This window comes from Vibrio mangrovi, from assembly GCF_024346955.1.
Lineage (GTDB): Bacteria > Pseudomonadota > Gammaproteobacteria > Enterobacterales > Vibrionaceae > Vibrio > Vibrio mangrovi.
In genome coordinates, this window is the sequence record NZ_AP024884.1 from 288,358 (window position 1) to 346,028 (window position 57,671).

The 57,671-nt window shown below is 47.4% G+C and carries 61 protein-coding genes (1 of these 61 running past the window's edge); 51 read left to right on the forward strand and 10 right to left on the reverse strand.

All coding sequences use genetic code 11. The features are described from left to right. Positions 1-170, forward strand: the final stretch of a protein-coding gene (gene galM, locus OCU74_RS17555; RefSeq protein WP_087481068.1) for a galactose-1-epimerase. The gene continues 883 nt to the left of window position 1, outside the view; 170 of the gene's 1,053 nt are visible here — the last part of the coding sequence; the start codon falls outside the window, past its left edge; the stop codon is at positions 168-170. 59 nt (positions 171-229) lie between these two features. On the opposite strand, the gene OCU74_RS17560 is transcribed toward galM, so the two are convergent. The 3 genes from OCU74_RS17560 to OCU74_RS17570 form a co-directional block, all read right to left on the reverse strand. Then, entirely contained in the window at positions 230-826 is a 597-nt protein-coding gene (locus OCU74_RS17560; RefSeq protein ID WP_087481067.1) for a glutathione S-transferase family protein, read from the reverse strand. A 170-nt stretch (positions 827-996) separates the two neighbouring features. Continuing rightward, positions 997-1,422, reverse strand: coding sequence for a VOC family protein (locus tag OCU74_RS17565; protein WP_087481066.1), 426 nt, complete (start codon positions 1,420-1,422; stop codon positions 997-999). Between the two features lie 305 nt (positions 1,423-1,727). Then, on the reverse strand, positions 1,728-2,246 hold the full coding sequence (locus OCU74_RS17570; RefSeq protein ID WP_087481065.1) for a glycoside hydrolase family protein: 519 nt from the start codon (positions 2,244-2,246) through the stop codon (positions 1,728-1,730). Between the two features lie 788 nt (positions 2,247-3,034). On the opposite strand from OCU74_RS17570, the gene OCU74_RS17575 reads away from it, so the two are divergent. From OCU74_RS17575 to OCU74_RS17720, 30 genes are all read left to right on the forward strand, one after another. Next, entirely contained in the window at positions 3,035-3,808 is a 774-nt protein-coding gene (locus OCU74_RS17575; protein ID WP_087481064.1) for a hypothetical protein, read from the forward strand. After that, the gene (locus tag OCU74_RS17580; RefSeq protein WP_087481063.1) at positions 3,798-4,007 is read left to right on the forward strand and encodes a hypothetical protein; all 210 of its coding nucleotides are present in this window, start codon (positions 3,798-3,800) and stop codon (positions 4,005-4,007) included. Before OCU74_RS17575 ends, OCU74_RS17580 begins: the two co-directional genes overlap by 11 nt. Before the next feature lie 152 nt (positions 4,008-4,159). After that, positions 4,160-4,420 (forward strand): prevent-host-death protein, encoded by a 261-nt coding sequence (locus OCU74_RS17585; protein WP_087481062.1) that lies wholly within the window; start codon positions 4,160-4,162, stop codon positions 4,418-4,420. 103 nt (positions 4,421-4,523) lie between these two features. Then, complete coding sequence (locus OCU74_RS17590) at positions 4,524-4,877, forward strand: type II toxin-antitoxin system RelE/ParE family toxin (protein WP_087481061.1); 354 nt, start codon at positions 4,524-4,526, stop codon at positions 4,875-4,877. A gap of 219 nt (positions 4,878-5,096) precedes the next feature. Continuing rightward, positions 5,097-5,567, forward strand: a complete 471-nt coding sequence (locus OCU74_RS17595) for an ABC transporter ATPase (RefSeq protein ID WP_143693200.1) — start codon at positions 5,097-5,099, stop codon at positions 5,565-5,567. Positions 5,568-5,569: 2 nt separating this feature from the next. After that, positions 5,570-6,097, forward strand: a complete 528-nt coding sequence (locus OCU74_RS17600; protein ID WP_087481059.1) for a hypothetical protein — start codon at positions 5,570-5,572, stop codon at positions 6,095-6,097. Further along, positions 6,087-6,398: a chromosome partitioning protein ParA gene (locus OCU74_RS17605; protein WP_234993579.1), complete on the forward strand. Its 312-nt coding sequence runs from the start codon at positions 6,087-6,089 to the stop codon at positions 6,396-6,398. The genes OCU74_RS17600 and OCU74_RS17605 overlap by 11 nt, the downstream gene beginning before the upstream one ends. A gap of 60 nt (positions 6,399-6,458) precedes the next feature. Beyond that, positions 6,459-6,989, forward strand: coding sequence for a hypothetical protein (locus OCU74_RS17610; protein WP_087481058.1), 531 nt, complete (start codon positions 6,459-6,461; stop codon positions 6,987-6,989). Then, the gene (locus OCU74_RS17615; RefSeq protein ID WP_087481057.1) at positions 6,982-7,560 is read left to right on the forward strand and encodes a phage baseplate assembly protein V; all 579 of its coding nucleotides are present in this window, start codon (positions 6,982-6,984) and stop codon (positions 7,558-7,560) included. The genes OCU74_RS17610 and OCU74_RS17615 overlap by 8 nt, the downstream gene beginning before the upstream one ends. Before the next feature lie 2 nt (positions 7,561-7,562). After that, positions 7,563-7,910 (forward strand): GPW/gp25 family protein, encoded by a 348-nt coding sequence (locus OCU74_RS17620; protein WP_087481056.1) that lies wholly within the window; start codon positions 7,563-7,565, stop codon positions 7,908-7,910. After that, a complete protein-coding gene (locus tag OCU74_RS17625; protein ID WP_087481055.1) occupies positions 7,907-8,767 on the forward strand; it encodes a baseplate assembly protein in 861 nt (286 codons plus the stop codon). The genes OCU74_RS17620 and OCU74_RS17625 overlap by 4 nt, the downstream gene beginning before the upstream one ends. A gap of 1 nt (position 8,768) precedes the next feature. Next, the gene (locus OCU74_RS17630; RefSeq protein WP_087481054.1) at positions 8,769-9,515 is read left to right on the forward strand and encodes a phage tail protein I; all 747 of its coding nucleotides are present in this window, start codon (positions 8,769-8,771) and stop codon (positions 9,513-9,515) included. Further along, a complete protein-coding gene (locus OCU74_RS17635) occupies positions 9,512-10,045 on the forward strand; it encodes a phage tail-collar fiber domain-containing protein (protein ID WP_087481053.1) in 534 nt (177 codons plus the stop codon). Before OCU74_RS17630 ends, OCU74_RS17635 begins: the two co-directional genes overlap by 4 nt. Positions 10,046-10,094: 49 nt before the next feature. After that, complete coding sequence (locus OCU74_RS17640; protein ID WP_087481052.1) at positions 10,095-10,820, forward strand: hypothetical protein; 726 nt, start codon at positions 10,095-10,097, stop codon at positions 10,818-10,820. Positions 10,821-10,831: 11 nt separating this feature from the next. Next, complete coding sequence (locus OCU74_RS17645) at positions 10,832-11,146, forward strand: hypothetical protein (protein ID WP_087481051.1); 315 nt, start codon at positions 10,832-10,834, stop codon at positions 11,144-11,146. 140 nt (positions 11,147-11,286) lie between these two features. Then, positions 11,287-12,087: a hypothetical protein gene (locus OCU74_RS17650; RefSeq protein ID WP_087481050.1), complete on the forward strand. Its 801-nt coding sequence runs from the start codon at positions 11,287-11,289 to the stop codon at positions 12,085-12,087. Beyond that, positions 12,084-12,413 (forward strand): tail fiber assembly protein, encoded by a 330-nt coding sequence (locus OCU74_RS17655; RefSeq protein WP_087481049.1) that lies wholly within the window; start codon positions 12,084-12,086, stop codon positions 12,411-12,413. The genes OCU74_RS17650 and OCU74_RS17655 overlap by 4 nt, the downstream gene beginning before the upstream one ends. 123 nt (positions 12,414-12,536) lie before the next feature. Further along, complete coding sequence (locus tag OCU74_RS17660) at positions 12,537-13,403, forward strand: hypothetical protein (protein WP_087481048.1); 867 nt, start codon at positions 12,537-12,539, stop codon at positions 13,401-13,403. Between the two features lie 71 nt (positions 13,404-13,474). Then, positions 13,475-13,789 carry a tail fiber assembly protein gene (locus OCU74_RS17665; protein ID WP_234993578.1) on the forward strand — a complete coding sequence of 105 codons (315 nt, stop codon included), beginning with the start codon at positions 13,475-13,477 and terminating at the stop codon, positions 13,787-13,789. Between the two features lie 66 nt (positions 13,790-13,855). Then, positions 13,856-14,665, forward strand: a complete 810-nt coding sequence (locus OCU74_RS17670; RefSeq protein ID WP_087481047.1) for a hypothetical protein — start codon at positions 13,856-13,858, stop codon at positions 14,663-14,665. A 7-nt stretch (positions 14,666-14,672) separates the two neighbouring features. After that, complete coding sequence (locus tag OCU74_RS17675; protein ID WP_234993577.1) at positions 14,673-15,023, forward strand: tail fiber assembly protein; 351 nt, start codon at positions 14,673-14,675, stop codon at positions 15,021-15,023. A 219-nt stretch (positions 15,024-15,242) separates the two neighbouring features. Then, positions 15,243-16,133 carry a hypothetical protein gene (locus tag OCU74_RS17680; RefSeq protein WP_087481046.1) on the forward strand — a complete coding sequence of 297 codons (891 nt, stop codon included), beginning with the start codon at positions 15,243-15,245 and terminating at the stop codon, positions 16,131-16,133. After that, positions 16,130-16,450, forward strand: coding sequence for a hypothetical protein (locus tag OCU74_RS17685; protein ID WP_087481045.1), 321 nt, complete (start codon positions 16,130-16,132; stop codon positions 16,448-16,450). Before OCU74_RS17680 ends, OCU74_RS17685 begins: the two co-directional genes overlap by 4 nt. Before the next feature lie 134 nt (positions 16,451-16,584). Next, positions 16,585-17,745, forward strand: coding sequence for a phage tail sheath C-terminal domain-containing protein (locus OCU74_RS17690; protein WP_087481044.1), 1,161 nt, complete (start codon positions 16,585-16,587; stop codon positions 17,743-17,745). A 9-nt stretch (positions 17,746-17,754) separates the two neighbouring features. Beyond that, complete coding sequence (locus tag OCU74_RS17695; protein ID WP_087481043.1) at positions 17,755-18,270, forward strand: phage major tail tube protein; 516 nt, start codon at positions 17,755-17,757, stop codon at positions 18,268-18,270. Between the two features lie 8 nt (positions 18,271-18,278). Continuing rightward, entirely contained in the window at positions 18,279-18,635 is a 357-nt protein-coding gene (locus tag OCU74_RS17700; protein ID WP_087481042.1) for a phage tail assembly protein, read from the forward strand. A 72-nt stretch (positions 18,636-18,707) separates the two neighbouring features. Next, positions 18,708-21,323 carry a hypothetical protein gene (locus OCU74_RS17705; protein WP_087481041.1) on the forward strand — a complete coding sequence of 872 codons (2,616 nt, stop codon included), beginning with the start codon at positions 18,708-18,710 and terminating at the stop codon, positions 21,321-21,323. A gap of 138 nt (positions 21,324-21,461) precedes the next feature. Continuing rightward, positions 21,462-21,854 carry a phage tail protein gene (locus OCU74_RS17710; RefSeq protein WP_087481040.1) on the forward strand — a complete coding sequence of 131 codons (393 nt, stop codon included), beginning with the start codon at positions 21,462-21,464 and terminating at the stop codon, positions 21,852-21,854. A gap of 2 nt (positions 21,855-21,856) precedes the next feature. Further along, entirely contained in the window at positions 21,857-22,063 is a 207-nt protein-coding gene (locus tag OCU74_RS17715; RefSeq protein WP_087481039.1) for a tail protein X, read from the forward strand. Continuing rightward, positions 22,054-23,058, forward strand: coding sequence for a phage late control D family protein (locus tag OCU74_RS17720; RefSeq protein ID WP_087481038.1), 1,005 nt, complete (start codon positions 22,054-22,056; stop codon positions 23,056-23,058). Before OCU74_RS17715 ends, OCU74_RS17720 begins: the two co-directional genes overlap by 10 nt. 89 nt (positions 23,059-23,147) lie before the next feature. Here OCU74_RS17720 and OCU74_RS17725 read toward each other — a convergent pair whose 3' ends face one another. Next, entirely contained in the window at positions 23,148-23,456 is a 309-nt protein-coding gene (locus OCU74_RS17725) for a helix-turn-helix domain-containing protein (protein WP_087481037.1), read from the reverse strand. A gap of 734 nt (positions 23,457-24,190) precedes the next feature. Between OCU74_RS17725 and OCU74_RS17730 the strand changes: the two genes are divergently transcribed. The 4 genes from OCU74_RS17730 to OCU74_RS17745 all read left to right on the forward strand — a co-directional run bounded on the left by OCU74_RS17730 (position 24,191) and on the right by OCU74_RS17745 (position 28,690). Next, positions 24,191-24,331 (forward strand): hypothetical protein, encoded by a 141-nt coding sequence (locus tag OCU74_RS17730; protein WP_159457418.1) that lies wholly within the window; start codon positions 24,191-24,193, stop codon positions 24,329-24,331. Between the two features lie 60 nt (positions 24,332-24,391). Beyond that, positions 24,392-27,190, forward strand: a complete 2,799-nt coding sequence (locus OCU74_RS17735; protein ID WP_087481036.1) for a toprim domain-containing protein — start codon at positions 24,392-24,394, stop codon at positions 27,188-27,190. Positions 27,191-27,302: 112 nt separating this feature from the next. Then, positions 27,303-27,497, forward strand: a complete 195-nt coding sequence (locus OCU74_RS17740) for a hypothetical protein (protein WP_087481035.1) — start codon at positions 27,303-27,305, stop codon at positions 27,495-27,497. A gap of 23 nt (positions 27,498-27,520) precedes the next feature. Next, on the forward strand, positions 27,521-28,690 hold the full coding sequence (locus OCU74_RS17745) for a tyrosine-type recombinase/integrase (RefSeq protein WP_087481034.1): 1,170 nt from the start codon (positions 27,521-27,523) through the stop codon (positions 28,688-28,690). Positions 28,691-28,906: 216 nt separating this feature from the next. Here the strand turns inward: OCU74_RS17745 and OCU74_RS17750 are convergent, their stop codons facing one another. Both OCU74_RS17750 and OCU74_RS17755 read right to left on the reverse strand, forming a co-directional pair. Next, a complete protein-coding gene (locus OCU74_RS17750; protein ID WP_087481033.1) occupies positions 28,907-29,905 on the reverse strand; it encodes a substrate-binding domain-containing protein in 999 nt (332 codons plus the stop codon). A gap of 119 nt (positions 29,906-30,024) precedes the next feature. After that, positions 30,025-31,149: an ABC transporter ATP-binding protein gene (locus OCU74_RS17755; protein ID WP_087481032.1), complete on the reverse strand. Its 1,125-nt coding sequence runs from the start codon at positions 31,147-31,149 to the stop codon at positions 30,025-30,027. A gap of 324 nt (positions 31,150-31,473) precedes the next feature. Here OCU74_RS17755 and OCU74_RS17760 point away from each other — a divergent pair, with 324 nt between their 5' ends. The 10 genes from OCU74_RS17760 to OCU74_RS17805 all read left to right on the forward strand — a co-directional run bounded on the left by OCU74_RS17760 (position 31,474) and on the right by OCU74_RS17805 (position 44,043). Beyond that, the gene (locus OCU74_RS17760; RefSeq protein WP_087481031.1) at positions 31,474-32,715 is read left to right on the forward strand and encodes an extracellular solute-binding protein; all 1,242 of its coding nucleotides are present in this window, start codon (positions 31,474-31,476) and stop codon (positions 32,713-32,715) included. Between the two features lie 62 nt (positions 32,716-32,777). After that, complete coding sequence (locus OCU74_RS17765; RefSeq protein ID WP_087481030.1) at positions 32,778-34,088, forward strand: sugar ABC transporter permease; 1,311 nt, start codon at positions 32,778-32,780, stop codon at positions 34,086-34,088. Between the two features lie 6 nt (positions 34,089-34,094). After that, complete coding sequence (locus OCU74_RS17770) at positions 34,095-34,940, forward strand: sugar ABC transporter permease (RefSeq protein ID WP_087481029.1); 846 nt, start codon at positions 34,095-34,097, stop codon at positions 34,938-34,940. A 38-nt stretch (positions 34,941-34,978) separates the two neighbouring features. Beyond that, positions 34,979-36,241: a glycoside hydrolase family 53 protein gene (locus tag OCU74_RS17775; RefSeq protein ID WP_087481028.1), complete on the forward strand. Its 1,263-nt coding sequence runs from the start codon at positions 34,979-34,981 to the stop codon at positions 36,239-36,241. A gap of 38 nt (positions 36,242-36,279) precedes the next feature. Then, on the forward strand, positions 36,280-38,346 hold the full coding sequence (locus OCU74_RS17780) for a beta-galactosidase (protein ID WP_087481027.1): 2,067 nt from the start codon (positions 36,280-36,282) through the stop codon (positions 38,344-38,346). A gap of 227 nt (positions 38,347-38,573) precedes the next feature. Beyond that, positions 38,574-39,809, forward strand: a complete 1,236-nt coding sequence (locus tag OCU74_RS17785) for a maltoporin (RefSeq protein WP_087481026.1) — start codon at positions 38,574-38,576, stop codon at positions 39,807-39,809. 55 nt (positions 39,810-39,864) lie between these two features. Further along, positions 39,865-40,872, forward strand: coding sequence for a glycoside hydrolase family 53 protein (locus OCU74_RS17790; protein WP_087481025.1), 1,008 nt, complete (start codon positions 39,865-39,867; stop codon positions 40,870-40,872). Between the two features lie 273 nt (positions 40,873-41,145). Then, positions 41,146-41,547: a type III secretion system chaperone gene (locus OCU74_RS17795; RefSeq protein ID WP_087481024.1), complete on the forward strand. Its 402-nt coding sequence runs from the start codon at positions 41,146-41,148 to the stop codon at positions 41,545-41,547. Positions 41,548-41,606: 59 nt separating this feature from the next. Further along, the gene (locus tag OCU74_RS17800) at positions 41,607-43,418 is read left to right on the forward strand and encodes a hypothetical protein (RefSeq protein WP_087481023.1); all 1,812 of its coding nucleotides are present in this window, start codon (positions 41,607-41,609) and stop codon (positions 43,416-43,418) included. A 211-nt stretch (positions 43,419-43,629) separates the two neighbouring features. Next, positions 43,630-44,043, forward strand: coding sequence for a GFA family protein (locus tag OCU74_RS17805; protein ID WP_087481022.1), 414 nt, complete (start codon positions 43,630-43,632; stop codon positions 44,041-44,043). 85 nt (positions 44,044-44,128) lie between these two features. On the opposite strand, the gene OCU74_RS17810 is transcribed toward OCU74_RS17805, so the two are convergent. Next, positions 44,129-45,415, reverse strand: a complete 1,287-nt coding sequence (locus OCU74_RS17810) for a YopJ family acetyltransferase (RefSeq protein ID WP_087481021.1) — start codon at positions 45,413-45,415, stop codon at positions 44,129-44,131. Positions 45,416-45,574: 159 nt separating this feature from the next. Further along, positions 45,575-46,201, reverse strand: a complete 627-nt coding sequence (locus OCU74_RS17815; RefSeq protein ID WP_087481020.1) for a helix-turn-helix domain-containing protein — start codon at positions 46,199-46,201, stop codon at positions 45,575-45,577. Positions 46,202-46,497: 296 nt separating this feature from the next. Between OCU74_RS17815 and OCU74_RS17820 the strand changes: the two genes are divergently transcribed. Continuing rightward, positions 46,498-46,932 (forward strand): GNAT family N-acetyltransferase, encoded by a 435-nt coding sequence (locus tag OCU74_RS17820; protein WP_087481187.1) that lies wholly within the window; start codon positions 46,498-46,500, stop codon positions 46,930-46,932. Here OCU74_RS17820 and OCU74_RS17825 read toward each other — a convergent pair. Beyond that, positions 46,929-47,585, reverse strand: coding sequence for a phage repressor protein CI (locus OCU74_RS17825; RefSeq protein ID WP_087481019.1), 657 nt, complete (start codon positions 47,583-47,585; stop codon positions 46,929-46,931). The two genes, OCU74_RS17820 and OCU74_RS17825, sit on opposite strands and share 4 nt — an antisense overlap. Before the next feature lie 357 nt (positions 47,586-47,942). Between OCU74_RS17825 and OCU74_RS17830 the strand changes: the two genes are divergently transcribed. The 4 genes from OCU74_RS17830 to OCU74_RS17845 all read left to right on the forward strand — a co-directional run bounded on the left by OCU74_RS17830 (position 47,943) and on the right by OCU74_RS17845 (position 54,586). Then, complete coding sequence (locus OCU74_RS17830) at positions 47,943-48,701, forward strand: hypothetical protein (RefSeq protein ID WP_087481018.1); 759 nt, start codon at positions 47,943-47,945, stop codon at positions 48,699-48,701. Positions 48,702-48,941: 240 nt separating this feature from the next. Further along, complete coding sequence (locus OCU74_RS17835) at positions 48,942-50,867, forward strand: sensor domain-containing diguanylate cyclase (protein WP_087481017.1); 1,926 nt, start codon at positions 48,942-48,944, stop codon at positions 50,865-50,867. A gap of 304 nt (positions 50,868-51,171) precedes the next feature. Beyond that, positions 51,172-51,417 carry a hypothetical protein gene (locus OCU74_RS17840; protein ID WP_143693198.1) on the forward strand — a complete coding sequence of 82 codons (246 nt, stop codon included), beginning with the start codon at positions 51,172-51,174 and terminating at the stop codon, positions 51,415-51,417. Between the two features lie 199 nt (positions 51,418-51,616). Then, complete coding sequence (locus tag OCU74_RS17845) at positions 51,617-54,586, forward strand: hypothetical protein (protein ID WP_143693196.1); 2,970 nt, start codon at positions 51,617-51,619, stop codon at positions 54,584-54,586. A 42-nt stretch (positions 54,587-54,628) separates the two neighbouring features. On the opposite strand, the gene OCU74_RS17850 is transcribed toward OCU74_RS17845, so the two are convergent. Further along, positions 54,629-56,302 carry a SulP family inorganic anion transporter gene (locus OCU74_RS17850; RefSeq protein WP_087481186.1) on the reverse strand — a complete coding sequence of 558 codons (1,674 nt, stop codon included), beginning with the start codon at positions 56,300-56,302 and terminating at the stop codon, positions 54,629-54,631. Positions 56,303-56,507: 205 nt separating this feature from the next. On the opposite strand from OCU74_RS17850, the gene OCU74_RS17855 reads away from it, so the two are divergent. Next, positions 56,508-57,497 carry a 2-hydroxyacid dehydrogenase gene (locus OCU74_RS17855; RefSeq protein WP_087481014.1) on the forward strand — a complete coding sequence of 330 codons (990 nt, stop codon included), beginning with the start codon at positions 56,508-56,510 and terminating at the stop codon, positions 57,495-57,497. The last annotated feature ends 174 nt before the right edge of the window (positions 57,498-57,671 follow it).

Here is a 57,671-nt window from a genome sequence, read left to right on the forward strand (position 1 = left end):
AAGGTACGCCCGGACGTCACGGAAAAGTATGTTCCGGATATGCCGGTGTTGCTTTGGAAACGCAGTTTCTACCGGATTCCCCCAATCATCCCGAATGGGCACAACCAAGCTGCATTCTCAGGCCGGGTCAGGATTATCATCATACGACTTGCTATCAGTTTGAGTTCTAAAGCCATAAAAAAACGCTCGTTATTCAGAGCGTTTTTTAATTGAAACCATATGCCGGAATTTATTGGAAACGAGTCACGGTAAAGCTTCTGTAATGACTCACAGGTTCAAACCACTGTGCAAGATGAGGGAAGTCGGTACGCCAGTCGATTTCCTGTAAGCGGAAATCGAGGTAGCTCAACGCTACACCGATTGCAATATCACAGAATCTCAATGCATGGTTCTTTGCTGTTTTGTGAGTACTTATTTGTTCTTCAATAGTAGCCAGTGTTCTGGTGATAGCGTCGAGGCGGCGTTTTTCCAAAGGATGTTGGGCGCTATTTTCTGCATATTTTCGGTAGATGACTGTCTGAAAAGCTGCATCAATCAGTGCCTGTCCTAATCCAAGCAAAGCAAGCCCCTCCGGACTGTCCAATAGTGTGGGAGTTGGCTGTTGCCGATCAAGATAAAATAAAATCAGCAGGGTTTCGGTCAGTGATTCACCAGTATCGGTTTCAAGTACCGGTACTTTAGAAACCGGATTTTTTGCCAGAAAATCCGGTGAGGATTGCCAGGGATCAACCCAACATAGTTCCAGTCGGTCTTCAAGCTGCTTTTCTATGGCTGCGATACGCACTACTCTCGCGTAAGGTGAGGTGCCGTTCAGGTACAGTTTCATTTTTGTGCTGCTGATTGTTATTCATTCTGGTGAGTGTAACGAACTTTAGATTCAAATGTCCCGCAGAGATTCTGAGCCCTGCCTGTTGATGTGATTTGAATCTATATTCTCAATAGCTCAGTTCAGACAAAAGCCGCATTTTTGCGGCTTTTTTTATCCTGATGTCAGGATTAAACCGTACTGTTTCTTTCACTGATGATATCGCTGGCATATTCGACAAATTCGACTTCAAATCCTGCCGGATCGATAAAATAGATATTTTTCCGGTGAGGGTGCACTGCACCATCTTTTGCGATTTCAAAACCGGCAGCAGTCAGGCGAGTCACGATAGCATCAAGGTTGTTGGTGACATAGGCAAAGTGTGCCAATCCAACCTGATGGCCGGTCAGGTCCCGGTTTTCTCCTTCACCGTTATCACTGATAGCCAGATACTGATAGTCATCACCGAAGTGCAGCCACTGACGAGGTTTGCCGTACCAGTCAGCAGCTCCCTGATCTCTGATATGCCAGTGTGGGAAAGCAGCCTGATAGAATCTCAGCATTTCGGGAAGATCGGCTTTCCGGACGATCAGATTGACGTGTTCTAAGTGAATCATTGCAAACTCCTTATTCTATTTTTGATAAGCATCCAAATATATTCTGCAATTCTTGATATATATTTGTTCATTTCCATAACTATTACCAATGCATAAAGGAGTATAAAACCTCAAGTTAACTTGATGTAAAGTGTTTTTTATTTTTATATAGAAATACCGTTTCCCGACACACCATGACATCATATCTCTATTTTAATTTTATGATTTATAAGTAATTGCATCTGATTGTTCATATTTCACAGTTCATTCTGGTTCAGTTGTACTCAATGAAGACAATCAACCATGGTTCGGTTTTGGAACTGTAATCACTTTATATTGTATAGATCTGAAACTTTGTACCCGGCATACCAGGTGCCGGTCAGCATTTGTTGGGCGTGCCTTTGTGCACGTGCCGGGGTTTGTTGTGCCCAGCGACTGTTCAGCATTTCGTCATGAGCCTCGTCCCAGCGACGGTTCTCGATTGCTGTCAGTGTTTTTTTAAACTGGTTCAGTGCACTTGTTCCCATTTGATAGGCCATGGATATCAGAACGGCTTGCCTTGCTTCGTTGCAGGATGCCAGAGCTCGTTTGATATCGGGTGTGTGCTCTGCTTCGCTGGTGACCGATGCCAGCAGGGAAGAAAGCCAGATTTCGCCGGCTTGCCGGGGTAAGGTAAATTGGTAGTGATGTAGTGCACTCTCTTTGGGACCGATCCGAAAACCAAATCCGATGGTTGGGTAACCTTCTGAACACAGATAGGGTACTTCACGCCATCCTTCTTCAAAATCAATCAGTTTGACCAGTTTTTCCTGCGCTAGGGTAATCAATACGTTGTCTTGAGCCATGTGCAACCTCCGGTGAATCATATCCGGTTACTCTATGGTTCCTGTGACCTGGGCGGAGGGCTTCTGGGTTATGAACGTTCGTCTTATCTATGGTCTTCAGCCGGGAAAAGCAGAACAGTGTGTCTGTTTGTATTCATGCTAATCAGGGAGCGACTGATATAAAGTGATGGATCGCTGGATTCATTCTACGCTTTCCCCGCTATTTCTGGACGGACGCTCTGATTGCTTCCATATATTGGTGTATTTTTTCCATCGATTAGGTTATTTATTCCATGAGTTATATTTTTTAACTTACTTCTTTATATTTATTTTATTTTTTATTTTCTAAATAAAAAGAAAGATATAGAGGAGATGTACAGAATGAAAATGTATATGTACTTTCCCAGAAGTTAATGAGAGATGCTTATTTTTTATTCCACTGGTTTTCGGGAAGATCATTGATAAGATCATGGATGACTTTTGATTTTTATTTCATTTAACTATATGTTTTTACTGTCTATTATTTCGTTTTGAATGCTTACCCATATTTCCATGGGTATTTTTATCTATGGTGAGCCCAGGGTTGAAACTTAGTCACAATACAAGAAATGAGTTGTGCGTATTTTATTTATTCTGGTGGTTCGTTTATAATTGAAGTCTGTGGATAAATTTGTTGAAAATATTTTCTGCGCTACTGCTTGTCTGAATATATTTAAAGCTACATCAAGATGTCGTGATGTGGGTATATTCATATTCTGAGGTGTCCGAGCCCTTTGTGTCTGCGAAGTTCGTCTTCACGGAGGTTTGCTGTGTATATCTCAGTTCAGAAATATTTGCATGTACTGCATGACCATCAGGTCACGGCTGCCGGGATCGGCAGTCTGTGTAAGGATAAACTTGTTCGGATGGATGACTCGGTGTTGACTCACTGTAGTAAGCTGGAATGTTCACTGAGCCGTTCAGAAATTGCTGCTGCTTTTGCGTGTCTGCAACTGCCGGAGCACTGGCGTGACATTCTGATACATGTGGGGCCGGTGACTTTTCTGAAGTTGTGGCGCCGTTTAGAAAGTATCCGGATGGAAAGACGTTTACGCATTGCCGTTCCCAAATATACGGCACGATATGACGAAATGTCTGCAGATGAGTTTGAGCATTGGCTGGATGCGCAGCGTTTGAATGTGGCGCTGTTTGAAATCTATGTCACGGTCACTGCCGAAGAGTACCGCTATATCTGGCGGCGGCTGTATCAGGCTGCGTATACGCCGGAGCGAAGAATGCTACGGGTTTATGTGCCATTATATCTGACCTTCAATCTGCATCTGCGTAAGGTTTTAGCTTATACACTGATTCATGCAGGAATGCCGTTGCAGAAAATACCGCATCAGCTGGTGTTCTGGACTCGCAGTACGCTTTCCCTGAGTCGTCTGAAGGTGATGGAAAGGGAGTGGCGTAAATTACAGAGCGAGGTTACCAAGGGCAGTGTGAGTGACCCCTTTTTTCTTAATGAAGTCCGATATAATGCCGGTGTCAGTCAGACTGTGGTGACCGGGCCATCTATCAGGAGTGAATCGTATGAAAGTTAATACTGCTTATCAGTATTCAGAGCAGGATGCATCACAGACTGTGAGTGAAGTGATGTGCCTTTGCGGGCATCGGATTTGTGACCGTGAAGGTGTGATCCGTTCCCGCTGTGTAAAAATTGTCGAGGGAATGGCGTTGTGTCGCTGCAAACGCTGGGTGAGGGTTCCGATTAGTAATCAGAGCATCAAAGCCGGGCAGTGAAAACTGCACTGCTGGCATCGGACATTTACATAATAGACTAAATTTAGCCTTAATTTGGTTTGATTGCTTGATGCCAGACTTTATTTAGTCTATTCTCAGCCTGAACCACTATCATTGTGGAACGATTCATAACATCGGGTGAGGATATGGGAATGAATACGGAAACCATCAGCTTTCTGAAAAAAAATGCGGCGGATCTGCCACTGGATGAGCCATTGGTCATTACCCAGAACGGGATGCCGAAATATGTTGTTGAATCATACGCCGAAAAGCAGCGCCGTGATGATGCGATTGCAATGATGAAAATGACTATGCTTGCGAAGCAGGATGTTGTTGAAGGCCGGGTTGCACCGCTGGACAGCCTGAAAACTCGTTTATCAGAAAAAAAACGCTTACTTTCAGACCAAGAATAGCTTTCAGACAAAGAATAACTGCCAAAGACAGATTTAACGACGATCAATCATAAAAATCTCTCATAAGAATAGAATTTCTCATAAGAATAAAGAGTAACAACGTATGGCGCAAAAACAGCATGTCGTGATTCAGACGACCGAATCTTTTGATAAAACGGTCGACAACGCCATCGTGTATCTGAGTCAGTGGTCCGACGAAATCCAGGTAATCGAACGGATTGAAGGTGTTCTGGACCGGTTTGAACAGTGTGTTACCGAACATCCTTACGCATATTCCCGTTGTCCTGAATTGGTTGAGATGGGTGTTAATACCGTCAGAAATGCCAATATTCATGATTTTCGGCTGCTGTATGAAGTCGAACCGCAAGGTGACCGGATTGTCATTCATCTGTTGCTGTTGCTACGCACCCGACAGAGTATCGAAAAGCAGCTGATAGAGTTTTGTCTGTATCAGTAAACAGATTTAAGGTTATTGCCTGCCGACACTTTTCCTGCGCCCGCTCTACGAGGGCGCACCCTCCTGATAATTTTCAATTCTGACAGACTGACGTGAAGTGACGACCGGGGCTGAGTGTTTCAGGTGTTGTTTCACGACGCTTGTCCCGCCTTGCTGTTTGAGTCGTTGACTACCTTTTCCCTAGCTGTGGGTGCTTCTTCTTTATTGAGGTTAGTCGTTATGTCAATCATGGTTCCTTATACCAACCATTCCAGTCACAGTATGACGATCGGTGGATGCACTGTTCCGGCAGGAGAAACCTGTCATGTTGACGCCCGTTTTGTTCCGGCAAAACCACAGGTTAATCGTCAGCTGAAGATCCTCTATATCAATTTTAATCAGACGCCGCGTTATTTCGGGACGAGTGTGGTACAGCCTCTGCAGGCAGAACGTTTGTCCGTGATTCATTTCGATAATCCCAATCTGCATGACGCTGGTCAGGTACAGGACCGGATTTTTTCTCGCCTGCTCGAGCGGAAAATCAGCGATATCAAACCGTATCTTGCTCAGATGCATGAGGGTGAAATTGTCCGGCTGGCTGAACTGGAACAGGCCGGGCAGCAACGTAAATCGTTATTGAAAGAATTCCAGAATGAACTGGTTTTGCGGGGCCAGACTCCGTCGGATTCAAATAAGAGTGAAGCGCCGTAAATATGTGGGATAACGTGAAGTCATTAATTGCCACGGCTGCACCGTTGATCGGCGGATTGCTGGGCGGCCCGGCGGGAAGCGGTGTCGGGGCTTTGATCGCCGATAAACTGGGCGTTGAACCGACTCCGGAAAGTATTGAAGCAGCACTGAAATCGGATCCGGATGCGCTCTTGAAAATCACCCAGATGGAAAGTGATGAGCGGGTCGCACTGAGAAAACTCAAACTCAAAGAGACGGCCCTGCTTCTCGATTATGAACAAGCCAAAATGGCGGATACGCAGGATGCCCGGCGACAACACCGGGATCACTGGATGCCATGGGTGCTGACCCTGATTTTAGCACTGATGGTCAGTGGATTGTTTGCGGCGCTGTTCTTTGGTCAGCCTCCACAAGCCTATGCTCAGGTACTGATCATGATTGCCGGGACAGTTCTGGGCGCGTTCGGAACCGGTGTTGCTTTCTGGTTGGGAAGCAGTCAGGGAAGCGTTGTGAAAAATAAGCAGTTGAGCGGGAGCCTGAATGGGAAATGAGTCCAGTATGCAGGGGATCTCCCAGAGAGAATTTACTGCCTTTCGGGATGAGATGCGTGAGTGTATGCAGCAGCAAACAGAGCTGATGCGGCAGATGGTTGAGCTGCAAATCAAGCATAACAATTTAGAGTCTCAGTTTCGTCGTCATGACAAAGAAATTGAAGCATTGGAAAGCCGGGTTTTACCTTTGGAGCAAAAGCAGGGCGGGACAGATGTGAAGACGCAGTACCACAGTAAAGTTGTCTGGTTGCTGCTCTCTTTTCTGGCTGCGCTGGCCGGATATGCGATTCGGAACGGGTAATACGCAAATGAGCTTTCTGATACCGAACCAGAAATCCATTCCGACAGGTAAGGAGTCACTGTGCGTGATTTGAATGAAATTCTCGATGATGTTGTCCGGCAGTTCCGGCTGCAATATCCACAAAGAGTCGTAACCCGGAACTGGCAGGACAGAAGTGCTTATGCCGATCATGAACTGGCGCCGGGAATTTTAACCTTGGTGTATACCGGTGAGCGGCCGGTCGGAAACGTATATGCGACGGAAATTTATCTGCGGGCTATCGGGCGATTGTACTGTGGTGCTCAGGCCAGCGGTATTGATGTTGAAAGACAGGAACTGGAATTTTTAAAGCAGTGGCGGGATTTCTGTTCCTCAGCCGCTGTTGGCAACATTACGATCCAAAGTGTGGCGACTTCACAGCAAAAGGAAACGCCGGATGGCTGGTTCACCTGTGAATGTATTGCTGGCCAGTATGATCTGGGTAGTGACTTAGACTGGCTTCCCGAAGGTCCGGCAAATATGCCGGATAAGATTTTTGCCAGCCAGAAGCCGGATATTGGTCAGGATCACCGGGATGATTATTTCCCTGTTTCGGAGAATGAAAATGAGTGAGTTTACCCAGGCACAACTGGTACGTCTGATTTCAGACATGATTCAGGTCGGTGTCATTATTGAAGTTCAGGCTAAGCCTTTGCGCTATAAGGTTCGTTTCACACCGGATTTGTACACAGACTGGATTCCTGCCAATGTCGGTCATGCCGGGCAGGTCAAAGACTGGCAGCCATTACAGGAAGGCGAACAAGTGATGGTTTTGAAACAGTTTAATACTCAAAGCGGAGTCATTATCGCTAGTCTGAATCAGACATCTTTTGACCAGCCTAAAGAGGATCTGAACCGGTTTTACCGGGAATTCCCGGACGGCACCTGGCTGGAGTACGACATGGAAAGCCATCTGCTTTCCGGCAAAATTACCGGCAAGGTCAACCTCGAAGTTGATCAGCAATTTCGGGTTCAGGCGCCGAAGATTGTGTTGGTCGGAGATATTGAGCATGACGGCAGTCAGAAAAGTACCGGTGATATTGCCGACGGCGTCCGTTCGATGGCTGCCGACCGGAGTATTTATAATACGCATACTCATACCCATGGTGTTCCGATGACGACATCAACAACGCAGAGGCAGTAGATATGGCCTTTGGTATTAACGAAAAAACAGGGCAACTGATCTCTGGTGTTGCTGAGTTAAAGCAACGTCTGCAACGATGTATGCGGACTCGGCGGGTAACAGTGCCGCTGGCCCGTGATTATGGTTCGAACCTGCCTTACCGGATTGATGCGAAGATTGCACCTGAGCTGGAGATTGATATCTACGCAGATGTAGCAGACATGATTGCTCACCCTCCCAACGGTTTTACCGATGAGATACAACTGGTTTCAGCCTGGTTAGAAAGGGGAGAGAACGAGATGACCTTATCGGTTGAAGTCAAATTGTTATTTGATGGCAGCATTGAAGAAATTTCGGGGTTAAGCCTGTGAGCCAGATTGATTTATCTCAGTTACCGCCGCCGGAAATTGTTCAGCAACTGGACGCGGTATCTGTCAGAACCAGAATGCTAAACCGGTTCGCGGAACTCCAGCATGTTGATCCCCCGAAAGCTGGAGATCCGCTCTATTTCGCGTTTTCGTCTATGGCGGAAGCGATTACCCGGGCTCGTCAGGAGTTCCAGGATATCTCTCTGGAAAATATGGTGGCATTTGCTACCGGCAGTAATCTGCAACAGCTCGGTGCGCTCAGGCCGGTGGAACGGTTTGAGCAGGAAAGTGATGAACAGTACCGGCGCCGAATTCAGATGGCTCCGGAAGGGTTTTCGACTGCCGGAGCAGAAGGTGCTTATATTTTCCATGCTCTGAATGCTGATGAAGATGTCCTGGATGCCAGCGTTGATAGTCCGGAAGAAATGATTGTCAATCAGTATATTCTGAGCCGGGAAGGCGACGGTTCAGCATCAGAGCAGCTATGTCAGACGGTTTATGACTATGTCAGCCAGACAATGAAGCGTCCTCTGAGTGATAAATATTCCGTTTATCCTGCGGAGATTATTTCCTACAGAATTGAAGCCGAGCTGGAGCTGTCTTCCGGCCCCGGAGAAGAACAAATACTGGCTGAAGCCAGAAGACGTCTGGAACAGTTAATCAAAGAAACCCATGTTCTGGGCGGAATGGTCTCTCTGTCTGCTATTACCGGAGCGATTCATATCAAAGAAATCGGTGGGGCAGCCACCTCTCAGCCAGTCATTGATGTTGACCTGATCGAGCCGAAGTCCAGAATACACTGTAATCGCTCTCAGGCTCCGTACTGTCGTGAGATTATTGTGCGTAGAAAGGCGGATTGATATGACATTTCACAGTCAGTTACCACCCTCTGCCGGTGATCTAGAACGGATTCTTGAACAGATCTTCTGGGAAGAACTTCAGCAAATTGAGCGGGATATCCGAAATTTTCTCAACCCCCGGAAGTGTCGTGCTGACTTGTTGCCATACCTGGCCTGGGAACTCAGTGTTGATGACTGGGATGATGACTGGGACGACTCGATTAAACGTGATCTGTGTGAAAAAGCACTGACCGTTCATATGTATAAAGGAACACGTGGTGGTGTTGAAGCTGCGCTGGCAGCGCTTGGTGTGACGACCGAGCTGAACGAATGGTTTGAAACTTCACCACCGCTGAAACCCGGCCGGTTTGCCGTAACTGCCTGGGTGAATAAAAACTTAGCGCCGGGTAAGTCAGAATTCTTATCCGACACCATGTATCAGCGTATTCGCTCGGCGATTGATAACACCAAGAATGTTCGTAGCCACTATGACATGAAAGTCGGGGCAAAACTGGGTCCGAACACGCTGACCGTGGGAAGCGCAATCACTAACCCAACCGCAATGGTCCGCTGCGATTCTTCAGCGGTACAAGAACCTCTGGTTACCGGGACACACATTGGTACGGCGATGGCTGGCAACGGTGTCAGCCTGACGCGTCATACAGCGAACGCCGTTGTAGATTCACAGCTTCAGCCAGCCACAGTATTTGTGGCAGGAGTGACTCAGAGTTGGGCTGTATTAAGAGTAAAAATGGAGGCAGCAGCGTGAGTGAAACCGTTGCATTAGTACCTGTAATCACCAATAAAGGCCTGGCGGCAGTTTTTAACAAAGGCAATGACGGCCTGTCCGCCCGGATTACACATATTGCGTTAGGTGATCACGGACGAGTACCGCAGAAAACTGAACTGGGTTTGGTGAATGAGCGTATGCGTATTGCCGTTGCAGACGGTCAGCGTATCGGAGAACACCAGATTCATGTCACCGCACTTGCAGATGGTGGCAGTGAATTCTGGGTTCGGGAAGTCGGCTTCATTCTGGAAGACGGGACAACACTGGCGATTTGGTCGGATACCAATCCACTGGCCTATCACTCAGCAAACGTACCGTTGTTGCTTGCTTTTGATCTGGCCCTGGATGCACTACCGGCAGAGTCAGTCACCATCGAAAGCACGGGTGCAAACCTGAGTCTGGCTGCATGGGGCGAACAGTATATAACCAATGCCACTGCGTCAATTAACAATATGTCACGTCATCTGAAGTTGATGTTGCGGGTGATGGAACTGGAGAAAAACAAATAGATCAGCGTCGCGTTGATCTGTCAATCAACGATAACACCCAGGGGGAAACATGGGGATCGAACAAGCCGTATCGGAACTGGTTGTAGCCAGTAACACGTTAACACAAATTGTCGAAGACAAAATCGGAGACATTGACCAGAAAGTACTGAGCGCCCAGCGCTCAGTCGAACACTTCATTGCCGATGCCAAACTCGGCTATCCGTATTTCAATCTGTTTAATAATGCAACACTGGGACGTCTGGAGGCCGATGGCACAACACCTTCCGGATTCTATATCTGGACACAAGGGATAAGTGTTCAGTTGGAGGTGATGCAGGAGACGGATTCATCCTGGTGGGAACTGCCGGGGCTGTTTGTCCGGGCTACGATTAAGTGGAGTACTCCAACCGGGAAAAAGTATGGTTCATTATGGGCCAAAGGGCAGGGACATAAGGCCTCAAACTCACCTTATTACATCAAAACCACCCGGGGTTTTGACTATCGTATTGTCAAGAATGATGGTGCTGAACGTTTCCAAATCGGTTGGGAAACCGGGAAACGCCTTCTCGATTTATCTGCAACCGAGTGGACAACCGCTGCACCATTAACCTATCAAAGTACCCAAAGCGAAGCGATTTGCTCATTTTATATTCCCGATGACCAACCGGCGGGGGAATTTGTTGTTGATCTGCGCAATATCTTCGTCAATCTGGGGGATTCGGATCGCTGGACTCTCGGTCTCAATGAGATCACATCATTCCCATATGCTACGTTAGCTGACATCAATAAAGGATAAGGAGCGAGATCATGGAAGCTGTATTTATCGAAAAAAAATCAGGCACACTATTCCACGCCAGTTCAGGAACGGAGCAGGAACTGGACATGTTCCGATCTTCCTTTCTGTCGGATGACTTCCGGCAAACCTATGGAGAGCCTGATGTTGATTTCACCGACACTTATCGGGTGAAAAGAATGAATGCGTTAAGAAAAAGCGCCTATCAGGCGGAATCGGATCCGCTGTATATGGAATGGCAGTACGACCAGACGGAGACAAAAGCGCAGATTTGGCGTGATAAAGTCACAGAGATTAAAACGCGCTATCCGTTGCCTGAATCAAAGTAAATCTGAATAGTTTCGAAGCCGCTGAAGGTGATTTTCTGATAGTCATGAGATTTGCCGGACACAAATCTCTGCCACATGGCTGTCGATACAACAGATCAGACAGAAATCGTCTGATTGTTCACCATCAAGTGAGGCTAAGAATGTCTTTAGAGCAGAAAGTAAGCGAACTTGTGTCATCATCGGATCGTTTAACTCAGGTCACACAGGACAGTGTGGGCCGGTATCAACAGATGATTGACCAGAATATCAGTCAAATTCCCCGAAAAATCGTCGATGCTATGAGCATCTCTTTGTATGTTGATGGCAAAAATGGCCATGATGAAAACGATGGCTCTCAGGCCCATCCGTTGAAGTCACTTTTCGCCGCGATACGATATGATGTGCCGTACCATGCATTTATCCGTATTTACCTGTTATCCGATATCGCTCTGGATCGTGATATCGGTTTTGCCGGCCGCCATATCCAGCTGTTTTTAAATAACCACACATTAAAATTTCCGGCGAGAAGTATCACGGATGCAGCAGGAACGGTTGTCGGTTCGGCTATCTATAAAATTCTGGGAGCCCGTGATACTTCACTGTTTATTCAGCAGGGGACGCTGGAAACCAGTGACTGTATCTCTTCCGGAAAGGGCGATCAGTGGTTCTTCCGCGTTCATCAGACCATGGTTCAGATGGGTGGCATCGATTATGACAACGGTATTTTCCCGGTGTCATTTAACCGCCTAAACATCAAGCTGGGGAAATATGTCACAGGGCTTTGCGCCGGAAGCGCCGGCCGGAACTCGTATCCCGGTGAAGGGGTTGTTGTTGCCTGCCAGTATTTAACGACAGCTGATGTAACCGCGGACGGGGCTGTGCTGTATGGCAAAGGTGTCCATTTCCGCAACAACACGTTATACGATTATTCAGGTCATCAGGTTCAGGTGGTAAGCGCATGAAAATCATTCACGATCATCTCTATCAAGGGATTCATTTCCTGGCTTTTCCTGTTTCCAATACTGATCAGGACGGTCATACCATTAACCCGGATTTATCTGCGGAATTTTTACAGGCGGCTTATCAGGATGAGCGCTGGAGTGAAATTCGTCGCCGGCGCGATCTTCTGATTGCGAGGACTGACTGGACGCAGACGATTGATTCACCAGTGACAGATGAGAAACAAAAGGCATTTTCAGCTTATCGTCAGATATTGCGCGATATTCCGCAAACCTATTCGGATCCCGATGAAGTCGTCTGGCCGGAGCAACCGGAAACTCATCACTGAAACGAGCAATCATTACAGAATAGTCAGACATACAAAGCCGCTGAAGGTAAATGAGACACAGGAAACTGATGCTGGCGAAAGCAACCGTTTACTGTGACAACATGAACCACAGGAGCTGAAAGTATGAGCTTAGAGCAAAAAGTGGCGGCACTGGTTGAGGCGTCGGATACACTGACCTCGACGGTGAATCGCAAAATAACGGAAATTGATCAGAAAGTAGAATCGGCAACCACGGCTATCCCTGAGGCCATTCGGGAAAATATACACCGGGTTGTTTATGTCGATGCCTTGTCGGGAAAAGACAGCAATGATGGCCTGACCGGTGCGACTCCGGTGAAAACTTTAAATCAGGCGATCGAACTGGTTCCGAATGGCGCTTCGGGAGAAATCCTGCTACGCCCGAATCAAACTTTTGAAGTTTATCGTCATGGTGTCTCTGCATCAGAGAAGAACTTAGTCATTGGATCCTGGGGCGCACCTTCGGAAGACAGTCGACCGGTTATCAGAGCAATGCCGACAACATTTAACAGTGATACCGAGGTGAGTAGTATTTTCGAAGCATCTTCCCGGATGAACATCAAATTCAGGCAGGTGGAAATTCAGACGGGTATTGTTTCGGATCATGAACACTATCATGTTTATGGCGGTTCGATTGGCAATCAGATTAATAGTAACTATGGTGGTTTCTTTTCCCGGGGTGAAGGAGATAACGAATTGGCTCATTTTGAGGTGCAGTTTATCCGTTGCACGATACGTCAGCAGGATTTCTGCCTGTTTACTTTCAACTATGGCCACTTGTTGTTATCAATGAGCCTTTGCAAGGTGATTAATGAAGGGCAAAACTCAGCTTTGTGCGATAAAGACGTCCCGAAGGTGATTGACCTGAACAGTACGACTTTTGAGGGTTTTCCGGAAGGCGCCTCCCTGAACAGTATGTTCAAACTGACCACGAATAATCACATCATCAGAGAAAACACTGCGCTTGCATGAGATAAGGCGGCTGAACCAAAAATATTGACTGGATGTCAATGAATGGATCTATCACAACCAAAGAGGCACCTATGGCACAAGTTATGATTGGCGGACGTTTATATGTAAATCCTTCCGCAGAACAGCTTCTCGCAGATGGAATCTCCCTTGAACGGGTTAATGAGATTTCAAAGGGTTTTAAATGGGATGAAGTTCGTCTTCATCGGGATCAACTCATCAGTAATACGGACTGGACACAAATTCCGGACGCACCATTATCCGAATCGCAACAAACAGCATTTGCTGCTTACCGTCAGGCACTGCGGGATATTCCGCAGAATTATACTGACCCGGATACAGTTGTCTGGCCACAAAAACCGGAGGATGAAGTACCGGCCCAGGCATAAATTCACAATTCAGAAGCCGCCGAAGGTGAAATGACGATAACCAAGACAAAACACATAAGGTGGAATATGAGTGTTGAACAGAAAGTCACCGAACTGGTGACGGTCACCAATCATCTGACCCAGGTTGTTGACAATAAAGTTGCAGAAATTGATCAACGGGTAACGGAAGCCAAAGATAGCTTTGAGCAGCAGATGACCGAAGCGAAAGACAGCTTCGAACAGTGGCGGGCATCTGCCAGAGCCATTAACCTTGACGGAGAACCCCGTTATAACACTGTCATTGATTTGACCGGGCTTAGTACCGATTACTATTTTCCGGTCTGGTGGCGTATGCCGACCAATAATAATGGGGTCAGTCGCCTGCAAATTGTCAGACATTACTCGACTGACAGCGAGAAAGATCCATTCAAAAACCATGATCCTCATGTGGCGGCCCTATTTACCGAGTTTGAAGGTAATGCATGTCCATGGGATGGTGATGCAAACTTTTTGACTATTAAACGAATTCATCAGCGATACCGGCCGACGATTCGTCAGATTCAGTTCGGAATGCGTTGTATTGCCCGCCCTATCGATGGCAGTAAGCCACTGTATAACAACTATACCAATGGGCAGAACGTGTATCATTCCATTCATAGTGGTTGCTATCTGCGTGGCGGAATGACCTATAACGTTCTGAAAAACTTTGTCGGCAGTTTGTGGTATAGCCGTGAACTGGGAGAAGTCTCTGCAGGAAGTGCCAGATCGGATACTTTTGAAATCCAGTGGAATGTCAAAGCTTATCAGAAAGATGATGCATTTCTCGGCAGTGACTATGGCAGTTCAAATCTGGCTTATAGCGCTGATTATGACCGTCGTTATGCACCGAAAGCGTGAGGTAAATATGGACACTATCTATCAGATTAACCAACTGGTTTCTAAAACCGGTGAAACTTTATATAACGTTCCGGCGGAGCCTTATATTTTATATGAAATGGGTTTTGGCGAAGATGAAGCCGCCCAGTTATGCCACGATGCGATACATGTCGCTAAATGGGAACAGGTCCGGGTAAAACGCGATACTCTGATTACCCGCAGCGACTGGACCCAGATGCCGGATGTTTCGCTGACCGATGAACAGAAGCAGGCATTTGTTGCCTACCGGCAGACACTGCGTGACATCCCACAGAACTACACCGACCCGGATGATGTCATCTGGCCGGAACTGCCGGTGACTGAATCCTCCCTCGCGTAAGCTGAAATCCCCCGAAGCCGCTGAAGGCGGGATTTTAATCAAGAACCGGATATAAGCCCCTCCATCAGTCATCGGAAGGGTGTTATCAATATCTGTCAAAGCGCGGCAGTCCGTTACTGAGTCGCATGATGGCAGCGAATGAGTGTGATGCGCTTCCCGCAGGAACAGAGATTACGCTCCTGATGCCTTGTAAACACTCTGAAATAGGAATTAAAAAACATGAGCTTAGAGCAAAGAGTCACTGAGCTTGTTCTGGCAGCGAATAATCTTACCGGTGGGGTGGACGATAAGATCTCTGAAATTGACCAGCGGGTCGAGCAAGCAGAACAGAAATTCGATCAACGGGTCGATCAGGCCAAACATGAGTTTGACCAGTTTAAAGCGCACCTTCAGGAAACGGTTCCGTTACCGTTCAATTTGTTTAAGAACTCGATGATGCGTGCCGTTGAACCGGAAGGGCATCCGACAGGTTCTAGCTATACAGGCTGTAAAATTGAAGCGGTTCACTCGTATACCAAAGGTTTTGAAGGCCCGTATACTCCGGTTGCACCGGAAAAGGTCGCAGCAACTCCGGATCTGGCAACAGCGGAGCTACCTTATTGGTATGGCCGTTATTATATGGGGCCGCGTATTCACCGGGGCGGTTTAAGAAACGGCTGGGGTGGCTTGGGGGATGGCAACATTCTCAAAATTACTTCCACAGCAGCCAATGAAGCCAAACTGTTTCGAATGCCGCTTGAGAAGCTCGGTTTATTTGAAAAAGTGGGTGTGAAATTCTGGATCAAAATTGTCTCCGGCAGCCTTGCTGTAGGAACGGATGCCGGGATATATAACGGCTATGGCTCACATACCTATATGCCGAATAAGATTACCAAGTCCCAAACCGATACGGGAACTGATGGATGGTTCTTATATGACCGGGTGATCGGGATTAGCTCCGTCACGAATATGACTGGCAATGTACTTAACTTTGGTTTACCGGAAAATGAAAACTGTGAGATCTATATCGCACTGCCTTATGCCTATATACCAATGGCACCAAAGCACATGCTTGCAGGCGTCGGAGAAACAGTTGCAACCCCTTACTACACCTTCAGGAATCAATCATGAAAGTTATTCAGAAATCAGATCAGGCCCTGATTGGCTTTTTTGAGACAGCTAATGCTGAGCAGGATGTTGTTGCACTGGGTTATGACCTGGATGAATGTGATTTTGTCCTGACCCAAAGCGAACAGGATCGTCAGTATCTGCAGTTTTTAGCCTCAACGGACTGGCAGGTAACCCGTCATCGCGATCAACAAGAGATGGGGACAGAAACTGCCCTGAGTGATGCAGATTATCAGACATTGTTAACGCAGCGCCAGAAAGCGCGCGATGCGATTGTTGACCCGAATGCTTTGGCGAGTTATCGCCAGATATTCAGTTAAATCAATGCTCAGACAGAACAGACAGACCGGTCAGATGTGACCGGACAGAAAACGGCTCCATGTTCAGAGCCGGGAAAGAATCAAATGATATATAAGCCGCTGAAGGTGAGTCCTAACCAAATAGAGGAACCACTATGGCATTTAAACACGGTATCTTCGGCACAACAGACAATAGCGGTACCCGGCCAATGGCAATGGCCGATACTTCATTTGCTGTGGTTGTCGGTACGGCACCTGATGCTGATCCTACGGTTTTCCCTGTCAATACTCCGGTTTTGATTGCGGGAAGTGTGCAAAAATTGGCGAAGCTGGATATGGCTGGCGGGCATCGGGGAACACTACCTGATGCAATGGCGGCGGTTTATGACCAGCAACGTTGTGCAATTTGTGTGATTCGGGTTGAAGAAGGCGAAAGCGAAGAAGCAACAATCACCAATATTATGGGCGGTGTAGATCCTGAAACCGGATTGAAAGCCGGTATTGAAGCGATTCTGGATGTCAGTTCAGTCACCGGAAAACGCCCTCGTCTTCTGGCTGTTCCCGGCTTCTTAGATCAGCAGGCTGTGCTGACTAAGCTGTTGCCGATCGCCAGCCGTCTGCGCTGTAAAGTGTTTGCCGACTGTCCGGGAAGCAAATACGAAGATGCAGTTGCTTATCGCAAACTCTGGGGTGATAAACGCCTGGAACTATTCTGGCCACGTCTGAAAAATGCTGAAGGACGTCTGGTGCCAATGTCTGCATTTATGCTGGGTCTGGAAATCCAGAAAGACCAGAATGAAAACTACGGTTACAGCGCTTCGCTTTCCAACCGTAAAGTCAATGGTCTGCTGGGCACCGAGCTGCCGATCGACTATGCCGACGGCGACACTAACTGTATGGCGCATCTGCTCAATGAAAACCAGATTACCACTGTGATTCTTGACGATGGCTATCGTAGCTGGGGCAACCTGAGCTGTTCAGATGATCCGAAATGGCAGTTCAACTCACACGTTCGCGTCAATGACATGATTCTGGACATGATTACCAGCGGCCTGAAATGGGCGCGGGACCGTAAAATTCTGGCCACCTTCGTTGAAGATGTGGTGGATACGGTTCAGAACGGTCTGGACGGGGAAGTCCGCAAAGGCCATCTCTACGGTGCAACCGTATGGGCTGATCCGGATTTAAACCCAGCGGATTCAATCATCGCCGGAAACTTTTATCTGGACTATGACTTCACACCACCAGGAATCGCTCAGGCCATTCATGTGACGAGTCATTTTGTCAACGATTACGCTGATGTGATTTTCGAGTAAGGAGCAGTTATGGAACGCAGACCACCAAAAGTACTGGCTGATTTTGCCTGGTATCAGGACGGTGTAGGCATGATTGGCCTGACACCAAAGATTAAATTACCTTCGCTGGACCGTGAAGTCGAAGAGTACATCGCAGGCGGCATGGCCGGCACCATGAAAATTGATATGGGCGCCGTCACTGTTGAAGACCTCGAAGTCACTCTGGCTGAGCCGAATATCGAGACTATCAAGCTGTTTGGTTTGACCAACGGGCATGAAAAACAGTTTGTCTTCCGTTCGGCAATGCGCGGCACATCTGGCGTTGATAAGTTTGTGATCAAAGTACAGGGCCGTGTCATCGGGCTTGATCTGGGCGAAATTGAACGGAAAAAGCTGGCTGAGACAACCTGTAAGATCACCTGGACAGCTTACACCATCGAAAACAATGGAGAAGAAATCCTGAAAGTGGATCTGATCTCCGGAATTGAGCGTGTTGGCGGTGCTGACCTTCGGGCAGACATTAATAAAGCATTAGGTATTGCGTAGGAGCCAGAATGTATACACCAATTAAAGTTTCACTGCAGGTTACAACTGAATTAGACGGTAAGCCGCAACATGAGATCGAAATGCGTCCGCCGACCACCAATGATGTCATCCACGCCCAGAAACTCGGGCGTATGGCTGCCAGCAATGGTTCTGTTTCGGAAGAAAGCGAGCACGAAGCGCATCTCTTTGCGGCACTGACCAATACAACCCGCGAGTTTATCGGTCAACTGGCATTTTATGATTATGTCCAGCTGCAAAAAGCGTATGACTGTTTTTTGTTGCCGATCCCTCAGTTTGTCGCCAAGTCTGCCTTGTTATTTCCCGGTTCTGCGGGGGAATCTCTCTGCGAGAACTCCGGGAACTAACGATCGCTGAGTTATATGACTGGCTGGCTGAATGCGAAACATTAAGTCAGCAAGAGCAAAGAGAGGACTAAGATGGCAGATCAAACAGTGTCTGTCGATATTGGTGCTTCAACCCGGGTGGATTTTCTGGTTCCCCGGGTTTTTTACCAATTAGAGCAGCAAATGAAGCGTCTCGGTCGCAGTAACTGGAACGGACGCGAAACAGGTATCCGGCAGAACCGGAATATTGACCTGCCCGGCAGTGCATTAGCCGGCGCTGAAGCTGAAAGATATGCACAAGAACCGGCAGTAACATTCACCGGACTGAGTGAGGAAATCTTTTCCACCCTGCAACAGTCAGACATGCGGCTGGATACTCAGGCGCTTCTTTCTGTCACTGAGCAGCTCCTGGAGCAATCCGTTGAGCAGACCGATACGCTGAAGAATATCCGTAGCGATATCGCCCGCCTTCCCAGATTAACCGAAGGCCGGTCAACTGATGTCCGGAAAGTCAATGCCAGGAACATCACGAACATTCACGTAACTCATCTGTCAGATGAGCGCAGCGTGGGTCACTCCTTTTCCGTGCCGGCGTCAAAACGCGGGCATCAAACTTTACAGCAACGCCGTAAATCAACGGGTACAAAGCAGCCGCAAACACCGCAGGAGTTATCGGAATTACCGCGGAAGTCAGGCAGAACCCGGGTTGGTTCGGGTATCCGTAACCGGCGACGTCAGGCATCTGGCGGAGGATTGTCAGTCGGACGGATACTGAATCGTCTGGGTAAGTTCAATCCGAATCTGGCACAGTTTGATGAACTGGTCAGAGATATTTATCCAGATATTGACGAAGTCCGGATAGGCGGCGCGGCTTCCGCGCCGCAATACCGGCGTCGTGGCCGGCGCATGACGTCACGCCGTATGCCAGGCGCAAACCGTCCCAAACGCTTCGGCAGCCAAACCCGCCGCGGCGGTTTTTCCGTGGGCGGAATTATGCGTCAGCTGGGTCGGGTTAATCCGCATCTGGCCGCAGTTGATGCGTTTGTCCGGGACATTTATCCAGAAATTGATGATGTTCGCATCGGCGGTGAAGTACCGCAGCAACAACGTGCAGCCCAGATGAAACAGTCCGGTTCGCGTCAGAGTCCGAACCGGAAAGGCAGCCGCAAGGGAAAAACCAATCGTAAAACGGCCCGCAAGCCGTCAGTTCGCAAACAAGCAGTTCGCAATCAGCCAGCCGGGAATCAGTCAACCCACAGTAAAACGTCGGGTGACAAGACTGGCCGTCATAAAGCTGTTGCCAGCTCCGCCAGTGATACTTCTTCAGCGAACAAAGCACCTTCAGCACATGAAGCACCTTCAGCAAATAAAGCACCGAATGGCAAAGGCCATTCCGGTCAGAAAAGCGCATCGGTGCGGCACCAGAGTGTAACGCGGCGGAGACGCCCCGGCAGCCGGATGCGGCGTAGTGGTTTTTCTGTCGGTGGTGCGATGCGTCAGCTGGGACGGCTTGATCCGCGTCTGGCGACGATTGATGAGATTGTCCGGGATATCTATCCGGAAATCGATGATGTCCGGATTGGCGGTCAAACGACCACCACACAGCGACGTTCAGGTCAGTCACAATCTTCCGGCCGGACAAATGTTTCAGGCCGGCGTTCGGGAACATCCCGGAACAGTCGCCGGCGTAACTCCATGCGCAGAAGACGGCCCGGCAGCCGGATGCGGCGTGGTGGTTTTTCTGTCGGTGGTGCGATGCGTCAGCTGGGACGGCTTGATCCGCGATTGGCGGCTGTTGATGAGATAGTCCGGGATATCTATCCGGAAATCGATGATGTCCGGATTGGCGGACGCAACACACAACAGCGTCGCTCCGGGCGGTCTCAGTCCACGGCAAGACGTCAGCGTCCGGTACAAAGCCGTCGGCGCAGTCCGCATCAAAACAGAAGCAGAGTCAGACTCGGCCGCAATAGTGGTATCAGCCGGAGAGTCAGTTCTGCGCCACGGGTTCGCAGACAACTCAGTACCCTCAGAAACGTCCGGAAAGCACGAATTCCGGGGCAGCGGATGCTGAGCCGGGTCGGTAAAGCCGGACGCCGCTTCGCTCCGGTCAAACGGCTGACCAAGAAAATACCTTATGTCGGCGCAGCATTAGAAGCGCTGAACATCGGTTCAACCCTGGCTGATCAATCATTGAGCCGGCAGGAAAAAGCATCCGATATCGGTGGTTCGCTGGGAAGTATGGGCGGGGCTGCCGTCGGTGCAACCGTCGGGGCTGCAATTGGCTCCGTGGTTCCGGTTATCGGGACAGCAATCGGCGGTATGGTTGGCTCTTATCTGGGCGGAATCGGTGGTGAATGGCTCGGACGCTGGGCTGGCAAATCGCTATTTTCTGACGACAAGGAGAAAGAAAAAGCTTCAGCCGGTGCCGGAATGCGTGACCGCGAAAACGCAGTGGCCGGGCCGGGAATGTCTTCTCCGGCAGCCGGAAGCAGTCCGCAGGACATGATGGCAATGTCAAACCGGGTCAACCAGGTACAGAGCAGTCAGCAAGGCGGTACTCAGGTCTCGTTTGCTCCGGTTTTCCATATTCAGGGAGACGTAGACGATCAGCAGATCAGCAAGCTGGAAAACATGGTCATGCGTCTGGCCAGACAGGTGGAGAAAATGGGTGGCGGTCCGCGCAGTGTCAGTTTTGCCGATAGCTGAGGGCCGTTCCGGGAACAGTTATTCCGGGAAAGCTATTCAAGGAAAAGCTGTTCCCGGAAGAGATCCCGGCAAGTCTGAGATGAACAATGCTGAAAAAAGTGCAGTTACAAAAACATGTTGAGGTAAAAAGGAGGCGCTATGGCTGATGTCATGATGGCACTGGGAAATTATCGGTTCAGTATCGATACGGCTGCATTGCAGACCATCAGTGAAAGCCACGAATGGCGATGGGCCGATCATCATCTGGCGGGGCGTAAACCCCGCTCGGAATTCATTGGCGGCGGATTGTCGACCCTGCGTTTCAAGGGGGTGATTTACCCCCATTTTCGTGGTGGCCTTGAGCAGACCGAAAAAATGAAGGCCGAAGGCGATAAAGGAAAACCGCTGCGTTTGATTGACGGTCTGGGGAAAGACTGGGGCTTATGGACGGTGCGCCGGCTGAATGTCGATAAGAGCAAACTCTTTACCAAAGGGGTTGCCCGAAAAATTGAATTTACTCTTGAAGTCACGGAATATCCGGATAAGGCATAACGATGACAACCTATGTAACCAAAGATGGCGATCAAATTGATGCGATTACCTATCAGTACTATGACGGACTGCCGGGAGCTTATGAGGCGGTTCTGAAAGTCAACCGGGGCTTGTCTGCTCAGCCACACCCGTTGCAGGCCGGTATTTCGATAGAACTGCCGCTGCTGTCACCGGCCGGAGAAGAAGCGGAGATCAGTCTATGGGATTAGATTGTTTTCAGATTCTGGCCGATGGTCAGGATATTACAGCGAAGATTCGTCCGTTTTTTCTGCGGCTGACCATTACGGATAATGCCGGTATCGACAGCGACCATTTTGAACTGGTGCTGGCCGATGACGGCAAGGTTGCGTTTCCGCAGCGGCAGTCACAGATTGAAATCTATACTGGGGTTGACCGAAATGCGCTGGTTTTCCGGGGTGAGTACACGGTCAATTCCGTGACCCTGACCAGCCCGGAAAAAACCATGACTCTCGCCGGTTACGCCGGGAATATGGGCGGTAAGTTCAAAACTCACCGGGATTTCACCTGGAGTCAGGTGACACTGAAAGCACTGGTTGAAACAGTTGCCCAGCGTAATGGCCTGACACCGGCTGTTTCTGCCAGCTATGCTGCGATTCAGATTCCCCATTATATTCAGGCCGGTCAGAGTGATGCCGATCTGGTGACGGAACTGGCCAAAGAGCATGGCGCAACGATGAAAATTGCCCGGGAACGACTGGTCTTCTTTCCCCGGGGAGATAACCAGAGTGTGTCTGCTGCGCCGCTTTCACCTGTCGCCGTGAAACTGACCAATGAGGTTGAAGCAAGGCTGACCTTGTCGGGAACGGGACGTTTTCAGGCCGTTGAAGCATTCTGGCAGCAGGTCGAACTCGGTTACCGGCAAAGTGTCAGAGTGGGAAAAGACGGCGGGAAAATAAAGAAACTCAGCAAAATATTCCCCGATGCAGAGGCGGCCAAGGCTGCCGCCGAAGCGGTGCTGTATCACGAACAGCGTAAAGACTACAAACTCTCTCTGGATGAGCTCCCGTTTATTGCCGGTATTCAGGCAGAGCGGAATATTCAGCTGAGTGGTTATCATCGTCCTGAATTTAATACGGAGTGGATGTGTGAGAATGTGACGGAAGTCATTAGCGAAAACGGACATATTCTCAGCTGTAGTTTCGTTATCCCCAAAGGTGAAAGCGTACAATATCTGGAAACATGACAGTATGGGTGAGTTCATGTTCCCTGTCCGGTGATATTGGTCATGTACAATGAATATTTATCGGGCAATTTATTTCATTCGTCACCGGTTTATTTCATGACCCGCATCATTTGTAAAATGGCTTGCTGCTGTGTTTCAGTCAGCCGGGAAAAAAGCTTTAACAGCTCTTGTTCTGTTGTCGATGAAATCGGGTGAACCGGACCTTTACCAGCCAGATACCAACTGACATTAATATTTAATATGTCACACAAGCGTTCTATTTCCTGCATGCTTCTGGGCTGGCGCTCCGATGTTTCCCAGGATTTGATCGTATGAGGGGATTTATGCATAGCAACCGCCACTTGCTCCCGGGTCAGGTTCATCGCTGTTCTTGCCTGTTTTATCCGTAACTTTTTCATTTTTACTAAGATTTTTGTCAGTACCTTAGTGTTGAATATAAGATATGTAGACAGGAAAGGAGACAATAGATACAGATCTGCGATATGTAACCAGATGAACTATTTTTATGAGGGAAATTCTTTATGATGCGACACAATAAATAATAAAATCATAGCGAATAATATGAATGTTCACCGAATTTGTTGTCATCGCGGTGTCAGAAAGTTCCTGTAACTGACATAAATAAATCTGTTTTTTGATGCGTTACTGATATTTTTGTTGCCATAGAATGATATTTTTCAAATATTAATAATGTTAAAGAAAAATATTATTTCTTTATATATAAATAACATTGGCAAAAAAATGAATTCATCTGCATTAAATAATGAGAGTTATATTTAATTCAAATGAGTTGGCGATATTGTAAAACGACCTGATTCTGTACAAAAATTAAAAATATTGTAAATAATATTATTTGTGCAAAATATATTTGAAAAAATCATGAATATAAAAATAGTGATTTGCATTAAAAGGAGGGATCACAGCCACTGACATTAGTGACACTGTTTCAGAGAAGAAAACCCTTACCGGCGGCAACCGATAAGGGCCCGGGAGGTCTGAACAACCATCGACCGTAGGGACTAGAGCGAGGCGGCAACCTCAATGCTCACGGCTCCAACACCATTTCATCCTTACGTAAGATTGTAGCGCAGTCCTCTGAGAAACGAAATCTATTCGAACCGCAGGAGGTTACATGACTATCACTTCAACTCAGGCTACTTGCATGATGCAAGACTTTCGTGCCTGTCACCCGATTCCGGATATCCGGGTTTTGCCCCGTTCTCCGGTCGCCGACGGTAATCCGTCGCAGACGCTCAGCGTTACCCACAGTTAGAAACACTAGTTGTCCCGGTTATTCCGGGAGTGCTCTCAACGATGATTGGAGGTTCGCTGTATGGCGTCCGCAGAAAAACTCAAACAGATGATTGAATTACATGATTTGGCTCAACGGCTGGGAATGGAACGGCCTGATCCGGCAGGAAACTACCGGGCGCCAAACCGTCGGGATCACCATCCCAGTGTCAGTATTTTCGATGCCGGGCAATCGGGCTATATGATGTGGAAAGACCATGCCAGCGGTGACGGTGGCAGCTGCATTGATATGGTGATTTATTGTGGCCGGGCTTCTGATGCAAGCGAAGCCATGGCATTTCTGCATGAGCTTTATGGTTTGCCGCGTGATGCATCACTCTCAGTTATGGCAGCACCTAAATCCCAGATTGAATGGCTGGCCGACAAGCAACTGGCGGCAGCAGGCAAAGCCCGGTCTTATCTGATCGAACAACGGATGATTCCGGAGCCGGTTGTCGCTGCATTGCAAAAGCGTGGTGCATTTGGCTTTAGTGACTGGACCAACCCGGAGAAAGCCCCCGGAGATTTAGGTTATGGCGGTCCGGCAATCAGTTTCCCGGCCCGGAGTCTGTTTTCCCGGGAAGTGGTCGGCATCGATTACCGGTTTTTCGAACCGGCACTCAATGGCGATCTGAAAACTAAAGCTCAGGGTGAAAAACGCGGTTATCCCTATATTCCTGACCTGATTGCGCTGAAGCGGGCTCGCGTGGTCATTGTGGTCGAATCGGCTATCAACGCATTTTCGGCCATTGCTGCTTTTGATCCGGAAGGGCTGGGCAATAGTACGACAACAGCGATCGCGACCCGTGGACTGGCTGTCGATGAAATTGACTGGCGTTTTTTACGCGGAAAAAAAGTGATTTGCTGCTTTGATAACGATGCCCCGATAGAAACGGGACCGAGGAAAGGGCATCGTCCCGGTCCGGAAGCGGCGTGGGTTGTCCATGAAAAATGTACCGCATTGAATATTCCCTGTTTTCTGGTCAGTCAGTCCGGTGGGAAATGGGATGAAATTAATGATCTGAATGACTATTTACATAAGCACGGTCCGCAGCTGACCCGGTATGCGTTGCTGCACCATGAACCCTGGCTGGTTTTCGGTCAGGATGGTGAGTTCGAATCCGGGCGCTTCCAGCGCTTACCGTTACCGGAACACGATCAGTATCTGTACTGGCTGTACCGGGTGAAAAGCGATTTCACCAGTTACCTGAAGATCATGACCCATGAAGAGGAAGGTGAGCAGAAAATCCCACAGGATGTATGCAGTTTCCGGATTGCCGGACTGGCGAAAGTGACGATCTCGTCAGCGCACTCGGCCATTACCGGTGAGCCGGACTTACAGCCGACAAAAGTTTATTCGGCAACAATTCAGACGCCCGATTCACCTTATGATCTGACCCGTTTTGTCCTCAAGAGAGAGCAGCTGTACAACATCGATGTCTGGCGCCGGGTCGGTGGCGGCATCTTCAATCCGGGAAAATTTACCCGGATGATTGCCATCCTTGAACGTGCCACGCATATCGGCGCCCGGCATGCGGTCAATTTTGTCGGTCTGGCCTGGCATGACGGGCAGGCGATTCTCAATGAAGGTCCGGATTGTTATTTCACCGACCCGGTTCAGCAGTGTCCGTATCACAATCTGCAATTCCCCGATGGAACACCGGGACAGGGACGAAAAGTGCTCGAGGCCTATCATGCGACGTTCCGGCAGAATGCAGCCCTGATGTTGTTGGTCTGGGGATTGGGCGCGCATCTGAAAACATTTCTGGGTGTGTGGCCACACTACATGCTGCAATCCGGCAAAGGCTCCGGTAAGTCAACGCTGATTAAGTCTCTGGAACGGACGATCGCGTTCACGATGTTCTCCGGGCAGAGTCTGAAGACCGAGTTTCGTCTGCTGACTTCGATTTCTCACACATCTCATCCGGTCGGCTGGGAAGAACTCAGTGCTCAGGGACAGGGAGTGATCGATAAAGCGGTCGCCCAGTTACAGGAGAGTTATCAGTACACAATTACCCGGCGTGGCATCGATATGACCGAGTTCCTGTGTATTGCGCCGGTGCTGCTGGCCGGGGAAGACGTTCCGGTTCAGTCACTGCTCGGTAAGCTGGTCCGTTCTGACCTGACCGGACGGAAAGGTGATTTGATCCCGGACGAATTACCGCGTTTTCCGGTTAAGGACTGGATTCAGTATCTGACTCATTTCTCCCGCTCTCAGATTAAGCGGCTTTATCAGGAATGTGTTCAGTACCTGAACCAACACTGCATGGCGAAACCGGAAGACAATGGTGCAAGCCGGATGCGGGATAACTATGCCTGTCTGTTGCTGGCCTGGAAGCTGTTGTGTGAGTTTACCGGTGTTGCGACCAACTATGGTTATTTCATCAATGACATGGTTGCGGAAATGAATACGCATATCAGTGAAACCAGTGCCGAGCGTGAACCCTGGGTCTGGATTATGGAGCTGGCGCTGGGCGAGATGGATGCCGGGTATTTCCGTTATCCGTATACCTACGAATGGATTAGTGGCGAACTGTGTCTGCTGGTCCGGACCAGCCATATTATGCAGCACATCAGTCAGAGTCCGTCTCTGAAAGTGAAGTTTGACAGTCTGCCGGTGAAATCGGACCGCATTCTGAAAAAGCAGCTGAAAGAAGCGGGCGTGGTCAGAAAAGACGGTTGCGAGAAGACGATTAATGGCAAGCGGGTCGCTAATTTTGTGGCGCTGGGAATCGAAAACCTGCGTGAGTTCGGTCTGTTCCCGACCTTCCCGGAACATGTCAGGGAAGGCGGCTCAGCGGTGGTTTCTCCGCTGTATGAGAAACGTGAATTTTCCAAATAAAGATTCAGTCAAAAAAATAGTTATTTCAATGACAAACAGACGATGAAGCATGGTTTCGTGACCATCTTCATATTCAATCTTCAGATAATTAGAAGTGATTCGAGGTATTTTCATGCTTATGAAGCTAAGTAAATGGCGTGAAGCACGTTTTCCGGAAGGACAGGCTCCTGACGTCCGGACGTGCCGCAGGGAAATCGATTTGGGCACTTTGCCCGGTAAACGGATTGGTCGCACTTATTACGTTGATGTCGAAAAAGAAAAACAGGTGACCGGTGATATTTTGTTAGATGAGTTGCTACAGCACTAATATTAGGGGGCGAAGAAGGAATTATGCCAAGGCCAAGAAGTCAAAAATACAGAGACCTGCCTGAGGGTCTCTATTTCAAAGGTGTCAAAGGATATGTATTCCACCGTGTTGATGATTCGTGGAAATCGCTGGGCAGGGACAAATCCAGAGCCATTGCACTGGCCCGCCGGTATAACGCAACTTACCGGATTGATCCGGAGCTGGTTCATCCGATTCATCCTCATCAGATCTCGGCCAGAAACCGTAAGGCCGTACTGCCGTTCTCCCGGTTTCTGAATCAGGTCGTGAAACGCTACCGGGATGAGGAAACACCCACGGCTGGTACACTGGCTGACTTTAACAATAAGATCAAAAAACTCAGCACAGTGCTGGGTGACTGCCGGGGAATTTCTATCGGACTGGAGGAAGTGAATATGGTTCTGGACCAGTTTGCTGCCGGTAAATCCAATAATGTTTACAACCGTTGGATCTCGTTTATGGAAAAAGTCTTTGCTTACGCAGTGGATGAATCCGTGATGATAGATAACCCGGCCAGCCGGAAAAAACGCAAACCAAAAGAAGATAAGCAGCGCAAGCGGCTTACGCTGGATGAATACCGGGCGATCCGGAATCTGGCGCCGCCCTGGCTGCAGATTGCGATGGACTTATCTCTGGAAACAACCCATGCCGTCAATGAGATCTGCCGGATTCGGTATCAGGATTATGAAGTGCTCGACCAACCCAGAAGAGAAGGCGAGTACATGGTTTATGGATTTCTCAGAATTCACCGCCAGAAAGTCAAAGACAAACAGGCCAGCCGGGTGATGATTCCGGTGACGGATTCCCTGCGCCGGATCATCGAAGCCAGCCGGGCTGATGATGTGTCGTCTCCGTATGTGGTTCACCGGTGCTCTGAACGTTCCGCCAATACCATGAGTGATTACTGCGATCATCCCACGCAGGTCAATAAGAAGTACCTGAGCCGCCAGTTCTCCCGCTACCGAGATAAAGCCGGGGTAAAACAACACCTGCCAGCCTGCCAGCGGCCGACATTCCATGAAATCCGGGGGCTCAGCATCCACATGTACGATCAGGCCGGTTACGACCCACAAGCCAGAGCCGCCCATACCGATGCCAGAAGCACCGCGATCTATAAGGCCGGCCACGTCCAGTGGATTCAGGTTCCCGCCGCCGAGATCGCATTACCCCAATAATGTCTGCTTATTTATATGAGGGAAGTGTTTGCTGGTATGAGACTGGCATATTGGAACAGTTTTGGAACGAAGCGGAAAACAAATGGCATCAGCCGGAGGATAAAACCAGCCAACCCCCGTCCCTGACCTTGGTGAATACCGACACACCATGACGGGATGCTGGCAATTTGAGATTTTCCCCGGAATGCCATTTGCTGTTTGAATCATCCGATTGATTTAACGTTTGATGACGGAGTCCCGCCGGACCATTGTTGGGACAAAAACCCGGATGTCATCTTCTATCGGTTCTTTGTTGGCGAGCTTTAAAGCCAGTTTGACGGCTTTCTCTGTCATCATTTGAATCGGATAACGAATGGTTGTCAGTTTCGGACGCAGATATTTAGCAATAATACCGTCATCGAATCCGATTAATGAGATTTCACCGGGGATTGTGATACCGTTTTCATCCAGTACCGACATTGCTCCGGCAGCCATGTAGTCGTTGTAACAGGCTATCGCAGAGAGTTGCAGATTTTTAGAGAGCAGGTTAACCATGGCTTCTTCTCCGCCTTTTTCTGTCGGAGAACCATATTCAATATGGTTTTCGTCAACATCCAGATGGTTTGCCTGCATTGCGTCCAGATAGCCTTGTTTGCGGTGGACAGTGTCCTCAATATCGTGATTTGAACAGATGTAGCCAATATTGCGGTGACCATTTTTAATCAGAAACTCAGTTGCCTGATAAGATCCCCGGTAATTGTCGAGGGCGATGCAGCGTTCTGCGAGTTCGGGAATGTAACGGTTGATCAGAACCATACTTGGCACCTCCCGGGCAAACTCAATCAATTCTTCATTCGAGAGCGCTTTACTATGCACAACCAGCGACTCGCACCGGCTCGAAATCAGTAATTCGAGGACTTCTCGTTCGAAACTGGCGTTATGGTAGCCGTTGCCGATCAGCAGATATTTACCATGCTGAATGGCGATGGAATCAATAGCTTTCACCATACTGCCGTAAAACGGGTCGGAAACATCCCCGATCAACACACCAATGGTATTGGTTGTCTGACTGACCAGCGCCCGTGCATTGGCATTCGGGCGATAGCCGAGTTTTTGCATCGCTTTCTGAACCGAGGCCCGGGTTTCCGGGTTGGCATTGGCCGTGTTGTTTAAGACTCTCGACACCGTTGCAACCGAAACTCCGGCTTCTTTTGCGACATCTTTTATGGTTGCCATGCTGACCTCTTATTTTGTTGGCACACAGTGAAACAAATAATCTATCGTCGATTTCCAGAGAATTCGTTATCTGAGTTATCGTTGCACCACAATACCTGATCTGGTGGTGCAAAATTATATTACGCCTGCTGTACCTGCCGGATATCGGGCTCTTGTCCGGTAAGGCGGATACTTTCGCCTTGCTGATTGAATAAGTGAATGGTGTTGAAATGAGTAAACAGTGACATTTCCTTGTAGGGTTCAATGAAAAAATCACCGGAACTAAGGAATTTAAAATCATCAACCCCCAGACTCTGGCCAAAGATGTAGGTGCTGCTGCCCAATCGTTCAACGACTTCTGAGTGGAAATTGATTTCCAGATCGCCTGATTCCCGGTTCAGATGCTCCGGTCTTATCCCTAATGTGATCAACTCTCCCGCTTGAACCGGGGTTGTCACGACGGGTAACACGTATTCACGTTCTGGCTGACCCATCGTGATATGTATTGCATCCGGAGACCATTGGGAGACGGTTGCCGGAATAAAGTTCATTTTGGGAGAACCGATAAAACCGGCAACGAACTGGTTCTGTGGATAGTAATAGAGATCCATCGGACTGCCGACCTGTTCGACCTGCCCTGAGCGGAGCACTACGATCTTATCGGCAAGCGTCATTGCTTCAACTTGATCATGGGTGACATAGACCATTGTAGAGCGCAATTCCTGATGCAGTTTGGCAATATGCAGGCGCATTTCAACGCGTAACTCCGCATCCAGATTCGATAAGGGTTCATCAAACAGAAATACGTCCGGGTTTCTGACTATGGCACGCCCGATAGCCACCCGCTGGCGCTGTCCTCCGGAAAGTTGCGAAGGTTTCCGGTCGAGCAGAGCCTCTAACTGAAGTGCTTTGGCAACCTGACGGACTTTCTTTTCGATTTCTGGTTTAGGGGTTTTGCTGACTTTCAGTGAATAGCCCATGTTTTCGGCTACAGTCATGTGCGGGTAGAGAGCATAGGACTGAAACACCATGGCAACCCCACGTTCTGAAGGTTGTACATCATTGACGACTCTGTCTTTGATGGCAATGGTTCCTTCTGATATCTCTTCCAGACCTGCGATCATCCGCAGGAGCGTCGACTTCCCGCAGCCGGATGGACCGACAAATACGACAAACTCACCATTGTCTATGGAAAGGTTTACATCGTGGATTGTTTTTACATCACCAAAACGCTTAACTACGTTAGATAACTCAATAGATGCCATGAGTGGGTTCTCTCTTATAATTCATTTAACTTCATGATTATTATAACGATTATATTAATTTGAGTATTTTGTCTATTAGCTGAAGACGATTATATGCTGTTAGTGTAAACGTATTCCAATTTTTGGTTTTTTTTTGTGTCTACGGTCACGAATGTGGGGAAAAAATGTAGTCAATTCGCTGTGTTTGGGAATATTTTGTTTAGGGTAATCGTTTTCTTGATAAGGAAATTTGGTTACAGCAAATCATTAAACGTGTGCAAAAGGGTGAAGGGAATTTAACCGTCAATGATCAATACACCCTATCGATTCTAACCAGGAGACGTTATGAAAAAACGTACGTTATCAAGCACAGCAAAAGCTGTGGCGCTCGCTGCCGGGTGTGCTCTTACTTCATTTCATGTACTGGCTCAGTCCCAGCTACTGGTCTGGGAAGATATCCAGAAATCAGTCGGTAATGCCGATGCGACCAAAGCATTTGAAAAACAATACGATGTGAAGGTAACGGTTCAGGAACTGCCTTATGGCGGGCAGATTGAGTCATTACGTATGGATGGTCCGGCCGGAACCGGCCCCGATGTGGTTAATCTGCCTCATGATCAAATCGGTAGCGCTGTCGTGCAGGGTTTACTGGCACCTCTTCAAGTCGATCAGGCTGTATTGAATACGTTTACCGATTCTGCCGTTCATGCTTTGACCTACAAAGGTCAGTTATATGGTTTACCGAAAGCCGTAGAAACGGTGGTTATGGTTTATAACAAAGATTTAATGCCCGAATTACCAAAAACAATGGAAGAGTTGTTTACTGCATCGAAGAAATTCCGGGAGGAAGGTAAGTACGGTTTACTGGCTAAATGGGATGAGATCTATTACGCCTACGGCATTATTCATGCGATGGGCGGCGATATTTTCGGTAAAAACAACGATGGTTCCTACAACGCAAATTCTGTTCTGCTGAATACTCCGGGAGCAATTCAGGGCGGAGAATATGTCGAGAAGTTTTTTAAAGAAAAAGTTTTTCCGCGTGGGATTATCGGTGAGTCAGGCCTGAATGCTGTTGACTCTCTCTTCACCGGGCGGAAAGCTGCTGTGGTACAGACTGGCCCGTGGTCGTTCCAGCCTTATAAAGAGGCTGGTATCAATTACGGTGTTGCACCATTACCGATCCTGCCGAATGGAAAACATATGGGATCGTTTATGGGCGTTAAAAGTTACAGTGTCTCGTCATACTCCCACAATAAGGCTCTGGCTCAGAAATATATTGAGTTCATCAATAACTATGAGAACTCGAAACGACGTTTTGAGCTGACCGGTGAAGTCCCGGCGGTGAAAGCTCTGATTGAAGATCCGATTATCAAAAACAATGAAGGTGCCCGGGCTGTGGCAATGCAGGCCGAATATGCGACGCCAATGCCATCAATACCAGAAATGAATGAAGTCTGGGCTCCGGCCAACAGTGCACTTCAGCTGATTGCGACCGGTAAGCTGGATCCGAAAACGGCTTTAAACAATGCCGTTGAAGCGATCAATATGCAGATTGAAGCCAACCACGCCATGATGGGGCTTTAAAGAGTCAATGGTGCCAGCCTGAGGTTCAGGCTGGCAGATGTCGTTGTATTCAGGGAATTTTTATGCCTACGTTATCTTCCGAACTGTCGCAAAGTGAGATGAGTTACCCGACCCAACACAGATATTACGCTCTGTGGTTGTCTGTAATTCCGGGGCTGGGACAACTCTATAATAAGCAAATCGCCAAAGCGGTAATGTTCTTTATTTTCATGCTGAGCTTTTGGGGTGTATTTTCTGATTTTTTGTCCAATGGATATTGGGGATTACTGACTCTTGGAGAATCTTTACCGGAAGATAATTCGGTATTCCTGTTGGCGAAAGGGATTATTTCGGTCATTGTTTCTATTTTTGGTTTCGGTGTTTACGCGCTGGCGTTTTATGATGCTTATACCAATGGAAAACTCAGAGATCAGGGCCGGGAATTACATTCAATCCGGCGCCAGTACCGGACAGTAGTGGAATCCGGATTTCCTTATTTGATGGTTACACCTGCATTTATTCTATTAGTTTTTGTGGTGGTCTTTCCGATTGTCTTCGGCTTTGCAATTGGTTTTACCAATTATAATTTATACAACTCTCCTCCGGCCAAATTAGTTGACTGGGTCGGACTGAAAAACTTTATTAATATTTTCAAAATTAATTTATGGCGTCAGACCTTTTTTGATGTTTTACAGTGGACCGTTGTGTGGACGCTGGTCGCAACAACGCTGCAATGTAGCGTTGGAGTTCTGCTGGCAATTCTGGTTAATCAGAAAGATCTGAAATTTAAACCATTGATTCGGACTATTTTCATTCTGCCCTGGGCAGTTCCCGGTTTCGTAACCATTCTGATTTTTACCGGAATGTTCAATGAAACTTTTGGGGTTATCAATAATGTAATTCTGAATTTCTTCGGTGTTGATCCCAAACCCTGGCTGACGGATCCGCTCTGGACTAAAACGGCTCTGATTCTGATTCAGACCTGGCTGGGTTTTCCGTTTGTATTTGCCATGACAACTGGCGTACTTCAGGCGATTCCGAATGATCTCTATGAGGCTGCAACAATTGATGGGGCAAGTAAGTTCCAGCAGTTACGCACCATTACTATCCCGTTGGTACTGTTCTCTATCGCACCGATACTGATTACCCAATACACCTTCAATTTCAACAATTTCAATATCATATACCTGTTCAATAATGGTGGGCCGGCGGTCATTGGCAGCAATGCGGGTGGTACGGACATTCTGGTGTCCTGGATTTATAAGCTGACAATGTCTTCTTCACAGTATTCGATTGCTGCGGCGATCACACTGCTGCTGTCGATCTTTGTGGTTGGGATTGCACTGTGGCAGTTCCGTATGACCAATTCATTTAAAAGCAATGAGATGCGTTGAGGTGAGATGATGAGTATCAAAAGAAGTAACAACATTCGTCTGACCTGCAGTTATGCGGTGATTATTATGGTCAGTATTATCATCATCTACCCGCTGCTGTGGACGGTCGGAGCTTCATTCTATCCCGGCAACAGCATTATGGGAGACTCGATCTTTCCTGATAATCCGACCTGGGCTCATTACATGACGCTGTTTGAGAACAGTAAGGTTTCCTATCTGACCTGGTACTGGAATAGTCTGAAAATCAGTGTGATGACAATGGTTCTGACCTTGATCAGCGTTTGTTGTACCGGCTATGCCTTCTCCCGTTTTCGTTTTAAAGGGCGGCAGAATGGTCTGGTTCTGTTTTTGTTGCTGCAAATGGTGCCGCAGTTTTCTGCACTGATTGCGATTTTCGTTCTGGCACAAATGATGGGGCTGATTAACAGCCATCTGGCGCTGGTTCTGGTTTATGTCGGAGGCATGATTCCGATGAATACCTATCTGATGAAAGGCTATCTGGATGCGATTCCGCAGGATCTGGATGAGTCGGCCCGGATGGATGGTGCCGGTAATTTCCGCATTTTTATCGAGATTATTCTGCCGATATCCAAACCGATTATTGCGGTGGTTGCGCTGTTTTCTTTCACCGGTCCGCTGGGTGATTTCATTTTGGCAACCACGATTCTGCGAACGCCGGAAAACTATACCTTGCCGATCGGCCTGTACAATCTGGTCGTTGAAAAAATGGGGGCAAGTTATACCACTTATGCTGCCGGAGCCGTATTAATTTCACTGCCGGTTGCCATCTTATATCTCTCATTACAGAAGTACTTTGTTTCCGGGCTGACTGCGGGAAGTACCAAGGGATAAACGTGTACAAAAGGATAAATATGATGAAAAGAATAAGAATGAACTTACGAGTGTTATCAGCCATGCTGGCCGGTTCTGTTTTTCTGGCCGGATATTCGGCATCGGCTGGCGCAATGGCCCATCTTGCTGATCCTGCGAATAATTCTCCGGCCCGGGTCGAAGGTGGCTTTATCAAAGGCATGGATGTGTCGATGATTCCGGATATCGAAGCGCTGGGCGGCAAATACTATCAGAATGGTCAGCAGAAAGATCCGATCGCAATCATGAAGCAACATGGCGTGAACTATATCCGGATGCGGCTATGGGTGGATCCGAAAAGTCTGAACGGCGAAGCATACGGAGGCGGGAACGTCACATTGCATGAAGCCATAGAAATGGGAAAACGGGCACATCACTACGGCATGAAATACTTGCTGGATATTCATTACAGTGATTTCTGGACCGATCCCGGTAAGCAGCTGAAACCGAAGGGCTGGGAGAACCTCGATTTCGAACAGTTGGTCGCTAAAGTCGGTACTTATACCGATGCGGTAATGAAAGCCCACCGACGCGCAGGCGTGATGCCGGATATGGTTCAGGTCGGTAATGAGCTGAACAGCGGTATGCTCTGGCCGGAAGGGAAGAACTGGGGCGGAGACGGACACGAATTTGACCGTCTGGCTGCCTTGCTGAAATCGGGAATTCATGCCGTAAAATCAGCTTATCATCCGGGGGAGAAAGTACAGATCATGCTGCATCTGGCTGAAGCCGGAAACAATGGCCTGTTCCGCTGGTGGTTTGATGAAATTACCAAGCGCCAGGTCGACTTCGATATTATCGGAATGTCTTACTACCCGTTCTGGCATGGACCGATGGCCGATGTCAAAGCCAATATTGCCGATGTGATTGACCGTTATCAGAAGCCGGTGATCATTGCTGAAACCTCTTATGCCTATACCGATAAAAACGGAGACTCACTGGGGAACAGTTTCTCCGGAGAATCTGCGGTTGAAGGCTACCCGGTGTCTGTGACCGGTCAGGCGACTTATCTGAAAGATATTATGTCTCTGGTACATGATGCACCGCAAAATATGGGGATTGGGGTGTTTTACTGGGGAGGAGAATGGATTCCGGTTCAGGGAGCGACCTGGGCAACGGATTCAGGGATGGAATACATCAACGATCACGGGAGCACCGGGAACTCGTGGGACAATCAGGCTTTATTTGATTTTTCAGGCCATGTGCTGCCTTCCATGGATGTCTTTAGAACCCATTTTTTTAAGCACGATAAATCTAAAAGCGATGACTCTGAAAATAAATGAACTCACATCGTTTCAACAGAACAATCAGGAATAGAGTAATGCAAGACTTTTCTCCAATACTTCCGAAAGTCAACCGGTTGCTGCATGGTGCAGATTACAATCCGGAACAGTGGCTGGACCGTCCGGATATTCTGGAACGGGATATTGAGCTGATGAAAGCAACCCACTGTAATGTTATGTCTGTCGGTATTTTTAGCTGGACGTCACTGGAACCCCGTGAAGGAGAGTTCCGGTTTGAATGGCTTGATGCTGTACTCGACCGGTTGGCCGAGCATGATATATCCGTGTTTCTGGCAACACCAAGCGGGGCGCGTCCGGCCTGGTTATCACAGCAATATCCCAGTGTGCTACGGGTCAATAGTGCCCGGGTGAAACAGTTGCACGGAGAACGGCACAATCACTGTTACACCTCTCCCGAATATCGTGAAAAAGTGGCGATCATTAACGCCAGACTGGCTGAGCGTTATTCCGACCATCCGGCCGTGATTGGCTGGCATATTTCTAATGAATATGGCGGTGACTGTCACTGTGAACATTGTCAGAGTGCTTTTCGGCACTGGCTGCAAGAGAAATATCAGGATCTGGATGAGCTGAACAGTCGCTGGTGGAGCAAATTCTGGAGCCATACCTACTCGGACTGGTCGCAGATTGAGTCTCCTTCTCCGGTGGGAGAGAACTCTGTTCATGGCCTGAAGCTGGACTGGAAACGCTTTGTGACGTCTCAGGTGACAGATTTCTGCCTTCATGAGATTCAACCGCTGAAAGCTGAGAATCCGGATCTGCCGGTTATCGCAAACCTGATGGAATATTTCTACGACTACGATTACTGGAAGCTCAGTCAGGTGTTGGACATTGTCTCCTGGGACAGCTATCCGCTCTGGCACAAAGGTGAAGATGATCTGGCGTTGGCGTGTTATACCGCCATGTATCATGACCTGATGCGAAGTCTGAAGAATAAACCGTTTTTGCTGATGGAATCGACGCCCAGCCAGACCAACTGGCAGCCGGTGACGAAGCTGAAAAAGCCGGGAATGCATTTACTGGCCTCGATGCAGGCCGTTGCCCATGGTTCTGATTCGGTACAATATTTTCAGTGGCGGAAAAGCCGGGGATCGGTCGAAAAATTCCATGGCGCAGTCGTGGATCATGTCGGTCATGTCGATACCCGGGTTGGACGTGAAGTGACTCAGGTCGGACATTTGCTGTCGCAAATCCCTGAAGTTGCCGGCAGCCGGACCAGCGCAGAAGTTGCGATTATTTTTGACTGGGAAAGCCGCTGGGCAATGGATGATGCTCAGGGCCCGCGCAATGCCGGATTGTTTTATGAGCAGACGGTGACAGAAAACTACCGGGGATTCTGGGAACAGGGAATTGCCTGTGATGTCATTGAGCAACTTTGTGATTTTTCACCCTACAAAGTGGTTGTTGCTCCGATGCTGTACCTGATTAAACCGGGTGTGGCAGAACGGATTGAGCAGTTTGTTCAGCAGGGGGGAATATTCGTGGCAACCTACTGGAGTGGTATCGTTGATGAGGACGATCTCTGCTTCTTAGGTGGTTTTCCGGGAGGAGAGAACAGTCCGCTCCGCAGAACATTAGGGATCTGGGCCGAAGAAATTGATTCGTTGTACGATGAAGAGCAGGTTGCAGTCATTGCTGCTGAGCAGAATCCATTGCAGCTTGAAGGCGAATATCAGGCTCGTCATTTGTGTGAGTTGGTCCACCTTGAAGGGGCGCAGGCACTGGCTCACTATGGAAGTGATTTTTTCAGCGGTATGCCGGCAGTCACTCGTCATTCATACGGTAAAGGATATGCGTATTATGTGACGTCCAGAAACGATTTGCGCTTCCAGCAGGACTTTTACCGGGGCATCGTCAGATACCATGACGTGAAGCCGGTTATTCCGGTACAACTTCCTCAAGGGGTTTCGGTGACTAAGCGTGTTAACGCGGATCAGGAATTCTTCTTTGTGATGAACTTTAATGCAACACCGGTTACGTTCACACTGGATCACTTTGATTATTTTGATGTTTCTTGTGCTGATTTATTAGCAGATAAACAGTTGCATCTGGATAAATATGAGATAAAAGTTCTGAAGAGATAATTACCCTTACTTTTAGTAACTGATTAGCCGGAATATTAATTCCGGCTTTTGTGGATCGTTCTGTATTATCATTTTATATGATTATTATAAAAATGTGGAAACGTTTACACAAATGTGAGCTAGTCTAAAAATATTATTATTTTTTTACGTTATATTAACTTCGAATTAATCAGGTTATCACTCGATAACCAATGAATATAATAGACGAGAAGCAGAAGGACACATCAATGAAAATGAGTGTAAAGCCTTTGGTGCCTGTTATTTTAGCAGCCCTGACAACAATACCTGCATATGCAGTGGATTTCAATGGATATGTACGTTCAGGCCTTGGTATATCAACCAATGGTGGCGGTCTGGATGGTAAAACTAAAACTGAAAAAAATAAACTTGGTCGTCTTGGTAATGAATATGACACTTATGCTGAGTTAAGCCTGGGCCAGGAATTATATAAAGAAGAAGCAAAGAGTTTTTATTTTCAGAGTACATTTGAAATGTCATCTAATGGCAACTTGGAAAATGAAGGAACTGATAAAGATAATGCAAACTTTGCTATTAAAGAACTTAATATTCAGGCAAAAGGTTTTATTGAATCATTGCCGGATGCTGTAATATGGGCGGGTAAACGTTTTTACCAACGTCATGATCTCCATATTATCGATACTAAATACTGGAATGTATCTGGTTATGGTGCTGGTCTGGAAAATGTGAAATTGGGTTCCGGTGCGCTTTCAACCGCAATTATTCGTGGAGATGCTGATGACACTTCTGACCTGAATATTAACTATCTGGATGTACGTTATGCGGGTCTGAAGCCGTGGGAAGGTGCATGGACTGAGTTTGGTATTGATTATGCGTTACCTAATCCAACCGATACTCAGAAAGAAAATGGTGTTGATTTCGGTAATGCAGTGATGCTTACGGGAGAGTTGAGCCAGAGTTTTTCCTGGGGTTATAACAAGACCGTATTGCAATATGCCAATGAAGGTCTGGCACAGAATATGACCTCACAGGGTGGTGGCTGGTATGACATCTGGAGCGGCGATGTCAGCAATGCAAACGGATACCGGCTCATTAACACCGGCGATTTCCATGTTTCAGAACATCTTGCCCTGAACCACGTTCTGACTTATGGCTACACTGAAAAATATGCAACCAATGTTAAAGATCGCGATCTGCTTTCACTGGCAATCCGTCCGACCTACGCTTGGTCTAAGCATCACAAAACCGTATTCGAACTGGGATATTTCACCAGTACGGTGAAGAATACCGATGGTACTGAGGTTAAATCCGGCGGTGAAAAGCTGACGGTTGCTCAGGTTCTGGCTGCCGGTGAAGATGTCCTTGCCAGACCGGAAATCCGGTTCTACGCCACTTATATCAAAGATACTGAGGGTAAATCTTTCAACGATAATCGTGATGATGATGACATCAGGTTAGGTGTTCAGATTGAAGCCTGGTGGTAAACAGAAATAGGGGCAGGTGAATCGCATCTGCCCTTTTTCATAAGGAGAAAGAAGCATGAAGATGAAGCGAATGATTCGGTCACTGCTTGGCGCCGGAGCTCTGCTGCTCACTACCCATTCCTATGCCTTTATTAAAGGTGCGGATATCAGTTGGCTGACAGAAATGGAAGATAACGGATATAAGTTTATCAACCGTTGGGGCTATCAACAGGATGTATTGTCGATTTTACGCGATGATTACGGGATGAATACCATTCGGTTACGGGTGTGGGTCAATCCGTCTGATGGCTATTACAGCTCTCTGGAAGATGTCATCACGAAAGCGAAGTGGGCCAAAGCTGCCGGAATGTCGATTATGATCGATTTTCATTATAGCGATACCTGGGCTGATCCAGGAAATCAGTGGAAACCAGCAGCCTGGTCTTCTCTGAGTTTTGATGATCTGATGGCTAAAGTATGGAGCTATACCCGGGACTCGATGGTTGCCCTGAAAAATGCCGGTATTACCCCAAAATGGGTTCAGGTCGGTAATGAAACCAATAACGGTATGTTATGGAATGATGGTATGGCTTCCAACAACATGAGAAATTATGCCTGGTTGTTCAACAGTGGCCGCAACGCAGTGAAGGAAGTCTTTCCGAATGCCAAAATCATCGTTCATCTGGCAAACTGCCATGATAATGCTAATTTCCGCTGGATTTTTGATGGTCTGAAGAAATACGGCTCTCAGTGGGACATTATCGGAGCATCTTCTTATCCGAAAAATGTCAGTGGTATGTCGTGGAGTCAGGCCACACAACGGTGTCTGAATAACCTGAATGACATGGTTTCCCGTTATGGTAAAGATGTCATGATCACGGAAGTCGGTGTTCCCTGGGATGATCCGGAAGCGAAAAAGATTGTTGCAGATGTGATCAGTAAGGTTCGTCATGTCAGAGATGGCCGAGGTCTGGGTGTGCTTTACTGGGAACCACAGGCGTATAACTGGAAAGGTTATACTCTGGGTGCGTGGAACCCGAAAACCAGACAACCGACAGATGCGCTGGAAGCATTCCTCGAATAGTCCGGTGACTCTGCCTTCCGTGATGGTTTGCACCAGCAGGACACGGAAGGCTGATTTTATTGCTCTGAATTATCCTCATGCAGGATTGATTATGCCTGCAACTCCACCTCATATTTATTCTTCGCAATTTTCCGAATGAACTGACTTTCCGGACAAGCTGATATTCAGAGGCCGGTATCTGCCTGAAATGAAAAATATTCACGAATAAAACCGGAACCGTCAGCCTGTTTTGGCAACATATCATTAGAACGATAAATTTTAATGGAGTAAGCCATGAACCATGGTGCTGAAGCTTTAATTCATGAACTGGGTGAGAAAATAGGCATCCCACTGTCAGTTAAGCAGGGAGCGACGGTTCTGACCGATAATTCAGGCCGGGAGTTCTGGCTCGAAGCCCCGGAAAACAGTCAGCTCATTATGATGCATACATCTCTGGAGCAATATTCGGTGAGCCGTGCCGGTGAACTCGACAAACTCCGGTGGCTGGCGTTGAATGCCCGCCCTGATTTGATGTGTGGTGCATGGATTGGCGTACATGTTCCGACCGATTCAGTCCGGTTATTTGTTTCTGCTCCGATTGAATTTATCAATGTGTCTACACTGGAAATTATTTTAAGCAACTTATTCGAGCTGAGCCGGAAGATCCCTGACTATCTGACGCTTGTCGAATATTGAAGCTGCCGGAATTCCGATGGGTAGAAACAGTCTTTAATTTTATGATCAGGTAAATCACAATGCAGAGAATTGGCAGCCATTCCATTCATCATCATATGTTCTCCAATTCGACGGGAACCTCTAAACTGAATGAAGTTCGTATGTCTCTGGGACGCTATGCTGAGTCTCATTTTCATGCGTCTCAGTCACTCCTGAATAAGTTTATGAATGGGGGAAGTTCCGGTCACTTCTGGAATACATTTAAACCCGGTGGTGCCGGTGGCGGGCTCGAAGCTGCACATCATCAGACAATGCAAAATCTGGATCATATTATTCATCAAAGTATGAATAATATATCTAAACTGGTTCAACAGTTTTCTGAGAAAGCACAGCATCTGTCTTCGCCTGATCATCAGGTTCTGACACCAAGGCCGCAAATCTCTTCCCCGGCGCTACATGCGGCAAAACCGCAAAATCAGCCACCGGCGGGATATCCGGGAACGGAATCTGGACCGCGGATTTTTACCCCCAGACCGAAGATTTCGTTTGCGAATTCTCAGGAGACGGCAAAACCGCAAAACCAGCCACCGGCGGGATATCCGGGAACGGAATCCGGACCGCGAATTTTTACTCCGAGACCGAAGGTTTCATTTTCGAATCCTCAGGAGACGGCAAAACCGCAAAACCAGCCACCGGCGGGATATCCGGGAACGGAATCCGGCCCGCGGATTTTTACCCCAAGACCGAAGATTTCGTTTACGAATCCTCAGGAGACGGCAAAACCGCAAAACCAGCCACCGGCGGGATATCCGGGAACTGATTCAGAACCACGAATTTTTACTCCGCGTCCTCAGGTTTCATTCACCAGTCCGCACTTTGCTGAGGTGAAACCGCAGCCACAACTTCATGCGACTCCGCCTGAACCTGAAGCATTCCACCAGCCGACGCCACAAATGGGTATGCCGGGGCCAGAGGCGTTCCATCAGCCGCCACCACAAATGGGTATGCCGGGGCCGGAAGCATTCCATCAGCCGCCACCACAAATGGGTATGCCGGGGCCGGAAGCATTCCATCAGCCGCCGCCACAAATGGGTATGCCGGGGCCGGAAGCGTTCCACCAGCCGCCGCCACAAATGGGTATGCCGGGCCCGGAAGCGTTCCACCAGCCGCTACCACAAATGGGTATGCCGGGGCCGGAAGCGTTCCATCAGCCGCCACCACAAATGGGTATGCCAGAGCCAGCTCCGTTCTATCAGAGCATGCCACAGGCGGAAGCTCCGGGACCACAACAGACACCTCAGGTAAATGTACCGGGAACAGCAGACGCATCGGATGAGAGTGCATTACAACTTTATGTACCACAATCAACACCGGAACCTGAGTCGGCTTCTGCACCGAATAATCAGCCGGGGGCAGCACCAACCGGGAATGAGGGAACTCAGCAAGCTTCCGCCACTCCGGATATGGCTGGAGCCAGTGCGACTCCCGAAGCTCACAGCCCGGCCGTTGCCAGTGTTTTAGATGGTCTGAAATCATTTACCGGACAGAAGGAATATGTTCTGGGCGGGCAGTTGCAGATGAGACCTGCTGAGAATAAAGAAAACCTGAAAAGAGAGTTGATCGCTCACTTAGTTGATCAGATGGAAAATTCAGTGAAGAATCATGGCGGAACACCGCAGGATTTACAGAAAGCAATGTTCTTCCAGACCGGTGGCTATGAAGGTTCTCCATTGTTTGGCGCCATCGAGCAGAACGGTAACTTACAACACTTAGCCAGTGAGAATGAAGCGCTGGGGCTGAGCAAAAATGATGTGAAGCAGGTCATCCGGGCCGCGCATTTCTCTTTCAGTTCGAGAATGAATATTCCCAGAAACCCTGAAGCAAACAGCTGATAAAATTCCAGAGTCAGGCAACCATCGGTTGTTTGGCTCTGCTATTGAGTCATGGTCATTGTTCTGTCAGTATGGTTGATATACCTGAGTAACCTTAACATGCTGTTGTAGCGGAAAACACTTGGGTATAGATATCGATCTCTGAAACTCCTTTGCTTTAGCCTATGGTCTTTGCACCGGAGAATATCTGTCAACCGAGGAGCAATTTAAGATGGAATTTCCTATCCATGGTTCATGTCAGTGTGGTCAGGTCACTTATGAACTACTTGCAGCACCACAAAAAGTGATGGCCTGCCATTGTCAGGAGTGCCAGAAATTATCGAGTGCGCCGTTTAGTGTCACGGCGATGATGTCTGCTGAAAATATTCGTTTCTCCGGAAAAATGAAAGAATGGAGCCGGGTTGCGGATAGTGGCAATACAAATATTGCTAAATTCTGTCCTGACTGCGGTACCCGTATTTATCACGTGAATCCGGAAGTTCCGGATTCGATCAAACTAAAGCTGAAACCGACAGGGTTAGCGGATGCCTCACTGTTTGCTCCGTCAATGCATATCTGGATTAGTGAAAAACTGAGCTGGTACACGATTCCGGAAGGTATGCCGACAGCAGAGAAGCAACCATAACCACGATAGCCTATCACTGATCATCCGATAATTTATGAATGAACGACAGCCATTGAACCGGCTGTCGTTTTATCAATGCGGTAACTTAGGGATTATCAGTCTGTGCAGAAGACTCTTTGATTTCAGCCTGCCCGGCAAGATATTCTCCTGCCCGGCGAATTTCCTGTAAGCGAAAACCTTCGATCGATGTACTGTAAGCATGGTTCTGTCGTTGTGTCCGGTAAGCCAGATTTCGATGCTCCAGCGTTTCTGTTGCTGACCCGGTTTTTTCTTTCGTGACAATCATATCTCCATTTCCCATGACCTGAATCTGTCCGTGTGAGTGTGTATGCTTCCAGAACTCATTCGGGATCTCAGGGGATTTCACTCCGGTCAGTTGTTGTTTTATTTGTTTGAGTGGGTTGCGGGAACTCTGTGCCTGATTGTGGATCTTGTCTGTATATTCCTCGTGGCTTTTATAAGCCTTGAGTGCATTATTCAGAGAGAACATCACACAGTCCCAGCTGGAGTTTTGGATCGAATGATCCACAATCTGAATCTTAGCTTTGGGGAATGCTTGTGATAACACATTTTTAATCGGTTCCGTAGCTAAGGTGGATAGTGCTGACTCAAAGCCGAGAATGGATGGCTGATGTCCCGGTTTGAAACGGATATCAAGAGCAATATGATGCTGAGCCATGCCCGGTAAAGGCGGATAGACAACCCTCATTTGCTGAGGCTGCTTCGTTTCCTGCACTGTCTTCTGCTGGGCTTTGATTGCCTCATAACACGAATTCTGGTCTGTGAAAGTATGCAGATTCAAGCCGGGATGACGGTGGTTTTCTGCTTCGGCCAGTAACGGCAAAAGCTTAGCATCTAAGGTGGTAATTGCCGAGTTTGGTTCACGGCCTTTCTGGATCCGGCTGATTGTTTGTTGTGCATATTGATGTAAATCAGGACTTAGCTTTTCCAGAGAAGAAAGATCGATCTGGTCCACTTTATCCTGAAGCCTGAGTGGAACCACTGGTGGTTTATCCGGAATCGGAGCATGACGCAGCAGATTGTGGCGCTCATATTTAGACTGTGATTCGGGAGTTTCCCGCCATGCATTCTGGCGGCGTAATTCTGGTGCCGTTGTTGCGGCAGGGCTTTCCGGGTAAACCGGTGAATCGGGCGGTGAAGGCCATGCTTCAGGAGAAACTGACGGGCTTTCGAATAGCCCACTTCCTGACTGATAAAACGCATGATGTGGGTTCTGTGCATCTGTCTGAGTTTGTAACTGGACGGAGAATGTTTTCCCGCCGGAGTTGAGTTCTCCCCGGGATGACGATGGAGCCGGGGATGGTGGTAAAGAGGTTTCCGGTGATACGGAAATACGGGATATTTCGGGCATAATCAATTTGAAAGTAAGGCTGATTCTTCTATGTGGATTCTGGGTGCAGAGAGTTCCCGAGCGAGAAATACGCACATGCGTTTGTCTGAGTCATCAGTATCAACCGTATGACTACATACTGTGCGTATTCGATCCCATGTTAACTATGACTTGGCCGCTTTACTCGCGGGACATACGCAGTACGATTTGCCCGGAAACTTTCAGTTCGTGTTCTCCCACAACCAGTGGTGCACCTTTGAAGTCAATCGCCAGTTGCTGGTCGGGCAGGCGCTGGATATCGTTGACCGAATAAAGTCCGTCAAAATCGACCAGATATGTTCCGGAGACTGCTTGTTGTGCTTCTTGGTCGACGATGTAGGTTTGGTCACCTTCACGAATGGCAATGACATTGGTGATTGACAGCTCATCTAACAGAAACTGATCCAGTGTCATGGTGCCGTCACGGGCAAGTTTACCGTTCTTCAGCCAGAAGAGATCGATATCAATGAGCTTCTTTGTTTCGCTATCTTTCCCTTGATACTCATGAGTTGCAGCATTCGGGTAAGGCGAACCTTCTCCCAGTAACAGCCATTTTAAAGAAACACCTTTATGCAAATGAGACCGGATTGCCAGATCAAAGGGGCATTTCTTACGCTGGTGCCAGGTGGTAATCGTCGAAGATGACATGTCAGCTGTCTCAGCCAGAGCCCGTACGCTCTTGATATCTAAGACTTCACGGATTCTATCTGTGACTTGTTTTCCCACCTGATAGTCAATAAATGGTAATAAAACTTGTTTTTTATTCATATGCGATCAATAATAAACTCAATTGAGCATGGATACAGAAGGGCAAGCCTGCAATCCATACTGGACGAACAGTGGCGAATCAGAATACCACCAATCTCAGGGGGGACGTAGCTTCGGGTTAAATTAATTTCATATGCAAGTGTGTTCTGCGATCGGCGGCAAAGTTTCTTATCCGGAAATCAAGTAATTACCTTGATAATCTGCCATAAATACCGGCATGATGTATCCATATGACCTTCAGAAGTTGCGTTTTGGGGGAATGAGGATTGTGTTTCATGTTTATTCAGGGAGAGATTATGCAGGGCTATAAAATCAGTTCAGATAAGAATGACCTTGATTTCGATGTCATCTATTCATATCTATCAACAAGTTATTGGGCTGCCGGTATTCCGGAGTCGGTTCTTTGCAAAGCACTTGAACATTCATTTTGTTTTGGTGTGTATCAGGATTCAGGAGAACAGGTTGGTTTTGCCAGAGTGGTGACGGATAAAGCAACTTTTGCTTATCTGGCTGACGTTTTTATTCTTGAAAATCACCGGGGAAAAGGCTTAAGTAAATGGCTGGTGGCGACCATCATCGAAGATCCTGATTTACAGGGATTACGCCGGATGATGCTTGCCACAAGAGATGCTCACGGACTTTACACCCAGTACGGTTTTTCTCCGGTTGAGAATCCGGAAATACTCATGCAAATCTGGCACCCGGATGTATATACACAGCCGGAGTGTTAATCTGCCGTGTGGGCTGTTTTTGGTATTGACTGCCCGCGGGACATAAACAAGACGATCTGCCCTGCCACCTTGACTTCTGACTCATTAATGGTGAGTGCAGAACCATCAAAATTCAGTGCCAGCTGTTTTCCCGGCAGACGCTGAATGGTGTTAATTGATAACAAGCCATCCACATCGATAAGGTAAGTCCCGCTGACGGCCCGGGTTGACTCCTGATCGACCAGATAAGTCACCTCACCATCCCGGATAGCAATGACGTTGGATATCTCTAGTTCATCTAAAAAGAATTGATCCAGAGTCATGGTTCCCCGGTGACTGAGTTGTCCGTTCTTCAAAGCAAATAAATCTATGTGTACCAGACGTTTCTTTTCATCGTTAACCTGATAGTCATGTGCCGCAGCATTCGGATAAGGATCACCTTCATCCAGCAGTAACCATTTCAGAGAAATGCCTTTGTGCAGATGGAGTCTGATTGCAAGCTCGTAAGGACAGACATTTCGTTTATGCCAGGTCGCAAAGGTCGATGTCGGCACATTGAGCTGTTCGGACAATGCCCGCGTGCTTTTGACATTTAGTATGTTACATAGCTTTTCTGTGACCTGCTTCCCAACGAGATAATCAAAAGGGGGCAATGAAACTTGTTTTTTAGTCATATGCGATCAATAATATTCTCAAATGAACATGTTATGTAGAAAGGCAAGCCTGCATTACATGCTGAATAAACAATGACTTAACAGGATACCACGATGGCTTTGCTGCAAATAGCCTTAAATACACTTTTTATGATGTCACTCCATAATCTTCGCATTTGAATCTAACAAATGCTCAATTACCATTGCTCTGCATAGAGGAATGATCCTCCTGCTTTTATTCTGAACCATGCCGAATCGGATGATGACGGGTCTGCTACGTCTATTCCGACCGTTGCTTTGCCCTCGTATGAGGGCTTTTTTCTTCGGTTAGGTTTGCGGGATGAAGCGCTCAACAATGTTCTGTATTGGGAAATGCCAATGATTCATGAACCGGAAACTAAAAAGACAGGTAAACAGAAAAAGGGATCTCACCAGCGATCCCTTTACTGGAAATATTCACCGATATACTGGCCGGCACTCTCTTCTGAAGAAGCCGCACTGAAGATCCCACTGAAATATGTCTCAGATATGATCGAAATTACAGTTCTGTCACCCGGTGAATGGCAGGCGTTTTTCTCAATTTTATATGCCCGGAAATATCAGGAATATCCGGATATTTCCGAGACCTGTTTAGATGATTTCCTGCGGCAGTTTTCTGAGTGGGGAATCGTTGCTTATGCAAAAACTTACAATCGCGAAATATATCTGATTCTACAGGGATACCGAAAGCACCTGATGACTCTACTGACCAGTCGGTATTTTTGTGACAATCAGCCACAGATTCTTACGCTGGGGTTGGGAGCTTTAAGTATTGAAACCGATATGTCTTTGGCAACTCATGTGATTTCATCTATGGAAATCTTGATTGGTGGATCGCGGAGTATGCTGCAATATCTCATTAATGATGAACAGATACTGAGTCAACTGGGGCTTTGGCATGTGCCGCTTCTGGTCCAGTCTGTCACAACTGCCGGTACTTCAATGGCACTGGACGAATCCTTTCCGGTATCAATCTGTGTCGGTTTAGGACTGGTGCTGGTGAGTGTATCTTCTCCGGTCTGGGAAACTGACAGAAAATCGGCCTTTGCACAGAAAATGGCTGAAAAGATGTCAGAATTGGTGGTTAATGAATCATAACTCTTGAACGTGGTGTATGCGGGAATAGGATAATGCTCAGTGCTGTATAAACAGCTCTTTCTCAAGCAGGGTGGCTGATGCCCGGTTTTTTGTCTGGAAACTGAGTGATCCGTCATGGAAAGTGAATAAGATATTGTGTAATTGCCGTGATGAACCATACTTAATTCATAATAAAAACAGTAAGTGCAATGTTTAGGGCTGGGCAATGAACGGGTAAAGGATTCATAACGATTTATTCTCATGCGAAGCTCTAAACTGACACAAGCCGGAAAATTTCTGAAATTTCTCTTACTCTACGTTTTTTTGGTGGGAGTATTCCTGCTATTGCTGTCGATGCTCTACAAAACTGAATTACATAAGGTAGATACGACCCTGATTGGTAGTGCGAGCAGTCAGGTTTCCAGTGCTGAAAAAGTGATAAAAAGCTCACTGAGGTGGCGGGTCAGTGATTTGAGCTTTTTTGAAAGGACACTCATCCGTGCGGATACGGATAAGTCGGGGCATCTGAATACTGACAAAATCACTTTGTTATGGCGATCCTTTATTCAATCCCGGCGGGTTTACACCGAAGTCAAATGGGTTGATTTTTCAGGACAGGAAAAAATAAAAATAAATTATAATCAGGGCAAAGTTTCTGTGGCTCAGCCTGAACGTTTGATGAACATCAGTCAGACTTCTTATTTTAAAGATATTATGAAGTTCCCCCGTAAGAAGATATTTATTTCAGCATTAGATATGGAGATGAAAGAGAGTATTAACTCTATCTATGATGCACCGGTTCTGGTGATTGGTGAAAAAATAGAAAATATCCCGGAAAGCCGTCATCTGAAAGGATTACTGATTATCAGTTATAAAATCGATGATTTACTGAATCGTATATATGATATTAATGATCATCTCTGGCTTTCTAATAATACCGGACAATGGGTTAAAGTGGCTTCTGAAGGCACCTCGGAACGGAAGCATCAGCTGAAATATCAGATTAAAATGTCGAGTGATTATGTTCGTGAATGGGGAAAAATATCTGTAGGAAAATCGGGAAGCTTTATTCAGGAGAATGGAATATGGGTGTTTAATACCTTACTTACTCCGGAACAGAGTGGTAAGTTGGGCGTGACAAGATTTTATGTAGGAGCGTCTGAATCTCAGTCCCCACGCTATCCCTGGAAAATTATTTATTATATCTCAAAAGATGATTTGAACTTTATGAAGAAAGAAATACATCATTATCATATTGCGATGATTAGTTTCTTCAGTTTTCTATTCCTGCTCTTTGGCTATTATATTTTCTCTTTGTATTTTAAATCACAAAAAACGCTGACTAAATTATCGATGGCAAGTCAAATCATAGATAATCATGTTATCTACGCAACTTCAGATTTAGATGATTGTATTGAATCTGTCTCGGAGGCCTTTTGTGCAGTTTCCGGATATACTCAGGAAGAACTGCTTGATAAACCATATACTATTGTTCGTCATCCGGATATGTCGGATTCATTTTATATCGACATGAAAGATAATATCCTGTCAGGGAAATCCTGGAGTGGGGAAATAAAAAACCAGAACAAGAATGGCGAAACATATTGGGTCTTCGCATATATTGATCCAAATTATTCATCGAATGGGCATCTCATCGGATATACCGCTGTTGAGCAGAATATTACGGACCGCAAACATGTTGAAAAACTCTCGGTTACGGATCGGTTAACCGGAATGCATAATCGCCTGAAACTGGATGAAACGCTGGAACGGGAAATGTTCCGGGCAGAACGGTATAGACATCCTTTATCGATTATTTTGTTGGATATCGATAATTTTAAAATGGTGAATGATAACTATGGTCATCGTGTCGGTGATGACATCTTGTGCAAGATTGCTGAGTTACTGCAATGCCATGTCAGAAAAACAGATATTCCGGGACGGTGGGGTGGAGAAGAGTTTCTGATTGTCTGTCCGGAAACCGATTTTCACGGAGTGCAGATTCTGGCAGAAAAACTTCGCCAGTTGTTTATGCACTATGAGTTTGAGGTGATCGGACGCTGTACCTGTAGTTTTGGGGTTGTCACCCGAATGGATACTGAAACGGTCGATCAAATGATGGAACGTGCTGATATTGCGTTGTATCTGGCAAAAGACAAAGGTAAAAACCGGGTTGAATCGATATAACGGCGATGACTCAAATCTCTGCTTTGCCTCACTGCCCGGTGATTCTCGCTGAAACTGTATTTTAAAGTTATTTGGGTATATCTATTTCTTTGTATGTTATTGGTTATGTATTTGTGAACGGTAACGTCAAAATGAACATTGAGAGGGTAAAAAACTCATCCGGGTCGGTTGACCATCACGATTTTAAAATATAAAAATACCTCCACTCGGGAAACGAGAATACCTGATGAGCATGATTTTCTGTATTTGGGGCTGAATGCTCGCGGGTATCAAAACATCTATTATAAATCAAGAAACTGACGATATGATCAGTTGGCAAAAAACGTTGGCAGGTATGGACATGAGGAAAAACTATCTGGAGTATTCAGATCAGGCTATCAGAAATTTCATGGCTGATCTTTTTGAAACATTTGACTCACAGCTTAAGGAAAGCCAGGAACCTCGCGTTGAGCTGGAATTCTTTGGCGGGACAGTTGAGATTCGCTTACTCTCCTTTGAAGGTGTGTATAAACCACAGCTTGTAGGAATCCCTGAACAGGAAACAACCTGATCACTCTTATCATCTGACACATTTACCGATCATCTATTCTGTTTTCGGCCCTCTTTTTAATCCTCTGCTTTATCGCGGGAACTAAAAGACCTGGGCCGATACTTATATTTGTACCCAGTGATTCTCACTGAAACTGCATTTTAAGGTCATTTGGGTATATCACTCATTCAAAATACAGCAGAAATGATCGGTTGCCTCTATGAGAAATTTACCCTCCGGGTCTATGTTTGTTCGTCATCATTCCTTTTCTTCACACACGTCTCCGGTAATTTCAGATGCCGCAGCCTCAGCGAAACAGAGTAAAGACGATCTTGATGTGGTGACCCGCAAAGACATGCTCAACCGGAAACTGACCGAGTTATCGCAGACGGAAAAATCACTCCAGCAACAGTTACACCGCCACTGGCGCTTTGACCGGACAGTGAATCAGGATCTCAGTGATAAAAAAACCTATTCAGAGCAACGTAAGAATGAACTGAAAGCAATCAAAGGTGGTGAAGATATTGCTGCCCAGTATGGTCTTACGCTTGCTGTCACCGATGCGTTTTTGAAAGATCACTTACAGCTATTGAAAGTCGATACTCCGATTCCGGCCGATTATATGCGTGATCAGGTTTCGACGGATTACTATGAGCGATGCCGTGAAATTTATAAGGCAAAAGGCGGTAATACGAGTTTGCCGGTTTTGTTTGTAAACAGTGAAAATGGTGCTGAACAGGTGCTTGGTCATTTCCGGGGAACCAAACATATTTATGGTACACCGGAACAACATCTGAGCAAAAATCTGGAATTTTTGCAGCCGGGACTTTATGCGTTGCCATTGCGATATCAGTCGGCAGTTATCCCGGCGCAGAAACTAATCCACATCTATGGTGCCCAGCCGTCAGCATACGCTTTAATGGCTGGCGCAAACGGACCCAAACAGACCGTCATTCCGGATGTGTCGGTTGATAATCAGAAGTTACTAAATGCATTACGTCCTCTGGAGAATGGGGTTTGTGACCGGCTCCGGGATATTCCCGATAAAGTTGGCCCGGCTAAACTTGCGAAAGCGGCTGCGGATATGGTTGAACAGCTAGCTGATGTCTATGAAGACCGGGATACAATGGCAGAGCACCGGCATAATCCGGTGCTGGCCAACGGGTTAAAAGCAATGAGGGCAATTGCAGACAGCCTGCCAGAACTCAGCCATGATAGTTATAAGTTTTCTTCGGCATATCAGACACTATGCGAAGAACTTCAGGTCTGTCTGAGTGCGACAAAACCTTATGATCTGAGTGATTTTAAGATGGCTGCGGCTCCCTTGCTTGCCGCAGAACATTTGCCATCATCGGTTCCTGAGCCACAAATGCATCTGGTCAGTTCCGGTATGGGTGCACTGGCATTGGGGCTTGATGCCGCTGAAATTATGACCGGCAACCAGAATGTTACCGAGCTCTCCAGTCTGAAACATGGCAAAAGCCCGGTCTACTATGAAGTGAATAAGCTGCGCCAGGAACGTTCCACCGAGTCAGCTCATGATAATACGCTTTATGCCACGCTGAATCACAGCATCCCGAATCACCCGGAAAATCCGGGATGGAATGTCGATGCAGTGATTGAATCTTTACAGGCACACCTTAATCAGACCGGAAAGCGGACGAAGCCGGTTGTACTGATTGTAGACGCCACGCTGGAAAAGCGGGGAGATATGGACAAACTGGTCAGTCGTTTCGCTAATGATATTGCGCAAAATCGTCTGAAAATGGTTGTCTGTAAGAGTTATCAGAAATTTGCCAATCTGGGGAGCGCGAAGGTGATGGCCGGGGGAATTGGGATTATCTCTGCAGATGATCCGGCAACAAGACAAGCCCAGTCTTATCTGAATCATGCTGAAGAATCACTGAACCTGATGGCAAATAACGATGCACAGCTGATGGTTCATCTGCTGGGATGCCGGGAGCATGAATTTCAGTTGCTTGACCGGGCTGTTGAAAATGGCCGTTTTGTTGCTCAGAATCTGTTTCACGGTGAAGATGGTCACCAGCCGTTGGATTTTTACGACGATCATCTTCCTTTCGGGATGTTGTCGATGCAGAGTGAGCCGCATCTCTTCTCGCTGGATATGGCGGATGGTCATAAAGATCTGAAGTTGAATCGCGAAAGTCACGTTGTCACAAATTATCTGAAAAACCGCGACAGTTTTGGCTTTACCACGACAACGCTTTCCGGTGTGCCGGTTGACCGGGAGCGGACCGTACGGATGTCATATGGACAAGAAAGTCAGGCTGAACTAACCGAGCGGTTATATATGCCCAGTCTGCTGATGAAGAAAGGGGAGATGCAATGGGACTGTTCTCAGGCCAGAAAACTGATTCATGAACTGGCGAACGATGCGATCAAAACGGTCAGAATTCCGCCTCATGTTCGTCCGACCCTCAGACAAAAATTATATGTTGCCGGTCAGCTGGAGAAACCGGAGCCCGATAATACCAGCCGGTTAACCTCCGGAACGGATGCCTTGCGCCAGCAACAGTTAAAGAATGGAGCGCGGGGAATGACTCTGAATAAAGTTGCCTCGGTGATGGATCATCTGAGTGAAGTGATTTTAATGGGCACTAAACCGGAACAGTGGATTGCCGGTAAAGATCGTCCGGTGATCGATGAGTTACTCGCTGGTGTGATTTATTCTGGGATGCCGGGTGTCTCTTCTGCCGGGCGTTCAGCGGTATTGGCATTGCAGAAACACATGAGTATGGCAGATATGCTCAGCTCACGTCCGGAGCAGCAACAGCAGGGACTCAATGCTCTGGCTGGTGCGATGATACGCCTTCCCGGCTGGCCGCAAATGGCAAATACCTTGGTTGATATTCCGGACAATGTCTTCGAATCAGCGCGGATATCGGAGCAGAGCCGGGTGATTCAGGCAATGTTTGCTCCACTGGATAGCCAGACTCGTCTGCATGTCATTCAACAGTGTGTTGAACAAGATCAACTGAGTAAAGCCGAAGCATTGCTGAAGTTTGTTGAGGAAGGTGATGATTCGCTGGCTCCGGACAGTTTCTATTCAGCAACCCATGATGTTGATGATGGCCTGCAGAATTTGCCCAGACCGATGAACGAACGGGAACAGAATCTGCAACTGAATCGGCTGCGATTACAGGAACAGGCGTTGATGAGCCGGAAATGATCCGGGAGACTTCAGGAAAGTTTCTCCTGAAGTCCCGGTAAGTTACGCTTCTGTCGGTGGATTCGGCGGGGTTTCAATTTCTCTTAGTGCCGTCTGTAGTGCTTCCTGGAATTCCGGGAAATAATGGTCTTTGCCAATCTGTTGCATGATACCGGCTTTCTGGAGTTTATAAGTGACACGGGCATTCGCCCCGGAAATCATCACCTGAATGTTACGGTGTCTGAAATCCTGAATCATTTCTTCCAGAGTCTGTAAGCCGGTAATGTCCATAAACGGTACCCATTTCAGGCGCAGAATCAGAATACGGGGTTTATCCTGAATACCATGCATGACCCGCTCAAAGGCATCGGCTGCGGCAAAGAAAAACGGGCCTTCCAGCGCATAAACCGCCAGTTCCTGCGGCAATTGGGTGATTCCCTGACGTGCCAGTTCATCGGCCAGCTCAACACTGGTACTGGCTTTGACCTCAACACTTGATGCCATTCGTTTGACAAAGTGCAGAACCGCAATGATTACACCGATATTGACGGCAACCACCAGATCGGCAAAAACTGTCAGAAAGAAAGTAATCAGCAGAATCAGAATGTCAGCTCTTGGTGCCCGCTTAAGCAGCTTGATAAAGTGGCGGGCTTCGCTCATGTTCCATGCCACAACGAACAGAATCGCGCTCAGGGTTGCCAGCGGGATGTTCACAGCCAGTGGTGCGAGCAGCAACAGGATGATGATCAGTGTCGCTGAGTGCACGAGTCCGGAAAGCGGGCTGTTGCCTCCGTTACGGATATTGGTCGCTGTCCGGGCGATTGCCCCTGTCGCAGCAATCCCACCAAACAGAGGTGAGACCACATTGGCTATACCCTGACCAATCAATTCCTGATTCGAATTGTGTCTGGTTCCTGCCATTCCGTCTGCAACCACTGCGGAAAGAAGTGATTCAATGGCACCCAGCATCGCAATGGCAAATGCCGGGCCGATCAGACGAATCAGATCAGAAAAACTCGCCTGTGGCAGAGAGAACTCCGGTAACCCTTGTGGAATTCCCCCAAAAGCTGTGCCGATGGTCCGAATTCCTTCCAGATGCATGGTGTACTGTAAAAGTGTGACAATCACCAAAGCCATCAGCGGACCGGGAACTTTGGCCAGTTTTGGGATTTTTGGACCGTAAATGACAATCAGTAGAGATAAAACCGCCAGACCAGTTGTTTGCCAGTGCAGTTGCGGTAAGGCATGGTAGATTGACAGCAGTTTCTGGTGAAAGTGTTCGCCATGAATTTGCGGTAAGCCGAAGAACTCCTGCCATTGTCCGACCCAGATAATGACACCGATGCCGCTGGTAAAACCGATGATCACCGGATCCGGAATGAAACGAATGATGCTGCCGAGTTTGGTTATTCCCAGTAACAGCAGGAAAATACCAGCCATCATGGTCGCGATTTGTAAGCCACTGATACCATAGTCGTGTACGACACCGGACAGCAGAACAATAAAAGCTCCGGTTGGCCCCGCGATCTGGATACGGGATCCGCCGAACAGAGAGACAAGAATTCCGGCAATAATTGCAGTATACAAACCTTGTTCTGGTTTGACGCCGGATGCAATTGCAAAAGCCATCGCCAGCGGTAAAGCGACCACGCCGACAATCACGCCTGCGCTTATATTCCGTAACCATTGGGAACGATGAAAAAGTCCTGCTTTGTAGGACTCATAACAGGCAATCATGAGAATAACCATTGAAAGAGAGAGACGAGCTACAGATCTTACAACGATGCTTTACACTGTAAAGTACCAATTAGATATTCTGGTAATAATTTTATTATTTGGGTATAAACTCAGCAAGAACAGCGGACCGGCTCACACTGTTTCAACATAAGCTCAACATACAAATAACCGCTGTCGTTTTTTTCCCCATTTTAGGAATGAAGCCATGAAAATATCAGTTTTTAGCTCGAAAGCTTACGATCAGGAGTATTTTACTCAGGCCAATCAGGCATATGGATTTGACCTCGAATTTTATGAAGTCCGGTTGGATGAGAAGACAGTGAAGCTGGCTCATGACAGCCCGGTTGTCTGTGCATTTGTTAATGATGATTTGTCGGAACCGGTGTTAAAGGTGTTAGCAGCCAGTGGTACAAAATTACTGGCGATGCGTTGTGCCGGTTATAACAATGTTGACCTGGAAGCGGCCAAAAAATATGGCATTACCGTTGTTCGTGTTCCGGCATACTCTCCGGAAGCTGTCGCGGAACATACTGTCGGTTTGATGATGACTCTGAACCGGCGGATTCATAAAGCCTATCAGCGTACCCGCGATGCGAATTTTTCACTCGATGGGTTAGTCGGATTCAATATGTACGGTAAAACAGCCGGTATTATCGGCACCGGAAAAATCGGTGTGGCAACGCTGCGGATTCTGAAAGGATTCGGTATGCGGTTGCTGGTGCATGATCCGTATCAGAACCCGGCAGCGATTGACCTCGGAGCGGAATATGTTGATTTGCCGACGTTATTGCGTGAGTCAGATGTGATCAGTCTGCATTGTCCGCTGTTCAAAGAGAACTACCATATGTTGGATGCTCAGGCGTTTGCACAGATGAAAAAGGGCGTCATGATCATCAATACCAGCCGTGGCGCATTACTGAATGCATTAGATGCAATAGAAGCACTGAAACAGGGAGTGATTGGTTCTCTGGGGCTGGATGTCTACGAAGAAGAGCAGGAACTGTTTTTTGAAGATAAATCGAATGTTGTGATTACCGATGATGTATTCCGCCGTTTATCTGCCTGCCATAACGTGTTGTTCACCGGTCATCAGGCTTTTCTGACCAGAGAAGCATTACTATCGATTGCGACCACGACATTCGACAATGTGGACTGTTTTCATCAGAACATCAGCAGTGGCAATGAAGTCGAATAGTTTGGAATTGAATGCTTTTGCAAAATGAAAATTGATTTGCATTTTAAGAAAGGCATATGAGTGCTACTGTATTGTGATTAGGTTGATATTTGTACGAATCAAATGAAATCAAATAGTTAAAAGCAAATAAAAAGTTGGCACACATACTGCAATAGTTATAGTGACCCTTTTAAG

Bases quoted from the DNA above. Each gene is read 5' to 3' on its own strand.
- OCU74_RS17560 (WP_087481067.1), bottom strand. From the start codon at position 826: ATGAAACTGTACCTGAACGGCACCTCACCTTACGCGAGAGTAGTGCGT.
- OCU74_RS17565 (WP_087481066.1), bottom strand. From the start codon at position 1,422: ATGATTCACTTAGAACACGTCAATCTGATCGTCCGGAAAGCCGATCTT.
- OCU74_RS17570 (WP_087481065.1), bottom strand. From the start codon at position 2,246: ATGGCTCAAGACAACGTATTGATTACCCTAGCGCAGGAAAAACTGGTC.
- OCU74_RS17580 (WP_087481063.1), top strand. From the start codon at position 3,798: ATGAAAGTTAATACTGCTTATCAGTATTCAGAGCAGGATGCATCACAG.
- OCU74_RS17585 (WP_087481062.1), top strand. From the start codon at position 4,160: ATGAATACGGAAACCATCAGCTTTCTGAAAAAAAATGCGGCGGATCTG.
- OCU74_RS17590 (WP_087481061.1), top strand. From the start codon at position 4,524: ATGGCGCAAAAACAGCATGTCGTGATTCAGACGACCGAATCTTTTGAT.
- OCU74_RS17595 (WP_143693200.1), top strand. From the start codon at position 5,097: ATGTCAATCATGGTTCCTTATACCAACCATTCCAGTCACAGTATGACG.
- OCU74_RS17600 (WP_087481059.1), top strand. From the start codon at position 5,570: ATGTGGGATAACGTGAAGTCATTAATTGCCACGGCTGCACCGTTGATC.
- OCU74_RS17605 (WP_234993579.1), top strand. From the start codon at position 6,087: ATGGGAAATGAGTCCAGTATGCAGGGGATCTCCCAGAGAGAATTTACT.
- OCU74_RS17615 (WP_087481057.1), top strand. From the start codon at position 6,982: ATGAGTGAGTTTACCCAGGCACAACTGGTACGTCTGATTTCAGACATG.
- OCU74_RS17620 (WP_087481056.1), top strand. From the start codon at position 7,563: ATGGCCTTTGGTATTAACGAAAAAACAGGGCAACTGATCTCTGGTGTT.
- OCU74_RS17630 (WP_087481054.1), top strand. From the start codon at position 8,769: ATGACATTTCACAGTCAGTTACCACCCTCTGCCGGTGATCTAGAACGG.
- OCU74_RS17640 (WP_087481052.1), top strand. From the start codon at position 10,095: ATGGGGATCGAACAAGCCGTATCGGAACTGGTTGTAGCCAGTAACACG.
- OCU74_RS17645 (WP_087481051.1), top strand. From the start codon at position 10,832: ATGGAAGCTGTATTTATCGAAAAAAAATCAGGCACACTATTCCACGCC.
- OCU74_RS17650 (WP_087481050.1), top strand. From the start codon at position 11,287: ATGTCTTTAGAGCAGAAAGTAAGCGAACTTGTGTCATCATCGGATCGT.
- OCU74_RS17655 (WP_087481049.1), top strand. From the start codon at position 12,084: ATGAAAATCATTCACGATCATCTCTATCAAGGGATTCATTTCCTGGCT.
- OCU74_RS17660 (WP_087481048.1), top strand. From the start codon at position 12,537: ATGAGCTTAGAGCAAAAAGTGGCGGCACTGGTTGAGGCGTCGGATACA.
- OCU74_RS17665 (WP_234993578.1), top strand. From the start codon at position 13,475: ATGGCACAAGTTATGATTGGCGGACGTTTATATGTAAATCCTTCCGCA.
- OCU74_RS17670 (WP_087481047.1), top strand. From the start codon at position 13,856: ATGAGTGTTGAACAGAAAGTCACCGAACTGGTGACGGTCACCAATCAT.
- OCU74_RS17675 (WP_234993577.1), top strand. From the start codon at position 14,673: ATGGACACTATCTATCAGATTAACCAACTGGTTTCTAAAACCGGTGAA.
- OCU74_RS17680 (WP_087481046.1), top strand. From the start codon at position 15,243: ATGAGCTTAGAGCAAAGAGTCACTGAGCTTGTTCTGGCAGCGAATAAT.
- OCU74_RS17685 (WP_087481045.1), top strand. From the start codon at position 16,130: ATGAAAGTTATTCAGAAATCAGATCAGGCCCTGATTGGCTTTTTTGAG.
- OCU74_RS17690 (WP_087481044.1), top strand. From the start codon at position 16,585: ATGGCATTTAAACACGGTATCTTCGGCACAACAGACAATAGCGGTACC.
- OCU74_RS17695 (WP_087481043.1), top strand. From the start codon at position 17,755: ATGGAACGCAGACCACCAAAAGTACTGGCTGATTTTGCCTGGTATCAG.
- OCU74_RS17700 (WP_087481042.1), top strand. From the start codon at position 18,279: ATGTATACACCAATTAAAGTTTCACTGCAGGTTACAACTGAATTAGAC.
- OCU74_RS17705 (WP_087481041.1), top strand. From the start codon at position 18,708: ATGGCAGATCAAACAGTGTCTGTCGATATTGGTGCTTCAACCCGGGTG.
- OCU74_RS17710 (WP_087481040.1), top strand. From the start codon at position 21,462: ATGGCTGATGTCATGATGGCACTGGGAAATTATCGGTTCAGTATCGAT.
- OCU74_RS17715 (WP_087481039.1), top strand. From the start codon at position 21,857: ATGACAACCTATGTAACCAAAGATGGCGATCAAATTGATGCGATTACC.
- OCU74_RS17720 (WP_087481038.1), top strand. From the start codon at position 22,054: ATGGGATTAGATTGTTTTCAGATTCTGGCCGATGGTCAGGATATTACA.
- OCU74_RS17725 (WP_087481037.1), bottom strand. From the start codon at position 23,456: ATGAAAAAGTTACGGATAAAACAGGCAAGAACAGCGATGAACCTGACC.
- OCU74_RS17730 (WP_159457418.1), top strand. From the start codon at position 24,191: ATGACTATCACTTCAACTCAGGCTACTTGCATGATGCAAGACTTTCGT.
- OCU74_RS17735 (WP_087481036.1), top strand. From the start codon at position 24,392: ATGGCGTCCGCAGAAAAACTCAAACAGATGATTGAATTACATGATTTG.
- OCU74_RS17740 (WP_087481035.1), top strand. From the start codon at position 27,303: ATGCTTATGAAGCTAAGTAAATGGCGTGAAGCACGTTTTCCGGAAGGA.
- OCU74_RS17745 (WP_087481034.1), top strand. From the start codon at position 27,521: ATGCCAAGGCCAAGAAGTCAAAAATACAGAGACCTGCCTGAGGGTCTC.
- OCU74_RS17750 (WP_087481033.1), bottom strand. From the start codon at position 29,905: ATGGCAACCATAAAAGATGTCGCAAAAGAAGCCGGAGTTTCGGTTGCA.
- OCU74_RS17755 (WP_087481032.1), bottom strand. From the start codon at position 31,149: ATGGCATCTATTGAGTTATCTAACGTAGTTAAGCGTTTTGGTGATGTA.
- OCU74_RS17760 (WP_087481031.1), top strand. From the start codon at position 31,474: ATGAAAAAACGTACGTTATCAAGCACAGCAAAAGCTGTGGCGCTCGCT.
- OCU74_RS17765 (WP_087481030.1), top strand. From the start codon at position 32,778: ATGCCTACGTTATCTTCCGAACTGTCGCAAAGTGAGATGAGTTACCCG.
- OCU74_RS17770 (WP_087481029.1), top strand. From the start codon at position 34,095: ATGATGAGTATCAAAAGAAGTAACAACATTCGTCTGACCTGCAGTTAT.
- OCU74_RS17775 (WP_087481028.1), top strand. From the start codon at position 34,979: ATGAACTTACGAGTGTTATCAGCCATGCTGGCCGGTTCTGTTTTTCTG.
- OCU74_RS17780 (WP_087481027.1), top strand. From the start codon at position 36,280: ATGCAAGACTTTTCTCCAATACTTCCGAAAGTCAACCGGTTGCTGCAT.
- OCU74_RS17785 (WP_087481026.1), top strand. From the start codon at position 38,574: ATGAAAATGAGTGTAAAGCCTTTGGTGCCTGTTATTTTAGCAGCCCTG.
- OCU74_RS17790 (WP_087481025.1), top strand. From the start codon at position 39,865: ATGAAGATGAAGCGAATGATTCGGTCACTGCTTGGCGCCGGAGCTCTG.
- OCU74_RS17795 (WP_087481024.1), top strand. From the start codon at position 41,146: ATGAACCATGGTGCTGAAGCTTTAATTCATGAACTGGGTGAGAAAATA.
- OCU74_RS17800 (WP_087481023.1), top strand. From the start codon at position 41,607: ATGCAGAGAATTGGCAGCCATTCCATTCATCATCATATGTTCTCCAAT.
- OCU74_RS17805 (WP_087481022.1), top strand. From the start codon at position 43,630: ATGGAATTTCCTATCCATGGTTCATGTCAGTGTGGTCAGGTCACTTAT.
- OCU74_RS17810 (WP_087481021.1), bottom strand. From the start codon at position 45,415: ATGCCCGAAATATCCCGTATTTCCGTATCACCGGAAACCTCTTTACCA.
- OCU74_RS17815 (WP_087481020.1), bottom strand. From the start codon at position 46,201: ATGAATAAAAAACAAGTTTTATTACCATTTATTGACTATCAGGTGGGA.
- OCU74_RS17820 (WP_087481187.1), top strand. From the start codon at position 46,498: ATGCAGGGCTATAAAATCAGTTCAGATAAGAATGACCTTGATTTCGAT.
- OCU74_RS17825 (WP_087481019.1), bottom strand. From the start codon at position 47,585: ATGACTAAAAAACAAGTTTCATTGCCCCCTTTTGATTATCTCGTTGGG.
- OCU74_RS17830 (WP_087481018.1), top strand. From the start codon at position 47,943: ATGATTCATGAACCGGAAACTAAAAAGACAGGTAAACAGAAAAAGGGA.
- OCU74_RS17835 (WP_087481017.1), top strand. From the start codon at position 48,942: ATGCGAAGCTCTAAACTGACACAAGCCGGAAAATTTCTGAAATTTCTC.
- OCU74_RS17840 (WP_143693198.1), top strand. From the start codon at position 51,172: ATGATCAGTTGGCAAAAAACGTTGGCAGGTATGGACATGAGGAAAAAC.
- OCU74_RS17845 (WP_143693196.1), top strand. From the start codon at position 51,617: ATGAGAAATTTACCCTCCGGGTCTATGTTTGTTCGTCATCATTCCTTT.
- OCU74_RS17850 (WP_087481186.1), bottom strand. From the start codon at position 56,302: ATGATTGCCTGTTATGAGTCCTACAAAGCAGGACTTTTTCATCGTTCC.
- OCU74_RS17855 (WP_087481014.1), top strand. From the start codon at position 56,508: ATGAAAATATCAGTTTTTAGCTCGAAAGCTTACGATCAGGAGTATTTT.